Here is a 55,501-nt window from a genome sequence, read left to right on the forward strand (position 1 = left end):
CTCCGCCCCCCCCCCCCCCCCCCCCCCCCCCCCCCCCCCCCCCCCCCCCCCCCCCCCCTCCCCCCCCCCCCCCCTCGCCCCCCCCCCCCCCCCCCCCCCCCCCCCCCCCCCGGGGCTCAGCCCTCCTGGCCGCCGAAGCGGGTGGTCCAGGCGGCCAGGTCCTCGTCGGTGATCTTGGCGAACAGCACCGGCGGCACGGTGAACGCCGTCCCGGCCGGCACCAGGTCCAGTGCCCGCGCCTGCTCCGGGCCGACCCAGGACAGGCCGGCCGCCGGAGCGTCCTCGGGCAGGGCGAAGGCGCCGCGCATCGCCGCCGCCGCGGTCGGGATGAACGGCTCGGAGACCACCGCGTACAGCTGGATCAGGTTCATCGCGGTGCGCAGGGTCAGCGCCGCCGCGTCCGGGTCGGTCTTCACCTGGAGCCAGGGCGCCTTCTCGTCCAGGTACGCGTTGCCAGCGCTCCACAGCGCGCGCAGAGCCTGCGCGGCCTTGCGGAAGTTGAGCCCGTCCAGCTGGGCCTCGTACTCGGCCAGCAGGGCGGCGATCTGCTCGCCGAGGCGCTGTTCGGCCTCGCCGGGCGCGTGGCCGGCCGGGACGGCGTCGCCGAAGCGCTTGCGGCTGAAGGTGAGCACCCGGTTGACGAAGTTGCCGAGGGTGTCGGCGAGGTCCTTGTTGACGACGGAAGCGAAGAGGTCCCAGGTGAAGCTGGAGTCGTCCGACTCGGGGGCGTGCGCCATCAGGAAGTAGCGCCAGTAGTCGGCCGGCAGCAGTTCCAGGGCGACGTCGGTGAAGATGCCGCGCTTCTGGCTGGTGGAGAACTTCCCGCCGTAGTACGTCAGCCAGTTGAAGGCCTTGACGTAGTCGACCTTCTTCCACGGTCGGCGCGAGCCGAGGATCGTGGCCGGGAACATCACGGTGTGGAACGGGACGTTGTCCTTGGCCATGAACTCGGTGTACCGGACGCTGTGGTCGGCCTCGTACCACCAGGACTTCCAGTCCCGGGCCTGCCCGGCCGGGGCCGCGTCCGCCCACTCCTTGGTGGCGCCGATGTACTCGATCGGGGCGTCGAACCAGACGTAGAACACCTTGCCCTCGGCCGCCAGCCCCGGCCAGACGTCGGCCGGCACCGGGACGCCCCACTCCAGGTCGCGGGTGATCGCGCGGTCCTGGAGGCCCTCGGTGAGCCACTTGCGGGCGATCGAGGAGGCCAGCACCGGCCAGTCGTCGCCGTGGGCGGCGATCCACTGCTCGACCTCGTCGGTCAGCTCCGACTGGAGCAGGAACAGGTGCCTGGTCTCCCGGACCTCCAGGTCGGAGCTGCCGCTGATCGCCGAACGCGGCTCCAGCAGGTCGGTCGGGTCCAGTACCCGGGTGCAGTTCTCGCACTGGTCGCCGCGCGCCTTGTCGTAGCCGCAGTGCGGGCAGGTGCCGACGATGTAGCGGTCCGGCAGGAAGCGGCCGTCGGCGTTGGAGTACACCTGCCGGATCGCGCGCTCCTCGATGAAGCCGTTGCGCTGGAGTTCGCGGGCGATCTCCTGGGTGATCTCGCGGTTCTGCGGGGAGGAGCTGCGGCCGAAGTGGTCGAAGGACAGCCCGAAGCCGTCGTACACCGCCTTCTGCGCGTCGTGCGCCTGGGCGCAGAACTCGGCGACGGGCAGCCCGGCCTCCTGCGCGGCCAGTTCGGCGGGCGTGCCGTGCTCGTCGGTCGCGCAGATGTAGAGCACCTCGTGGCCGCGCTGGCGCAGGTAGCGGGAGTAGACGTCCGCCGGGAGCATCGACCCGACCATGTTGCCCAGGTGCTTGATCCCGTTGATGTACGGAAGGGCGCTGGTGACCAGGTGCCGAGCCATCCTCGGATGCTCCGATTTCTCCCGCACGCGCACCCCACCCGGAGTGCTGTGCCAGGCGCAGGGGTCCACTGTGGGCTGCCAAGCCTACCGCCGCCGGGCCGGGAGGGCGGTGCGGCTCAGGGGGGCGGACTCAGGGGCGGGCGCGGTTCAAGGGCGGCGCTGCTCGGGGGCGGGTGCTGCTCGGGGGCGGGTGCGACTCAGGGCCCGACGGAGTCGCTGTACCGGTCGAACTCCCCGGCCTTCACCCCGCGGACGAACGCGGCCCACTTGCGCGGCGTGGTCCGGACGACGATCTCGGGGCGGTCCGACTCGCGGATCTCCACCAGACCGTCGGCGGCTCTGATCTCGACGCACTCGTTGCTCTCGCCGCTGGACGAGGACTTCCGCCACTCAGTCATGAGAAGTCTTTCAGTAAGGCCCGGATGAAGTCCCGGGACTCGGCCGGCCCGAGGGCGACCGCGGCGGTCTCCTCCTTGATCTGTCGGTACGTCTGCAGTTCGGTGTCGGTGTGCACGAACTTCGGCCCGTTCGAGAGGTCGATCTGCACGGTGTCGAGCTCGGGAACGGGCCCGCGGGCGAGGTAGAGGCTCTCTCCGGACCCGGGAAAGGTCTCGACGCTGAACGGGATGGTCCGGATCTCCACCCCGGGCCGCTCGGAATGCTCCAGCACGTCGAGCAGTTGGTCGCGCAGCACCACCGCCCCGCCGAACTGCATGCGCAGCGCGGATTCGTGGATGTACGCGGCGTACGGCTTCGGGCGTTCGGTGAACAGCCGCTGGCGCTGGATCCGGAACGCGGTGCGGGCGTCGGCGTCTGGCTGGGGCATCGGCGGCCGGACCCGGGCGAACACCGCGGAGGCGTACGCCGAGGTCTGCAGCAGTCCGGGGATGAAGGTGGTGTGCAGGATGGCCAGCGACTCGGCGTGGTGCTCCATCTCCGCGATGTCGATGAGCCCGCCGGGCAGCCGGCCGCGGTAGCCGTCCCACCAGTACTTGCGCCGGTCCTGCGTCATCGCGAGCAGCGCGTCGAGGTAGGGGCCGTCGGCGCAGTGGCAGGTGCGGGCCCAGAGCCGGAGCCGTTCGGCGCTGATGCCGGACTTCCCGTTCTCCATCTGCGAGATCTTGGGCAGGTCGGTGCCCAGGGTGGCGGCCAGGCTCTTGGGCGTCACGCCCACGCGTTCGCGCATCTTGCGCAGCTCGATGCCAAGGCGCTGCTGACGCACGGTCGGCGACAAGCGGGGTGGCATGACTCTCTTCTCCGGATCGCGGCTCGGGTCGATGCTTCCGGTGAAGTGTGCCGTGCTCACCCGGCCCTAGCTACTGAAATGGGGGATACCCCACGATGGAGTGAACGTTCTCCCGCTCGGTAGCAAGTCTTGCACCTCGACCCTATGGTCGTTCCCGCGTCAGTCACTGACTTGTTGTGGCCTAAACAGCCGCCAATCAGCCGTAAATACACACCAGATGCATGGTCGGCACGCTCGACATCACCGACCGGAGACTGTCATGCCGCTTCCGCTGCTTCTCACCCCCGCCCACCGCATTCCCGCCACCCGGTGAACGGCCTGCTCGTCGCCGGTTTGTCCGCCCTCCTGCTCGCCGTGCTATTCGTCGGCTGGCTGGTCTGGCTGGTCAACGCCCAACCCCGCGAACCGCGTTCCGTAAAACGCGAGTTCGTCGTCCGCCATTCCTCCGCCGCCGTCGAGAAGAAATAGCGCGCGGCAGCGGTGGCCCCCCGCCGGGAGGGGGGCCACCGGAGGGTGCGGTCAGCCGTCGCCGAAGTGGTCGAATTCGCCGCGCTTCACGCCCTCGATCCAGAGCGCGAACTTCTGCGGGGTGGTGACGATGATCGCGTCGGGGCTCTCGGATTCGCGGACCTCGATCAGTCCCCGTTCGTTGACGGACACCTCCACGGAGTCGCCGCCGTCCCGGGTGCTGCTGGTGGACTTCTGCCACTGCTGGGTCATCGGTTTCCTACTCCCATCGCGGTTCCTGCCTGGCACCCTGGACAACTCCCGGGGGGCCGTTCAGGAACGGGGGCGCACGGGGGGTTGGGCACCGCGCGAAAGGCGCTCGACGAGGCGGATCCGGGCGGCGGGCCACTCGTCGGCGAGCATCGAGAAGTAGGCGGTGTCGCGCCACACGCCGGTGGCGCGCCGCTTCTCGCGGCGGTGGACGCCCTCGTACCGGGCGCCGAGGCGCAGGATCGCGTTGCGGGAGCGCTCGTTGAGCGCGTCCGTCTTCCAGTAGACCCGGCCCATGCCCAGGTCGTCGAAGGCGTGCGAGAGCAGCAGCAGCTTGGCCTCGGTGTTGACGGGCGTGCGCCAGACCGAGCGGGCGTACCAGGTGCCGCCGATCTCGACGACCTCGTCGACGGGCCTGACGTCGTAGTAGCCGGTGATGCCGACGGCCCGGCCGCTGGGGAGGTCGATCACGGCGAACTTCACCGCCGACCCGGCCGCCACCTCGGCGAGCCGGGCGTCGAGGATCGCGCCCAGTTCCTCCTCGGTCGCGGGCGGGAGGGAGGGGATCCAGCGCCAGACCTCCGGGTCGGGGCCGACGCCGGCCCACAGGTCGGGCAGGTGGTGGCGGCCGAGGGGCTCCAGGCGGACGTGGCGGCCGGTGAGGGTCACGGGCGTGGGCGGCTGTGCGGTCATGCCGGAAAGGTAGCGCCATGCTGCACTAGATGCAATGAACTTCTGCACTAGTGCAAAATCGGCGGAGCGGGCAAAGCGAAGGGCCCCGTGGGACGTCCCGCGGGGCCCTCGACCGGATCAGGCTCAGATGAACGAGTTGATCTGGATCGTCTCGTCGCGGCCCGGGCCGACGCCGATGGCGGAGATCGGCGCGCCGGACATCTCCTCCAGCGCCTTCACGTACGCCTGCGCGTTCTTCGGCAGCTCGGCGAAGGTCTTGGCCTTGCTGATGTCCTCGGTCCAGCCCGGCAGCGTCTCGTAGATCGGCTTGGCGTGGTGGAAGTCGGACTGGTTGTACGGGAGTTCCTCGACCCGCTTGCCGTCGATCTCGTACGCGACGCAGACCGGGATCTGCTCCCAGCCGGTGAGCACGTCGAGCTTGGTGAGGAAGAAGTCGGTGAGGCCGTTGACCCGGGTCGCGTAGCGCGCGATGACCGCGTCGAACCAGCCGCAGCGACGGTCACGGCCGGTGGTGACACCGCGCTCGCCGCCGATGCGGCGCAGCGCCTCGCCGTCCTCGTCCAGCAGCTCGGTCGGGAACGGGCCGGAGCCGACGCGGGTGGTGTAGGCCTTGAGGATGCCGATGACCCGGTCGATCTTGGTCGGGCCGATGCCGGCGCCGGTGCAGGCGCCACCCGAGGTCGGGTTCGACGAGGTCACGAAGGGGTACGTGCCGTGGTCGACGTCGAGCAGGGTGCCCTGGCCGCCCTCCAGCAGGACGACCTTGTTCGCCTTGAGCGCCTGGTCCAGGACGAGGGTGGTGTCGGCGAGGAAGGGCTTGATCTTGTCCGCGTAGCCGAGGTACTCCTCGACGACCAGCTCGGCCGGGATGGCGCGGCGGTTGTACAGCTTGACCAGGATCTGGTTCTTGTCGTGCAGCGCCGCCTCGATCTTCTGGCGCAGGATCGACTCGTCGAACAGGTCCTGGACCCGGATGCCGACGCGGTTGATCTTGTCCGCGTAGGTCGGGCCGATGCCGCGGCCGGTGGTGCCGATCCGACGCTTGCCGAGGAAGCGCTCGGTGACCTTGTCCAGGGTGCGGTGGTACGGCGTGATCAGGTGGGCGTTGCCCGAGATCAGCAGCTTGGAGGTGTCGATGCCACGGTCGTTGAGGCCGCTCAGCTCGGAGAGCAGCACGCCCGGGTCGATGACGACGCCGTTGCCGATGACCGGCGTCACGTTAGGGCTGAGGATGCCGGAGGGGAGCAGGTGCAGGGCGTACTTCTGGTCGCCGATGACCACCGTGTGACCGGCGTTGTTGCCGCCCTGGTAGCGGACGACGTAGTCGACGGAGCCGCCGAGGAGGTCGGTGGCCTTCCCCTTGCCCTCGTCCCCCCACTGAGCGCCAACGAGCACGAGTGCCGGCACAGGCGTACACCCCTTCCGGTTGGGGCATCCTGCGTAGGCCGCAGTCTGCCCCGAGATAGACGAAGCCCCTGGCGCAGTAGCGCAAGGGGCTCTTGCACCGAGAGATTACCTGAGGAAGGACCGGTCGTGTCGTCCCTGTCCACGCCCGCAACCGGCGGCCCCGAGCCGCTCCTGCTGCTCCTCGACCCGGCGGCCCGGCAGACCGACGGCGAGTCGGTGCGGATCGCGAAGGACGTGCTCTGCGGAGGCGCGGACGTCAAGGTGGTCTATCCGGAGAGCCCGTCCGAACTCGACCGGGTGCTTTCGCACCGGGGTCGTCGACGCCCGGTCGTGATCGGTTCCGACCTGGCGTTGCAGCGGGTGCTCCAAGCCCTGTACCGCCAGCGTGAGCTGGGCGCGGATCCGGTGGGCATGGTTCCGGTCGGCCGGTCGGAGGAGCTGGTCGCGGCCCGCGCGCTCGGGGTGCCGGGCGAGCCGGTCCGGGCCGCGCGAGCGGTGCTGTCGGGTGCGGCGCGCAAGCTCGACCTGCTGGTGGACGACGGCGGCGGGGTGGCGCTGGGAGGGGTGCGGATCACCGGTGCCGGGACGCGGCGTCCGGCCGGCCGTACGGGTGGTTGGCGTTCGCTATGGGCGAAACTGGCTGCGGCCGAGCAGGCGAACGCACTCGCGGCGGACGGCCGGTCCTCCGCCGAGCACAACCCCCGGGTCCGGGTCGAGGCCGACGGCCGGCTGCTCGCCGACGTGCACCGGCCGGTGCGGCTGGTCCAGCTGACCCTGCCGGGCGTCGAGGCGGACGCCGCCGGCGTGCTGGAGGTGGTGATCCGCGCGCCCGGCGCCCTGGTGCGCGCCCGGGCGGAGAGCGTCTCGGTGGTCGGGCGCGGCTTCGGCTACGAGGCGGACGGCCACCCCGTCGGTCCGGTCCGCGCCCGCACCTGGACGGTCCACCCGGGCGCCTGGGGCCTGTTGCTGCCCGCCGCGTGACGCCGGGGTGAACCCCGGGTGAGCAGGCTCACTTTCGCCGTCGCCCCGACTCCCGGCCCTCCGCACACGGAACGCCCCAACAGGCGCGAACCACAAGGCCAACCGCCTCCGGCCGGAATTCCCCCCACCCGAAATCCCCACCCGGTAAGGGGTTTTGTCTACGCGCGTTACCGGCCGATCGTCAGACAATCCCGGCCGCCCGGGTTCCGGAAGCCCGTGCCCGCTGCCCTAGACTCGAAGACGTGCCACGTGGTGACGGAAGACTCAACCACGATCTTCTTCCCGGTGAGAAAGGCCCCCAGGACGCTTGCGGCGTCTTCGGTGTCTGGGCTCCCGGCGAGGAGGTCGCCAAGCTCACGTTCTTCGGCCTTTACGCCCTGCAGCACCGCGGTCAGGAATCCGCGGGCATCGCAGTGAGCAACGGCTCCCAGATTCTCGTCTTCAAGGACATGGGGCTCGTGTCCCAGGTCTTCGACGAGGCCTCCCTGGGGTCGTTGCACGGGCATATCGCCGTCGGACACGCCCGCTACTCGACCACCGGGTCCTCGGTCTGGGAGAACGCCCAGCCGACCTTCCGCGCGACCGTGCACGGTTCGCTGGCCCTCGGGCACAACGGAAACCTGGTGAACACCGCCGAACTGGCGGCGATGGTCGCCGAACTGCCCGGTGAGGAGCACGTCTCCCGCTCCGGGCGGAGCGCCGCGACCAACGACACCGACCTGGTGACCGCGCTGCTCGCCGGCCACCCGGACCTCTCCATCGAGGAGACGGCCAAGGTCGTGCTGCCCAAGGTCAAGGGCGCGTTCTCGCTCGTCTTCATGGACGAGCACACCCTCTACGCCGCCCGCGACCCGCAGGGCATCCGCCCGCTGGTGCTCGGTCGGCTGGAGCGCGGCTGGGTGGTCGCCTCCGAGACGGCGGCGCTGGACATCTGCGGCGCCTCGTTCATCCGCGAGGTCGAGCCCGGCGAGCTGATCGCCGTCGACGAGAACGGCATGCGCAGCTCCCGCTTCGCCGAGGCGAAGCCCAAGGGCTGCGTGTTCGAGTACGTCTACCTGGCCCGCCCCGACACCAGCATCGCCGGGCGCAACGTGCACCTCTCCCGCGTGGAGATGGGCCGCCGCCTGGCGAAGGAGGCGCCCGTCGAGGCCGACCTGGTGATAGCGACGCCGGAGTCCGGCACCCCCGCCGCGATCGGCTACGCCGAGGCCAGCGGCATCCCGTACGGCTCCGGCCTGGTGAAGAACGCCTACGTGGGCCGCACCTTCATCCAGCCCAGCCAGACCATCCGTCAGCTCGGCATCCGGCTCAAGCTCAACCCGCTGCGCGAGGTCATCGCGGGCAAGCGCCTGGTGGTCGTCGACGACTCGATCGTCCGCGGCAACACCCAGCGCGCGCTGGTGCGGATGCTGCGCGAGGCCGGCGCCGCCGAGGTGCACATCCGGATCTCCTCGCCGCCGGTGAAGTGGCCGTGCTTCTTCGGCATCGACTTCGCCACCCGCGCGGAGCTGATCGCCAACGGGATGACCGTCGAGGAGATCGGCCGCACGCTCGGCGCGGACTCGCTCTCCTACATCTCGATCGACGGCATGATCGAGGCCACCAAGCAGCCCAAGGACAGGCTCTGCCGGGCCTGCTTCGACGGCGAGTACCCGATGGAGCTGCCGGACCCGGCACTGCTCGGCAAGCTCCTGCTGGAGGCCGAGATCAAGGGCAGCCAGCAGCCGCCGGCCGTGCGCGGCAAGCCGACCAGCGGCAGCGACCTGGACGGCGTCCAGTCGCTGCTCGGCGGGGCGGGCGCGGCCGACGCGCTGCGCCGCCCGTAACGAATCCACGGTGGGGTCCCGCGAAACGGGGCCCCACCGCTGTTCCAGCCCCCACCAGACCCGAGAGGGCCGCACCGTAGTGACCAGCAACCAGAACGGCGCCACCTACGCCGCAGCCGGCGTCGACATCGAGGCGGGCGACCGCGCCGTCGAGCTCATGAAGCAGTGGGTGAAGAAGGCGAACCGCCCCGAGGTGGTCGGCGGTCTCGGCGGCTTCGCCGGCCTCTTCGACGCGTCCGCCTTCAAGCGCTACGAGCGGCCGCTGCTGGCTTCGGCCACCGACGGCGTGGGGACCAAGGTGGCCATCGCGGCCGCCATGGACAAGCACGACACCATCGGCCACGACCTGGTCGGCATGGTCGTCGACGACCTGGTCGTGTGCGGCGCCGAGCCGCTGTTCATGACCGACTACATCTGCGTCGGCAAGGTCGTGCCGGAGCGGGTCGCCGCGATCGTCAAGGGCATCGCCGAGGGCTGCGCGCTGGCCGGCTGCGCCCTGGTCGGCGGCGAGACCGCCGAGCACCCGGGCCTGCTCGGCCCGGACGAGTACGACGTCGCGGGCGCCGGCACCGGCGTGGTCGAGGCCGACGCGCTGCTCGGCGCCGACCGCGTGCGGGCCGGCGACGTGGTGATCGCGATGGCGGCCTCGGGCCTGCACTCCAACGGCTACTCGCTGGTGCGCCACGTGCTGCTGAACGAGGCCGGCTGGAAGCTGGACCGCAAGGTCGAGGAGTTCGGCCGCACGCTCGGCGAGGAGCTGCTGGAGCCGACCCGGATCTACTCGCTGGACTGCCTGGCGCTCACCCGCGCCACCGAGATCCACGCCTTCTCGCACGTCACCGGCGGCGGCCTGGCGGCCAACCTGGCCCGGGTCGTCCCGGAGGGCCTGCACGCCCGCCTGGACCGCGGCACCTGGACCCCGCTGCCGGTCTTCCAGACCGTCGCCCAGGTCGGCAAGGTGGCCACCCTGGAGATCGAGAAGACGCTCAACATGGGCGTCGGCATGGTCGCGGTCGTCCCGCCGTCCTCGGTGGACGCCGTGCTGGCGATCCTGGAGGACCGCGGCGTCGAGGCCTGGCTGCTCGGCGACATCGTCGAGCGCACCGGCGAGCACGAGGCCGGCGCGGCGCTCTACAACGCCTACGAGGGCTTCACCGCGGGCTGAGCCCGGCTGGACGACGAGAGGGCCCCTCCGGCGCACCGGAGGGGCCCTCTCGTCGTCCAGCCACCCGGGGGGCGGCGACCACCCGGTAACCATCCGGTACGCGGGAACGCCGAAGACCGGCCTGGCGCGCTGGGCGCCTGGGCCGGTCGGCGAAACTACTGGCTACGAGCGGCGAGAGGCCTGCGACGGCCCGGTGCCCGGCTCGGTGTCGTCCTCGTCGTCGAGGTCGGCATAGCGGGCGGCGTACTCGGCATACGGGTCGTCGTCCTCCTCCTCCTCGATCGGCTCCGGGTCGATCGGAGCGGTGGACGGCGATGCGCCCAGCTCGTTGGACAGACGGTTAGCGTCAAACCCGCCGCTGTTGTACTTCAGCTCGCGGGCGACCTTCGTCTGCTTGGCCTTGGCCCGGCCGCGCCCCATGGGTCGACCCCCTCAACGATGGGGCTCACGGCCCCGAGTCTGACACGTGTTCATGATCAGGACCGGCCTGCCCGAATGGGAGGACCGTCCCTTGGAGCATTAACGGTACCTGTTTCCGCCGCTGGACGGTACGTCGTCGGTGTGACGTGGCGCGCACCGACCGCACCCGAGACCAGGTCTTCCCAGGTCAGGGGAGGTTTTGCGGCGGTTTGCGCGCTGTCCGGAGGTGTCTGAGGTCCGTCGTTCCAGGACCGATTATCCCCCCAAGGGGGACCTTGGATCACCCGATCGGGCGCAGAAGTGAGAATCCGGTTCCACATCGTGATGCGCGGGGGGCGGCTGGGCCCCTCCCGCCCGGGGGCGGGTCACGGGGGTGCGGCCGCCCCCCGCGCATCCGAGGTTCCGGGGGCGCCGGATCAGGCCCGGCGGGCGCCCGGCAGCAGGACCGTGCGCAGCGCGCTGATCTCGCGCATCCGCTTCTCGGCCAGGCGGTCGGCGGCGACCGCCGGCGGGACGCCGTCGGAGGCGGCCCGGGTGAAGATCTCCAGGGTGGTGTCGAAGATCCTGGTGGCCTTGTTCTTGGCCCGGTCGAAGTTGAAGCCCTCGATCTCGTCGGCGACCTGGATCACGCCGCCGGAGTTCACCAGGTAGTCCGGCGCGTAGAGGATGCCGCGGTCCGCGAGGTCCTTCTCGACGCCCGGGTGGGCCAGCTGGTTGTTGGCCGCGCCGCAGACGACCGTGGTGCCGGACTCGCCGAGCGCGGCCACCGTGTCGTCGGTCAGCGCGCCGCCCAGGGCGCAGGGGGCGTAGACGTCCAGCCGGGCCTGCAGCAGGGCGGCGGTGTCGGCGACGACCTCCACCTCCGGGTGGGCCGCGCGGACGCGGTTCACGGCGGTCTCGGAGACGTCGGTGATGACGACGGTGGCGCCGTCCGCGACGAGGTGGCCGACCAGGTAGTGGCCGACCTTGCCGACGCCCGCGACGCCGACCCGCTTCCCGCGCAGGGTCGGCTGGCCCCAGCGGGCCTGGGCGGTGGCGCGCATGCCCTGGAAGACGCCGAAGGCGGTCAGGATGGACGAGTCGCCGGCGCCGCCGTGCTCGGGCGAGCGGCCCGTCACGAACTGCGTCTCGCGCGCGATGACGTCCATGTCCTGCACGTAGGTGCCCACGTCGCAGGCGGTGATGTAGCGGCCGCGCAGGGACTCCACGAAGCGGCCGTAGGCGCGGAGCATCGCCTCGTTCTTGTCCTTGGTGGGGTCGCCGATGATGACGGCCTTGCCGCCGCCGAGGTCGAGCCCGGCCAGCGCGTTCTTGTAGGACATGCCGCGGGACAGGTTGAGCGCGTCCTCCAGGGCCGCCTCCTCGGAGGCGTACGGGAAGAAGCGGGTGCCGCCGAGGGCCGGGCCCAGCGCGGTGGAGTGGATGGCGATGATCGCCTTGAGCCCGGAGCTGCGGTCGTGGCAGAGGACGACCTGCTCGTGGCCGTCGCCGGGGGCGCCGTCCTGCTCGGTGCGGAAGATCCTGCTGAGCACTCCGGGTGCGGGGTGCGTGGCGGATGTCTGTACGTCGGTCACTGTGGTGACTCCAGTATCGAAGGCCCGCCTGCTGTGGTGCGGGCGCCTAGGGCGAAGCGTAGTCGCGGGAGCGTCGCCGATCCGCCCTCTTGTCCGAGCTTGTCCCCGCGGTCCGGGGAATGGGACGCCGGGGGTGCGCGGTGCGGGCGCGAAGGGGTTCGGGGGCGCGCCCTCCCGGGGCCGGTCGGCGCGTGCGACCATGCAGGACGTGACCGTCGTGCGCACCTCGGTACTGCCGCCCTACGCCGCCCACCTGCGGGTCTACGAGCCGCTGGCCGCCTACCCGGAGTCCGAGCGGGCGCGCTGGCAGGCCTACGCGGCGGAGCGCGGTCCGGACGCCGTCGAGGCGGCGCAGCCGGTGGCCGCGGCCGTCCTGGAGGAGCAGCGGGAGGCGCTGGCGGAGCTGGCCGCCCGGACGCCCCGGGCGCTGCCCGAGCGGGAGAGCGGGCGGGCCTACCTGCGGGTGGTGGACGGCGTGCTGTACGTCTGCCCGTGGGCGACCAGGCTGCGCAGCTGGCAGGCGCTGGAGGAGCTGCGGGCGGCCGCGCCGGTGGCGCTGCTGGACACCGCGGTGCCGCCGGTGGCCCGGGCGGCGGCGGAGGCGGACCGGGAGCGCTGGCGGGCCGGCCATCCGGACGCCCGGCCGTGGATCCTGACCAGCCGGTGGGAGGTGCCGGTGCGCTGGTTCCTGCCGTTCGGGGACGAGGACCGCTGTTTCGTGCCGGCGCAGGAGCGGGGCAAGCCGGGGCGGGCGGCGGCGCTGTTCTACCTGGTGCCGATGGCGCAGGCGCGCCGCCGGGTGGCCCGGGCCTTCCGGGCGCTGCGTGAAGAGGTGCCGGACGGGGAACTGGTCCGGGGGGCGGAACAGGTCGGGCGGTGGCTGGAGGAATTCCATCCGCGCTCGCTGGTGGAGCTGGACTACGGGGGGCTGGTGCATTTGCTGGGGCCGGAGCGGCTGTTGGCGGACCGTTCGGCGGGGGAGCTGGAGGAGGGGCTCCGCGCGCTGCGGGCGGGGGACACCGCGGAGGCGCTGCGCGCGTACGGGGAACTGACGGCGCGCTGGCGGAGGGTGCTGGCGCTGCGGTACGCGAACTGACGTCCGACCACCCGTGTATGACTGTAAGAGTCCTATGGCCCGAGCTGGATGACCAAGGTCCTGGTTCGGGTCAATAGCTGTCGAACGTGACACTACTCACCGTTGACGCGAACTTACCCCTATGTGCAAAAATGGGACAACCAGCCCAACTTCACGCGGGCATGCCCACTTTTGGGTGGTTCTGGAGTCGATGCGTGCTTTGCGGGGAAACAGGGGGTCTGGTCCCCTCGTAACCAGGCGTCACGGCCGCGTGACTGCCCGTTATGGGGTGGTCCATCGCCATCCGTCGCTCTTGAACCCGTGAGGGGTCAATTTTGGCGGTTTGGTCGATAGGGCTGGACGGATGGTGTAGTTGTAGACACCAGGACAAGCCGTTCGTCCTATAACCGACTCGGCCCGTCTATGCCATTTCGGGCATCGCGGGCCAAGGTGCAGAATTTGAAGGATAGAACCGCCCTGGTTCGGTTCTCCCGAGGAGGCCGCTCATGACCGCTCGTACCCCTGATGCTGAGCCCCTGCTGACGCCGGCAGAGGTCGCCACCATGTTCCGCGTGGACCCGAAGACGGTCACTCGTTGGGCCAAGGCGGGCAAGCTGACGTCCATTCGCACGCTCGGCGGTCACCGCCGTTACCGCGAGGCGGAGGTGCGCGCTCTGCTGGCCGGGATTCCCGCTCAGCGCACTGAGGCCTGATAGGCCGAAGGCTCTTTAAAGGGGCCGCTTACCGGACTCCGCCGGGTCCGGTAAGCGGCCCCTTTGCCATGCCCGCTCGCGGTGTCCGGGTACTCGGCACAACGTACGGAATGCTGAACTCCGGATAACGATTCGATGCGCATGATGCGGGGGGGATTTACAGTTAATGGCTGTACAATTTTACATATTAAATTAGTGAGGTCTTGGTGGGGGTGGTGCGGGGGTGTTCTCGGGAAAAGATAAGTGACGACCGTCACACCGTCTGTCACTTGTGGTCTGGACCTGGTCCGGGATAAACACCGGACGCCAAAAGCGAGAGGCCCGGAACCTGACGGTTCCGGGCCTCTCGCACTGCGGCGATCCCGACGGGACTTGAACCCGCGACCTCCACCTTGACAGGGTGGCGAGCTAACCAACTGCTCCACGGGACCAGAGTTTTCTGATCTCGTTCACTCGCTTGCCGCGCTGCGAACAAGACAGATCGTAGCCCATGGTGGGCCCCCAGGTCGAACTGGCACCTGAGGGCCCCCGAGGAGGCCGCCGCCCAGCTCAGAGCGTGGCCCTGGCGGCCTCCATCGCCTTGGTGATCCGCTTCTCCGACACCGGGCTCGGCGTGCCCAGCGACTGGGCGAAGAAGCTGACCCGCAACTCCTCGATCATCCAGCGGATCGCCAGCACCTCCGCGGACGGCTGCCGACCGGCCGGCACCGCCGCCAGCAGCTCCCCGTACTCCCGCTGCACCTGCTGGACCTTCAGCAACTGCTGGGCGTCCCGCTGCGGGTGGTTGGGCAGCGCCTCCAGCCGGCGGTCCACCGCCAGCAGGTAGCGCTTGAGGTCCGGCAGCCGCTGCCAGCCGGTGTCCGTGACGAAGCCCGGGTGCACCAGGGAGGCCAGGTGCAGCCGGATGTCGTTCACCGCGTTCAGCAGCACCGGGCTGCTCACCGACTTCAGCCGGGTCGAGGCCTTGTGGAAGGCGATCAGTGCGGTGGCCGTCTTCAGCGTGGTGTCCGCGGACAGGTCGTACAGGTCCGCCCGCACCTTGTCGTGCAGCGTGCCGAAGGCCGCCTCGTCCCAGGCCGGTCCGCCGGCCAGGGTCATCAGCCGGTCCGTCGCACAGGCCACCACGTCCTCGAAGAGGGCGTTCACCGAGCCGTGCGGGTTGTGCGAGAGCGCCAGCTTCGCCTGGTTGCCCAGCCGGCCCTGGATCGACTTGGCCGGGGAGGTGGTGGTCAGCATCAGCAGCCGGCGGGTGCCCTCCCACATCGACCGCGTCTGCGCCTGCGGGGTGTCGAACAGCTTCACGCCGACCGACGCCCCCTCGTCCACCAGGGCCGGGTAGGCGCGCAGCGAGTGGCCGCGCGAGCGCTGCTCGAAGGTGCGCTGGAGCACGGGCAGGCCGCCCGGCCAGGCGGTCAGCCCGCCCTGCTCGATGCCCTGGCCGGAGGCCGCCGAGGACAGCGTCTCCTTGAGCTTCGGCTTGAGTCGCAGCCGCAGCTCCTCCAGGTCCTTGGACTCGGCGAGCTTGCGGCGGCCGTCCACCACCCGGAAGGTCACCTTGAGGTGGTCCGGCACCCGCTCGTCGTCCCAGGCCTCCGGCGGCACGGTGATGGCCGTCAGGCGCTTGAGGGCGTGCTCCAGGGACGGCAGCAGCGGCTCCTGGCGGTCCTCCACCGCGCGCAGCGCCGCCTTCGCGAAGTCCGGCGCCGGCACGAAGTTGCGCCGGATCGCCTTCGGCAGCGACTTGATGTACGCGGTGACCAGCTCCGTCCGCAGGCCCGGGATCTGCCAGTCGAAGCCCTCCGCGGTGACCTGGTTGAGCACCGGCAGCGGGATGTGGACGGTCACGCCGTCCGCGTCGCTGCCCGGTTCGAACTGGTAGGTCAGCTGGAAGCGCAGCTTGCCCTGCTGCCAGTGGTCCGGGTAGTCGGCCTCCGTGACGCCGTCCGCGGAGTCGTTGATCAGCATCGACTTCTCGAAGTTGAGCAGGTCCGGCTGCTCGTGCCGGGCCTTCTTCCACCAGGAGTCGAAGTGCCGGGTGGAGACCACGTCCTCCGGCAGCCGGGCGTCGTAGAACTCGAACAGGGTCTGGTCGTCGACCATGATGTCCCGGCGCCGGGCCCGGTTCTCCAGCTCCTCGACCTCGCCGAGCAGCTTGCGGTTCTCGGCGAAGAACCGGTGGTGGGTCTCCCAGTCGCCCTCGACCAGCGCGTTGCGGATGAACAGCTCGCGGCACAGCTCCGGGTCGATCCGGCCGTAGTTGACCTTGCGCTGGGCGACGACCGGCATCCCGTAGAGCGTCACCCGCTCGTACGCCAGGACGGCTCCGGCCTTCTTCTCCCAGTGCGGCTCGCTGTACGTCCGCTTGATCAGGTGGCCGGCCAGCGGCTCCACCCACTCCGGCTCGATCTTGGCGTTGATCCGCGCCCACAGCCGGGACGTCTCCACCAGCTCGGCCGACATCACCCAGCGCGGCGGCTTCTTGAACAGGCCCGAGCCCGGGAACACCGCGAACCGGGCGCCGCGCGCGCCGCCGTACTCGCGCTTCTCCACGTCGAACAGGCCGATGTGGGAGAGCAGGCCGGCCAGCAGCGACTGGTGGATCCGGTCGGCGTCCGGCTCGGCGTCCTCGTGCGGCTCCTCGATGGTGACGCCCAACTGCTTGGCGACCGTGCGCAGCTGGGTGTAGATGTCCTGCCACTCCCGTATCCGCAGGTAGTTGAGGAACTCCGCCTTGCACATCCGGCGGAAGGCCGAGGAGGACAGCTCGCGCTGCTGCTCCCGGACGTAGCGCCACATCGCCAGGTAGGACAGGAAGTCGGAGGTCTCCGAGTTGAACCGGCGGTGCCGCTCGTCGGCGGCCTGGCGCTTCTCGGCGGGGCGCTCGCGCGGGTCCTGGATGGACAGCGCGGCGGCGATCACCATCACGTCGCGCACGCAGCCGTTCTTGTCGGCCTCCAGCACCATCCGGGCCATCCGCGGGTCCACCGGGAGCTGGGCCAGCTGGCGGCCGAGCGCGGTGAGGCGCTTGCGCGGGTCCTTCTCGTCCGGGTCCAGCGCGCCCAGCTCGTGCAGCAGGTGCACGCCGTCCTTGATGTTGCGGGAGTCCGGCGGGTCCAGGAACGGGAAGGCGGCGATGTCGCCGAGGCCCGCCGCCGTCATCTGCAGGATCACCGAGGCCAGGTTGGTGCGCAGGATCTCGGCGTCGGTGAACTCGGGGCGGGAGAGGAAGTCCTCCTCCGAGTACAGCCGGATGCAGATGCCGTCGGAGGTGCGGCCGCAGCGGCCCTTGCGCTGGTTGGCGCTGGCCTGGCTGATCGCCTCGATCGGCAGCCGCTGCACCTTGGTGCGGTGGCTGTAGCGGGAGATCCGGGCGGTGCCCGGGTCGATCACGTACTTGATGCCGGGGACGGTGAGGCTGGTCTCGGCGACGTTGGTGGCGAGGACGATCCGGCGGCTGCCGGAGCGCTGGAACACCCGGTGCTGCTCGGCCGAGCTCAGCCGGGCGTACAGCGGCAGGACCTCGGTGGACTTGAGTTTCAGCTTGTCCAGGGCATCGGCGGTGTCGCGGATCTCGCGCTCGCCGGAGAGGAAGACCAGGATGTCGCCCGGGCCCTCGGCCTGGAGCTCCTGGGCCGCTTCGCAGATCGCCTGGATCTGGTCCCGGTCGCGGTCGGCGTCCGTCGCGTCGTCGTCCTCGTCCAGGTCGTCGACGAGCGGGCGGTAGCGGACCTCCACCGGGTAGGTGCGGCCGGAGACCTCGATGATCGGGGCGTCGTCGAAGTGCCGGGCGAAGCGCTGCGGGTCGATGGTCGCGGAGGTGATCACGACCTTGAGGTCCGGGCGGCGCGGGAGCAACTGCTTGACGTAGCCGAGGATGAAGTCGATGTTGAGGCTGCGTTCGTGCGCCTCGTCGATGATCAGGGTGTCGTACTGGAGCAGTTCGCGGTCGGTCTGGATCTCCGCGAGCAGGATGCCGTCCGTCATCAGCTTGACCAGGGTGTCCTGGCCGACCTGGTCGGTGAACCGGACCTTCCAGCCGACCGCCTCGCCCAGCGGGCTGCGCAGCTCCTCCGCGACCCGCTCGGCGACCGTACGGGCGGCGATCCGGCGCGGCTGGGTGTGGCCGACCAGACCGCGCACGCCGCGGCCCAGCTCCAGACAGATCTTCGGGATCTGGGTGGTCTTGCCGGAGCCGGTCTCACCCGCGACGATCACCACCTGGTGGTCCCGGATGGCCGCCAGGATCTCGTCCTTCTTCTGGCTGACCGGCAGCTCGGCGGGATAGCTGATCGGCGGGACGGCACCGCGGCGCTGCTCGACCAGCAGCTCGGCGCGGTCGATGTCGGCGGCGATCTGGGCGGCGACCTTCTGCCGGGCCTCGGGCTTGCGGACCCGACGGGCCCCCTCCAGTCGGCGCCCGATCCGCACCTGGTCGCGCAGGGTCAGCTCGGGCAGGCGGGCGGCCAGCTCACCGATACCGGAACCCTCGGCGGGTGCGGGGGCGGACTGGACTGCGGGAGAACTCACTGCGGGCATCCCTCTAGGTTCGCAAGGAGGCACGGCGGCGCGCACCTCGGTTTTCGAGCCTCTCCAGTGTCACAGCCCCCGGCGGCCGAGCGCGAACGGCGGGTCCGGGTGCCGGTGACGTCGGGCCGGGCGGCTTCGGGCCGGGCCAGGCAACGGTTCGCGGCGGTTTCGGGCTCTGGGGGTTGAGGAGGTGCTCATGGGAGCCCAGAAGACCGCGAGGGACGAGGAGTTCCGCGCGTTCACCGGCAGCGCGTGGACGCGGCTGCTCAGGACGGCGTACCTGCTCGCGGGGGACCGGCACACCGCCGAGGACCTGGTCCAGCAGGCCCTGGAGCGGGCGTACGTCGCCTGGAGCCGGGTCCGGGCGGCCGACGACCCGCACGCCTACGTGCGCCGGATCCTGATCAACGAGCACGCCCGCCGGTTCCGCCGCCGAGCGGCCGAGGAACTGGTCACCGCCGTCCCCGACCGGGCCGCACCCGAGGGCCCCGACGGCTACGCGCGGCTGGACGAACGGGCGGCGCTGCTCACGGCCCTCGGCACGCTGCCGCCCCGGCAGCGGCAGGCCGTCGTGCTGCGGTACTGGGAGGACCTCACCGAGACCCAGACCGCCGCGGCGATGGGCTGCTCGGTCGGGACGGTGAAGAGCCAGGCGGCCAGGGGCCTGGCCAAGCTGCGGGAGGCCTCCTCACTCAACGGGCTGGCGAGCATCGGAGGCGGAAGATGAGCAACGAGGGCAACGTGGGGGCCATGGGGAACGTGGACGGCGAGGACAGGGCCGGGGCGGGGTCCGAGGCCTCGGCGGCGCGGGTCCTGGGCGAGCTGGCCGGAAGCGTCGAGATCGGGGCCGTCCCGTACGACCGGCTGGTTGCCGGGGGGCGGCGCCGGCTGCGGCGCCGGCGGCTGCTGACCAGCGGGGCGGTGGCGGCGCTGGTCGCGGCGGCCGTCGTCGGGGGGACGGCACTCGGCGGGCTCGGGCTCGGGCGGGGGCCGGGAGACGCGGCCGACGCGGGGGCGGTGGTGGCGGACGCCCGGACCGTCACCACCGCCGAGGCCGCCGCAGGCACCGCAGGCACCGCGGGCACCGCCACGACACCGACCGCTCCCGCGCGGGATCCGTTCACCCCGGTCCGGGTCGTGGTCGGCCAGGGCACCACGAACGGCAGGCAGTGGCAGGCGTGGGCCGCGTTCTGGCCGGCGGCCGCCACCAAGGAGGACGCCCTCCGCCAGGCCCGGCTGATCTGGGCGGACCGGCACGCGGCCATCCCGCAACTGCCGGAGACCACCCGGGCGGACATCGACCGGAGCTGGCACCCGGACGTGGACCTGGTGAACCTCTACGCCACCGTGGACGGGCAGCGCCAGGTCGACGACGCGATGCACGACACCCCCGCCCCGGGGACGCCGGACGGGGCGATCATCGACCGGGCCACCTCCGGAGGGGGGACGATGCTCGGGCTCAAGGGCGGGGAGCTGGGCGCCTCACCGGTGGTGATCGCCGGGGTCCGGCCCCAGGTCGCGAAGGTCGTGGTCACCTGGGACACCGGCGGCGTCAGCGCGTCGGTGCCGGTCGCCCTCGGCGACTCCCCGACGCACTGGTACGCGATCGCCAAGAAGCCGGGCGCCCAGGCCCGCACGTTCACGTACTACGCGGCGGACGGCTCCGTGCTGGGCACCGACGCCAGCTGGTTCCGCTCCTACTGAACCCGCCCGGCGCTGTGCGGCCTCGGCGCCGCCCGCGCGACCGGCCCACCTCCCCCTCGGGTCAGCTCACCCGGCCGCCGGGCGCGCTGACCCGAGGGGGAGCCGCCCGGGATCAGTAGGGCAGCAGGTCGCCGGTGACCAGCTCGAACCCGAAGGGCTCCGGAACGCGCAGCGTCTCGCCGAACGCGATGTCCTCGCGCCGGTGGTACCGGGTGCCGTCCGGCCTGCTGAAGAGGGTGACGGTCTTCTCCCGCGCGTCGACCAGGAGGTACAGCGGGATCCCCATCAGCGGGTAGTCCCGCACCTTCCCGACCCAGTCGTTCTCGGGGTTGGAGGGCGAGACCAGCTCGACCGCGATCGCGGCCAGCTCGGCGGGCACCTGGTTGTCGGTGGTGGCCAGCGCGTCGTCCGGAAGGTACGTCAGGTCGGGATTGCGGCTCTTGCCGACGTTGGGCGAGACCAGATCGGTGTTCTCGCTCGGCAGCAGCCCGGCCGGGGTGTGGGCGTCGAACTGCCGGCGCACCACCAGCAGGTTGCGCTGGTGGATCCCCGAGGGGCTCACCATCATGGTGATGGTGTCGCCGGAGAGCTCCACCTTGAAGCCGTCGGGCAGGCTCCTGCGGGCTTCTTCCAGGAGCTCGAAGTGTTCCGGGGTCATGAGTGCGACGCCTCCCGAACCGAATCCACCGGTATCCGGCAGCCAGCGTAGTCGGCGTCCGACCCCCGGGACGGCGGAAGCCCCGCAGCGATCACGCTGCGGGGCTTCCGATCTGTGGCCAGGGCCGGGGTCGAACCGGCGACCTTCCGCTTTTCAGGCGGACGCTCGTACCAACTGAGCTACCTGGCCGTACTACACCGTCTCTTGCGAGACGAGCGATCCCGACGGGACTTGAACCCGCGACCTCCACCTTGACAGGGTGGCGAGCTAACCAACTGCTCCACGGGACCTTGTAGTGGTTTCCCACTAAGGTCTTGCGGCACTGCTTTTTACTACGGTACTGCGTGCCCCCAACGGGATTCGAACCCGTGCTACCGCCTTGAAAGGGCGGCGTCCTGGGCCACTAGACGATGAGGGCTTGCGGCCTGTCCCGCTGTTTCCAGCGTTCGGGGACGTCGAGAAGCATATGGGATGCAGGGCGGATCGCCAAAACGGGTTTCGGCCGGGTGGGTGGGGGCCGTCCGAGGGCCGCCCGGGGCGGGGGTCAGGACCAGCCGAGTTCGTCGAGTTCGTGGTCGTCGAAGCCGAAGTGGTGGGCGACCTCGTGGATGACCGTGGTGCGGACTTCGGCGACGACCTGGTCGTGGGTCTCGCAGTGCCGGAGGGTGGGGCCGCGGTAGATGAGGATCCGGTCGGGCAGGACGCCCGCGTACCACTCGCCGCGTTCGGTGAGCGGGGTGCCCTCGTAGAGGCCGAGGAGTTCCGGGTCGGCGGGGTCGGGCTCGTCCTCGACGAAGACGGCGACGTTGTCCATCATGGCCGCGAGCTGCGGGGGAATCTGGTCGAGGGCGTCGCTGACCAGCGTCTCGAACTCTTCCCGGGTCATCTCCACCGGTTCATTGTCGGGTCTGGAGTGACGCTGTGCCAGACGGCGGAAGCCGGTGTTTGATGGGGTTATGGCGACCTCGGACGGCACGGTGGACGGCCCGGCGCGGACCCGGCCGGTGGGCGACGGGACGGCCGCCCGGAGACGGCCGCCGGTGTGGCGCGGGCAGGGGCCGGCCGTGGCGGTGATCGCGGTGGGCGGGGCGATCGGGGCGGTGGCCCGGTACGGCGCCGGGCTGGCCTGGGCGAACGGGCCGGCGGCGTTCCCGTGGACGACGCTGCTGATCAACGTGGTCGGGTGCGCGGTGATCGGGGTCTTCCTGGTGGTGATCACCGAGGGGCGTCCGGCGCACCCGCTGCTGCGGCCGTTCTTCGGCACCGGGGTGCTGGGCGGCTTCACCACCTTCTCGACGTACGCGGTGGACATCCGGCGGCTGGTGGAGGAGGGGCGGCTCGGGCTCGGGCTGGCGTACCTGGGGCTGACGCTGCTGGGTGCGCTCGGCGCGGTGTGGGCGGCGGCCGCGCTGACGCGCCGTCTGATCGCCCGCGGGGGCGTGCGGTGAGCAGGTTGAGCGGGCCGGCGCTGCGGCTGACCGTGTTGGTGGGGGAGAACGACCGCTGGCACCACCGGCCGCTGTACAGCGAGATCGTGCACCGGGCGCGGGCGGCGGGGCTGGCCGGGGCGAGCGTGTTCCGCGGGATCGAGGGGTTCGGGGCGTCGTCGCTGGTGCACACGGCGCGGCTGCTGTCGCTGAGCGAGGACCTGCCGGTGGCGGTGGTGATCGTGGACGAGGAGGAGCGGGTGCGGGCGTTCCTGCCGCAGTTGGACGGGCTGGTGGCGGAGGGTCTGGTGCTGCTGGACCGCTGCGAAGTGGTCAGGTACGTGGGGCGGGAAGAGGCTTCGGGGTGAACTGGCTGCTGGTGGTGGCGGGCGCGGTGGTCGGCGCGCCGCTGCGGTACCTGACCGACCGGGCCGTGCAGGCCCGGCACGACTCGGTGTTCCCCTGGGGGACGTTCGCGGTGAACGTGGTCGGCTGCCTGGTGCTCGGCCTGGTGACCGGGGCGGTGGCGGCGGGGGCCGCGTCCCCGCACGTCCAGGTGCTGCTGGGGACGGGGCTGTGCGGGGCGCTGACCACGTACTCGACCTTCTCGTACGAGACGCTGCGGCTGGTCGAGACCGGGGCGGGGCGGTACGCGCTGGCGAACGTGGCGGGCAGCGTGGTGGCGGGGCTGGCCGCGGTGTACGCGGGGGCGGGGCTGGCCTCGGCGTTCTGGGGCTGAGCGTCTGCCGGTCTGCCCGTCTGCCGGTCTGCTCGCCTGCCGGTTCGGCGGGCTGTGGCGGATGCGGCCCGGACGCTTCCTGGCGCGCTGCCCGTGTCCCGTCGGGGCGGGCGCGCGTTGGGCACCGAAAAGCGGCCGCGCGAGCAGTGGGCGGCCCGGGTGGGGCGGTGGAGAGGGATCTCGGTGGCTTCGGTGCGGGCGGTTCGGGCGGTGGTGCGTACGGCTTCGGTGCTGGCGGTGGCCGGGCTGGGGTTGACGGGGTGCATGTCGGTCGGTCCTGAGGCGGAGGTGAAGCACGGGGTGGCGCCGGTCGGGCAGGCCGGTCCGGCGGGCAAGCCGGGGGTGACGAGCGGGCCGTCGGCCTCGCCGAGCGGCGCGCATCCGGGGAGTGCGTCCGGGCGCCCGGAGCGTTCGGGGGGCTTGCAGAGCGAGAACGCGCCGGCCGGGGTGACGGCTGCGGCGGCGGGCGAGGTGGCACCCGGCGCGAACGGCGCGGCCGCCGGCGTGGTCCCGGTGCCGGGGGCGCCCGCCGTGGACGCCGCGCCGGCCGGCACCGGCGCGAACGGTTCGGCGGGGGGCGTGAGTGCCAGCCCCGCGCCCCGGCCGGGCGGCGGTGCGTCGGCCGGTACCGGTGGTGCGGCGGGCACCGGGGGCGCGGGCGGGGCGGGCGGCACCGGTGAGGGCCGCTCCGGCGGCACGGCGGGCACGCCGTCGGCCACGCCGAGCAGCCACTCCTCGACGTCCCCCGAGCCCGAGCACAGCTCACCCGCCGCGACCGTCCCACCGACCACGGAGCCCTCGGCCGGCAACTCCGGTTCCTCGGCCCCGAGCCCGCATGCGGGTGGGCATTAGCGGGCTGGCCAGGGCATTTGCCTCTGATCCCGAGGTTCGTCTATGGTGGTAGATCGTTCGTTTGATTCATTTGACTGGCGCCCTATTCCCATCTGGCGCCCTTGGCGCGTTCCGGCGATCCGTGGCTGACCGCATAGAGGCGGTTGTGAAACAGAACCCCCGGACTTTGGCGCGTGCCACTTCCGGAAGGTTTTACATGTCTCTCGTTGACGACGCCCGCTTCGCCATGCCCGCGAGCGAGGCCGCCGCCGATGTCACCGACACCGCCGACACCCTCACCGACGCCGTCGAGGCCGTCGAGCCCACCGACGCCGACGCCGACGTCGAGCTGAACGCCGACGCCGTCGAGGCCGAGGAGGCCGTCGAGGCCGCCGAGCCCACCATCACCTTCGGCGACCTGGGCCTGCACGACGACGTCGTGCGCGCCCTCGCCAAGCGCGGTGTCACCACCCCGTTCCCGATCCAGGCCGCGACCATCCCGGACGCCCTGGCCGGCAAGGACGTGCTGGGCCGTGGCCGCACCGGCTCCGGCAAGACCCTCAGCTTCGGCCTGCCGCTGCTGACCCGCCTCGCCGACGGCGAGCGCACCAAGCCCAAGCACCCGCGCGGCCTGATCCTCGTCCCGACCCGCGAGCTGGCCATGCAGGTGGCCGACGCCCTGGAGCCGTTCGGCTCGGTGCTCGGCCTCAAGCTCAAGGTCGTCTGCGGCGGCACCTCGATGTCGAACCAGATCTACGCGCTGGAGCGCGGCGTCGACGTCCTGGTCGCCACCCCCGGCCGTCTGCGCGACCTGCTGAACCGCGGCAGCGCCAAGCTGGCCGACGTCCGGACCGTCGTGCTCGACGAGGCCGACCAGATGGCCGACATGGGCTTCCTGCCCGAGGTCACCGAGATCCTCGACCAGGTGCCGGCCGGTGGCCAGCGCCTGCTGTTCTCCGCCACCCTGGAGAACGAGATCGACACTCTGGTCAAGCGCTACCTGAAGAACCCGGTCACCCACGAGGTCGACCCGTCGGCCGGCGCGGTCACCACCATGACCCACCACATCCTCGTGGTGAAGCCCAAGGACAAGGCGCCGATCACCAACGCGATCGCCGCCCGCAAGGGCCGCACGATCATCTTCGTCCGCACCCAGATGGGCGCCGACCGCGTCGCCGAGCAGCTCATCGAGGCCGGCGTGAAGGCCGACGCGCTGCACGGCGGGATGACCCAGGGCGCCCGTACCCGCGTCCTCGGCGACTTCAAGGACGGCTACGTCAACGTCGTCGTCGCCACCGACGTCGCCGCCCGCGGCATCCACGTCGACGGCATCGACCTGGTCCTCAACGTGGACCCGGCCGGCGACCACAAGGACTACCTGCACCGCTCCGGCCGCACCGCCCGGGCCGGGCGCTCCGGCGCCGTCGTCACCCTGGTGCTGCCGCACCAGCGCCGCGGCGTCTTCCGCCTGATGGAGGACGCGGGCGTCGACGCCTCGCGCCACATCCTCGACCACGCCTTCGACGCCGAGGTCGCCAAGATCACCGGCGCCCGTTCGCTGATCGAGGTCCAGGCCGAGAGCGCGGCCGGCATCGCCGGTGCCGCCGAGCGCGAGCTCGCCGACATGACCCGCCAGCTGGAGCGCGCGCAGCGCCGCACCACCGAGCTGCGCGAGGAGGCCGACCGCCTGGCCGCGCGGGCCGCCCGCGAGCGGGCCGAGCTGGGCATCGAGGACGAGGCCCCGGCCGCCGAGGCGGGCGACGAGGCCGCTGCGGAGACCCCGGCCACCGAGGCGCCGGCTCCGGCCGCCGCGCCGCAGGCCGAGGAGCGCACGCCGTCGTACCGCGAGGCGCGCACCGAGCGTCCGGCCTTCGGCCGTGACCGTGACCGCGATGACCGTGGTGGCCGTTCCGGTGGCTTCAACCGTGACCGTGACGACCGTGGTGGCCGTTCCTTCGGTGACCGTGACGACCGCGGCGCCCGTTCCGGTGGCTTCAACCGTGACCGTGACGACCGCGGTGGCCGTTCCTTCGGTGACCGCGACGACCGCGGCGCCCGCTCGGGCGGTTTCAACCGTGACCGTGACGACCGTGGTGGCCGTTCCTTCGGTGACCGTCCGGCCCGCACCGGTGGTGGCTTCGACCGCGACCGTTCCGGTGGCTTCAACCGTGACCGCGACGACCGCGGCGGCCGTTCCTTCGGCGACCGCCCGGCCCGCACCTTCGGTGACCGCCCGTCCTTCGGCCGGGACCGCGACGAGCGCGCCGGCAGCAACAACCGTCCGTTCGCGCGTCGTGACGACCACCGCTCCGGCGGCCGTCCGCAGGCCTCCGGTGGTGGCTTCGGCCGTGACCGTGACGACCGTGGCGGCGCCCGCTCGGGTGGCTTCGACCGCGACCGTTCCGGTGGCTTCAACCGCGACGACCGCAAGCCGCGCTGGAAGAACTGACGCCGTACGGCCGGTGGTTGACCACCGGTAGCTGAACACCTGAACACACACGACGGGCCCGCTCCATGCACTGGAGCGGGCCCGTCGCGTTCCCCCGATGCCCCCGGTACCTCCCCCGGTACCCCTCGCGCCCCCGAGGCGTTGTTCTGCAGCTGAGAATAACCTGTGGCGCGGCCCGGCGGAAGTCCCGTAGCGTCCCGGACATGAGCAGCAGACTGCACGACGTGGCCCGGGTGAACGAGGAGATCGCCGAGCGGGGGAGCTACCGGGCGGCCGGTGGCGAACTCGTCACGGTGGGGGAGCAGTTGGCGGCTGCCAGGGCCGGCACGGTGTCGTACGCGCCGCCGGCGCTGGACGCGCTGCTGAGGGGCGGGGCCCCGGGGCCCGGGCCGGGTGGGCCCGTCGGGGCGGTGGAGGTGACGGCCGAAGGCAGCATCGAGGCCGCCCGGCGCCTGGTCGAGGGCGGGGCGGGCCCGGTCGGGGTGCTCAACTTCGCCTCCGCGCGCAACCCAGGCGGCGGCTACCTGCGCGGCGCCCGCGCCCAGGAGGAGGACCTGTGCCGCAGCGCGCTGCTCTACACCTGCCTGCTGGAGGCGCCGGACTACTACGAGGCGCACCGCGCCTCCACCGACCTCCGGTACAGCCACCGGGTGATCGTCTCGCCCGACGTACCGGTGATCCGCGGCCGGGGCGGGGACCTGCTGGCGCGGCCGTACCCGGTCACCTTCCTGACCTCGCCCGCGCCCAACGCGGGCCAGCTGGAACGGCGCTCGGCCGACGTGGACGTCCGGGGCGTGCTCGCCGAGCGGGCCGTCCGGGTGCTCGCGGCGGCGGCCCGGCACGAGGTCCGCACGCTGGTGCTCGGGGCCTGGGGCTGCGGGGTGTTCCGCAACGACCCGGCCCAGGTCGCCGAGGCCTTCGAGGGCGCGCTCTCCCGGTACGGGGCGGCCTTCGAACAGGTGGTGTTCGCGGTCTGGGACCGCTCACCGGTCTCGGCGAACCGGGCCGCGTTCGAGGCGCGGTTCGGCGGGGCGGCGCAGCCCGGCGCGGCGGTGCGCTGAGGCCGCCGCCGGGTGTCGCCGCCGGGTGTCGCTGCCGAGGCCGGTGAGCGGGCCGGCGCGCGGCTCGCGCCGGGTGCTGCTACCGCTTGCGGGCGGCCAGCGCCGTCGCGGCCGTAGAGGCCGCCGCGACCACACCGGTGACGGCGAAGACCGACGGCCAGGCGCCGATCTTCTTCGCCAGCGGATGCGAACCGCCGAACGCCGCCACGTACAGACCGGTCAGCGCCGCCGCGGTGGCCGCGCCCGAGCTGCGGTGCCACTGCGCGGCCGCCCCGGCACCGGCCACCGCCAGCACGGCGCCGCCCAGTTCGCGCCGGCCGCTCCAGCGGGCGACGCCGTAACCGCCCACCAGGCCGCTCGCCGCGGTCAGCGCGGCGGGCGCGGCGGCCGAGAGCACGTTGGGGACCTTCGCCATCGTCGACTCCACTCGTAGAGGTTGTCCTGACTTCCTGTTCCGGCTTCCGACCATAGCCCGCCCGCCCCGCGCGCCGGTCCGGGCCTCCAGCCTCCAGCAGGCCGCCGTCTTCCCTGCCGTCTTCCCTGCCGTCCGCTCCGCCGTCCGCTCCGCCGTCCTCGACTCCGAGGCCTGTCGGCCCCCGGTGGCAGACTGCGAGCGTGACTGACACCGCGATCACCGACGGCCGCTACCGGATCCGCAACGTCGACAGCGGCCTGCTGCTCGAAGTCGCCGACGGCAGCCGGCGCAGCGGCGCCCGCGTCCGCCAGGGCGCGGACGACGGTTCCGACGCCCAGCTCTGGCAGCTCACCGCCGTCCACCCGGGCGGCGCCCTCTGCCACCTGGAGAACGCCGCCAGCGGCAAGCGCCTCGACGTCACCGGCGCCTCCACCGACGACGGCGTCCCCATCCAGCAGTGGTCCGCCAACGCCTTCGGCGCCCAGGAATGGCTCCTCGAAGCCCACGTGGACGCCCCCGGCACCTACACCATCACCAGCTTCATCAGCGGCAAGCCCCTCACCGCCGCCGCACCCCCCGACCCCACCGTCCACCAGTGGGAGGACACCGACTCGCCCGCCCAGTGGTGGCGCTTCGAACGCCAGGAGTAGGTGCGTCCCCGGGCCGGTCAGGCCGACAGGTTGGCGCGCAGGGCGGTCAGTTCCTCGTCGGTGACGCCGTGGGCGCGGAGGTAGGCGGGGACGGAGGAGTGCTGGGTGTGGATCCAGCCCAGGGCGGAGGCGAGGAGTTCGGCGGTGACGGGGCGGGAGACGCGTTCGGTGCCGGTCTCGTCGACGTAGGGGGTGGGGCCCCGGTCGAGGCCGAGGCCGACGTTGGAGAGCAGGAAGTCGGCGGTAACGTCGGCCTCCGAGGCGCCGAGCAGGGACTGCAGGACGGCGATGGTCAGGCCGGTGCGGTCCTTGCCGACGGCGCAGTGCACGAGGGCGGGCAGCGCGCCGGGGGCGGCGAGGCGGCGGACGACGGCGGCGAGGGACGGGCCGGCGGTCCGGGCCATGAAGGGGTAGAGCGCCGCCTGGTCCTCGGGCCAGGGCTGGTCGATGTCCTCACGGTTGGCGGGCAGGGTCGGGAGGTTGAGGGCCTCGTGGTCGAGGCCGTGCCGCAGGTCGGGCCAGACCTCCAGCTCGACCGGACTGCGCAGGTCGAGGACGGTGCGCAGGCCGAGGGCCTTGAGGCGCCGGGCGCCCTCTTCGGTGAGGGTGTGGAAGGAGCCGGAGCGGTAGAGCACGCCCCGCCGCAGGGCGCCGATCCCGCCCGCGTCACGGAAGTTGCGCACACCGGGGATGTCGATGAAGGCATCGGTCATGGCCCCACGGTACGGGCGGGGGCGGGCCGGCGGAAGGAAACCGGAGGGAACCTTTCAGCGCCCGCCGGAGACGTCCAGGAAGGCGTTGGTGGTGTACGAGGCGGCGGGGGAGAGCAGGAAGAGGATCGCCTCGGCGACCTCCTCCGCCCGTCCGCCGCGCCGCATCGGCAGCCCGGGGGCGACCCGGTCGACCCGGCCGGGCTCGCCGCCGAGGGCGTGGATGTCGGTGTGGATCAGGCCGGGGCGGACGGCGTTGACCCGGATCCCCTCGGCGGCGACCTCCAGGGCGAGGCCGCGGGTCATCGAGTCGACGGCGCCCTTGGCGGCCGCGTAGTCGACGTACTCGTTGGGCGAGCCGAGCCGCGAGGCGGCCGAGGACACGTTGACGATGGCACCGCCGCGGCCGCCGTGCCGGGTGGACATCCGGCGCACGGCCTGGGCCGCGCACAGGAACGGGCCGGTGATGTTGGCGGCCCAGATCCGGTTCAGCCGGTCCTCGTCGATGTCCTCCAGCCGGCACTGCTTCTCCAGCGTGCCGGCGTTGTTCACCAGGCCGGTGAGCAGCCCGAGTTCGGCGTCCACGGTGGTGAACAGCCGCTCCACCTCGGCGGTGCGGGTGACGTCGGCCCGGACGGCGAGCGCGGTGCCGCCCTCGGCCCGGACGGCGTCCACCACGGCGGTGGCCGAGGCCTCGTCCGTGCGGTAGTTGACGCAGACCCGGTAGCCGCGCCGGGCGGCGAGCAGGGCGGTGGCGGCGCCGATGCCGCGGCCGGCGCCGGTGACGATCAGGACGCCGTCGTCGGAGGTGGTGGTCGACATGCTCGGTACGCTACCCGGCGGACCGGCCGGGGCGGGCCCCGGAGCGGAAATCGTTCGCCCGGCGCGGCCCGGACCGGCGAGGATGCGGTAGCGGCGCCGCCACCGCAGCCCTGCCGGCTGCCAGGTCGAGAGGCGTCGAGAGAGTCGAGAGAGGAGACCGGCGATGTCCGACGAACCCGCACCCGTACCCGCACCCGCACCCGTCGTCCCCGGCACCGTCCTGCTCGCCGGGGTGGTCGGCTCCACCGCGTACGGCTTCGCCCACGCCGGCTCCGACGTCGACCGGCTCGGCCTGTACGCCGCCCCCACCGAGGAACTGCACGGCCTGCACCGCCCGGCCGAGTCGCACGTCACCACCGGGCCCGACGTCACCCTGCACGAGGCCGCCAAGTGGTGCCGCCTGGCGCTGTCCTGCAATCCGACCGCCTCCGAGCTCGTCTGGCTGCCGGACGACCTGTACGAGATCCGCACTCCGCTCGGTGCCGAACTGGTCGAGATCCGCTCGAGCTTCCTCAGTGAATCGGGCGTCCGGAAGGCCTATCTCGGTTACGCAGAGCAGCAGTTCCGCAAACTGCTGACCCGCGACACGACCGACCCGGCCACCCGCCGCCGGGCCGCCAAGCACGCCCGGCACCTGGTCCGGCTGGTCGAACAGGCCGTCCGGCTGCACGAGACCGGCCACAACCTGGTCCGCCTCGCCGACCCCGGACACGTCCGCGACCTCGGCGAACGCATCGCCGACCGCCCCGCCGTCGCCGAATCCCTGCTCGCCGACGCCGCCGACCGCCTCGCCCGCCCCGGCGTCCTCCCCGCCGCCCCCGACCCGCGCCCCGCCGAATCCTGGCTCCGCCGCGTCCGTGCCGCCCACTACGCTCCGCCCCCCGCCCCCGGCGCGCCCGCGCAATCCACTGGCGGAGCCCTGCGCCCCACCGGGTAGGATCACGGTGGCCCTCCCCAACCGGGACGAGGGCCGCGGGCCACTAGCTCAATTGGCAGAGCTGCGGACTTTTAATCCGTAGGTTCAGGGTTCGAGCCCCTGGTGGCCCACCGAACTGAGGCCAGGTCAGACACCCTCTGACCTGGCCTTTTGCATGTCCGCCGCCGGTGAACGCACTGCGGCACCCCGGCTGGTCGAGTAGCCGGGGTGCCGCGGTGCGGTGTGGGTCGTGGGGCGGATCAGGCCGCGGCGCGGATCGGGGCGCCGGTCTGGTGGAGGTGGGTGAGGATCTCGCGGTACGAGCGGAAGAGGCCGGTCTCGTAGTAGGTGATCTCCTTCTCGGCGCAGAAGTCGCGGGTGAGGACGGCGGCGCGGCGCAGGGCCGGGGTGGGCATGCTGGGGAAGAGGTGGTGCTCGACCTGGTAGTTGAGGCCGCCCATCAGGGCGTCGATGAAGTAGCCGCCGCGGACGTTGCGGGAGGTGAGGACCTGGCGGCGGAGGAAGTCGAGCCGCATGCCGGGCGTCACCATCAGCATGCCCTTGTGGTTGGGGGCGAAGACGCAGCCCAAGTAGACGCCGAGCAGGGCCTGGTGGACGGCGAGGAAGGCGAAGGCCTTGCCGACCGGGAGGGCGGCGAAGACCAGCCCGAGGTAGGCGGCGAAGTGGGCGACCAGCAGGAAGCCCTCCAGGTAGGGGCGCTTCATGATCGGGCTGCGCAGCGCGCGGAAGCTGTTGTAGCTGAGGTTGAGGCCTTCGAGCAGGAGCAGCGGGAAGAAGAGGAACGCCTGGCGGCGGCCGATGAAGCGGGCGATTCCGCTGGCCCTCCTGGCCTGGTCCTGGGACCAGACGACGAGGTCGGGGGAGACGTCCGGGTCCCGCTCCTCGTGGTTGGGGTTGGCGTGGTGGCGGGTGTGCTTGTTCATCCACCAGCCGTAGCTCATGCCCATCAGGAGGTTGGCGACGATGCGGCCGCCGATCTCGCCGGCGCGGCGCCCGGTGAACACCTGACGGTGCGCCAGGTCATGTGCCATTAATCCCAGTTGGGCGAAGACGATGGACATGGCGGCGGCCAGTCCGAGCTGGAGCCAGGTGTCGCCGAGGGCGAACATGGCCCACCAGCCGCCGAGGAACGCGGCGAGGACGAGGCCCGCGCGGACGGTGTAGTAGACCGGGCGTCGGTCGAGCAGGCCCTCGGCGGTGATCCGGCGGCTCAGTTGGGCGAAGTCGCTCCCGCCGGTTCCGGGCGGGGCGGTGTCCGGTGGTCCGGCGGGCGGCTGCGGCCGGGTTTTCGCGGTCGGCGTCCCCGCGGTGTCGGTGGTCATGGTGCTGAGTCTGGTCTAGCGAACGGGCCTTGAGAAACGGGGGCATCCCCCTGGGGTGGGGTGAGGAAAACCCCCGGACCGTCCTGGGTGGCTGCGGACGTGCGGCGCGTGGTGCCTGATGGTGCCGCAGGGGCGGGGAGAGGTGGCGTAGGTCACGTCGTAATCGGCTGGTTTCGGGCGTTCTGTGGCGAGCTTGCGCCGTGGTGGCCGGGGTTGGTGGTGGACCGGAGGTCGGTGATCGCGTCGGGCCTAAATATGATCGGAAGCCACGTTCATCGGTTTGTAACGATGTTCGTATGTGCAACCTGGGAACGGTCCCGACCGTCTCCCTGTGTGCGGTGCGCCAGATCGTCCGGGGCGTCGCTTCCGTCGGTGAAAGGTACGCGCATGTCAGGTCAGTGGGGCGAGGGCCCGGCTCGGGGCGAGAACGCACCCGGCGCGCTCACGACGGGGAGCGATGGGTCCGTGCCTCCGCCGCGTACCGGGGGCCGGGCGGAGGCCCGGCGCGCCGCCCAGGGCAAGGGCGGTGGCCGCGGTGGCAAGGACGGCGGCAAGGACGCGGGCAAGGACGGCGGTCGGGGCGCGGGCAAGGACGGCGGCAGGCCGGAGGCGGCGGCCGGCGGCGGCCGGGCGGCGGCGCGCAACAGCCGCAAGCCCAAGAAGAACGTGAAGAAGATCGTCGCCTGGTCGGCGGCCGGCGTGCTGGTGCTGATCGCGGGCGCCGGCGGGGCGATCTACTTCAAGCTGAACGCCAACATCAAGTCCTTCGACGGCGACGCGATAGCAACCGACCGCCCGCCGGAGGCGCAGGCCGACGCGGACGGCAACAAGCCGGTCAACGTGCTGCTGATCGGCTCGGACAGCCGCGGCAGCAACAACTCCGACCTCGGCGGCGGTAGCGCGGACGGCGGCGCCCGCTCGGACACCACGATCCTGCTGCACGTCTACGCCGACCACAAGCACGCCGTGGGCATCTCGATCCCGCGCAACGCGAAGGTCCCGATCCCGCCCTGCAAACTGCCCAACGGCAAGTGGACCAAGGGGTCGTCCAGCGACCTGTTCAACGCGGCCTTCTCGGTCGGCGGCAGCGACGGCGGCAACCCGGCCTGCGCCCAGAACACGGTGGAGAAGCTCACCGGGATCCGGGTCGACCACACCATCGTGGTCGACTTCAACGGCTTCTCCGCGATGACCAAGGCCGTGAACGGCGTCGACGTCTGCCTGCCGAAGGCCATCTACGAGGGCGACGTCAACCCCAACCTGCACAGGAAGGGCGACCTCGTCCTGCCGCAGGGCAAGCAGACCGTGCAGGGCCAGCAGGCGCTGGACTACGTGCGGCTGCGGCACGGCATCGGCGACGGCTCCGACATCGGCCGGATGAAGCGCCAGCAGGCCTTCCTCAGCTCGCTCGCGAGCAAGGTCAAGAAGGACGGGCTGAGCCCCACCAACCTGCTGCCGCTGGCCGACGCCGCGACCAAGTCGCTGGTGGTCGACCCGGGGCTGGCCTCCGCGGACAAGCTGCTCTCCTTCGGGCTGTCGCTCAAGAACATCGACATGCACGACCTCAAGTTCGTGACGGCGCCCTGGCGTTACCGCACCCAGGACAAGGACCTCGACCTGGTCCAGCCGGACGCCAACAAGCTCTGGGAGACCCTCAAGGCCGACCAGACCATCGACGGGCAGAACGCCACCGGCCAGCAGCCGGACGCCGCCGCCAGCCCGAGCGCACCGGCCGCGCCGCAGTCGGCCGCGCCCAGCGCGCCCGCCGCGCCGGTCGCGGACGCCGGCAACTCGTCGATCAAGGTGGCGGTCTACAACGGGACGACCGAGAACGGCCTGGCCGGCAAGGCGACCGCGCAGCTGAAGGCCGCCAAGTTCGCCGCCACCACGGCGGGCCAGGCGGCGAGCACCAAGTACAAGACCACCATGATCGAGTACGGCTCCGGGCAGAAGGCGAACGCCGACAAGGTCGCCGCGCTGTTCCCGGGCGCCAGCGTCGAGGCCGGCAACTCGGCGGGCGTGACCCTGATCGTCGGCAAGGACTTCTCCGCGGCCAACGGCGGCGGGCCCACCGGCCCGGCCACCGGGACGGGCGGCGCGGCCGCGAACGGCACCCCGGCGCCCCCGGCGCCGCTGCCCACCACCGTCACCAACGACGCCCGCTCGGCGGACGACGACATCTGCGCGAACACCTCCTACGGCAGCGGCGGCTGACCGCACCCGAGCCGTGGGGGCGACCCCCGGGCCGGCGCCGTCCAGGGCGCGCGGGCCCGGGGGTCGTGCCATGGTGGCCGGAGAAACCGGGGGGCGCCCGGCACGGGCGACCTGAGGGACGGGGGCCCGACGCACCGGACCCGGGCACACCGGACCCGGCCCACGGACGAGGGGGGCGCGCACCGAAAGGCGGACCCCATGCCCGAGATCGCCCTCCAGTTCGACATCGCCGCACCCCGGGCCGTCGTCCTCGCCGCGCTCAACACGCACGGCGGGCTGACCAGCTGGTGGACCACCGGCGTGGACCGGGAGGGCGACGTCCTGCTGTTCGACTTCCCCGGCGTCCCCGAGCCGTTCCGGCTGCGCCGCGAGCGGGCCGACCTGGACCGGGTGGTGTGGGCCAACGCCGGGGCCTTCCCGCCGCACTGGGCCGGCACCTGGATCAGCTGGGACCTCGCCGACCAGCCCGACGAGCCCGGCCGCACCCGGTTGCTGTTCCGGCACGGCGGCTGGCAGCCGGGCAGCGAGGACGGCGTCCCGCTGGTCGCCGGCACCTGGGCCGAACTGCTGGTCCGGCTCAAGGACTACGTGCAGAGCGGCAAGGTGCAGCCGTACTTCGTCACGGCCCAGCGGCACGACGCCGCGTGAACGGCCCCCGCGACGGCATGAGCGCCACGACGCCGCGTGAACGGCCCGCCGGCGGCTGAACGGGCCCCGGGCCCGTCCGATCGCCCGCCAGGGCGCCGTCCGGTGGCGGGATCGCGGCGCCGGGCCGATGGTGGGCGGTGTACCCGCCGTTCGCGCCGACGGCCGGCACCGGCAGCCCGGCACCGGGCGGCCGGGACCCGCCCGCCCCGACGACCACTGCCTTCGGGAGGCCCAGCAATGCCCGTAGTCACCGCTCCGTACAAGCCCGGCACCCCGTGCTGGATCGACCTGATGGCGAGCGACCAGCAGGCCGCGCTCGACTTCTACCGCGACCTGTTCGGCTGGCAGGGCGAGGTCGGCCCGGCCGAGTTCGGCGGCTACGCCGTGTGCATGCTCAACGACCGACCGGTCGCCGGGATCATGGCGCGGTCCGCGCCCGAGGGCCAGCCGCTGCCGCCCGTCGCCTGGACCACCTACCTGGCCTCGGACGACGCCGACGTGAGCGGGGCTGCCATCGCCGAGCACGGCGGCACGATCCTCTACCCGGCGATGGACGTCGGCGTGATCGGCCGGATGCTGGTCGCCGCCGACCCGACCGGCGCGGTGTTCGGCGTCTGGCAGGCGATGGACTTCATCGGCGCGGGCGTGGTCAACGAGCCCGGCGCACTGGTCTGGAACGAGCTCAACACCGCCGACACCGAAGCGGCCGGCCGCTTCTACCTCCCGGCGCTCGGGCTGCGCCCGGCGACCATCCAGGGCATGGAGGGGTACTTCTCGCTCAACGCCGGCGACCGTACGGTGGGCGGCATGCAGCCGATCCCCGGGTACCTGGGGGCGGGCACGCCCTCGCACTGGATGGCCTACTTCTCGGTGGACGACACCGACTCCACCGTGGACGCCCTGGTCAAGGCGGGCGGCTCGGTGATCCAGCCGCCGTTCGACATGCAGTCCGGCCGGATGGCGGTCGTCCAGGACCCGCAGGGCGCGGTGTTCGCGGTGGCGGAGGCCGCCGAGGCGCAGATGCCCGACTCGCCGTAACAGCGCCGGGCACCCCTCGCCGTGACAGCGCCGGGCACCCACGAGCCCACCTGGCCACCCACGAGCACCCGGGCAACCGGAAGCCGCCCTTCCCGCGACGCGCCGCCGGGAAATGGGCGGCTTCCCCGCGTTCCCGGGTAAGACTGCACCCATGCTGGGGCTACCGGACGACATCCGCGCTTTCCTCTTCGACCTCGACGGGGTCCTCACCCAGACCGCCAAGGTGCACGCCGCGGCCTGGAAGGACACCTTCGACTCCTTCCTGCGCGCCGAAGCCGCCCGCACCGGCGGGCAGTTCGTCCCCTTCGGCGCCGTCACCGACTACGACACCTACGTGGACGGCCGTCCGAGACTGGACGGCACCCGGGCGTTCCTGCGCAGCCGGGGCGTCGACCTGCCCGAGGGCACCGACGCCGATCCGCCCAACACCCGTACCGTGCACGGGATCAGCCGGGCCAAGAACGACACCGTCCTGCGGTTGATCCGCGAGCAGGGCGTCCAGCCGTACGACGGCTCGGTCGCGTACGTGCACCGGTTGCGCGCGCTCGGGCTGCCCAGCGCCGTGGTGTCCTCCAGCGCCAACTGCCGGGACGTGCTGCGGGCGGCGGGCATCGAGGGGCTGTTCGACGTGATCGTGGACGGCGTCGTCGCCCAGCGCGAGGGCCTGCCCGGCAAACCCGCCCCCGACACCTACCTGTACGCCGCCCGCACGCTGGGCGTCGAGCCCGCGCACGCCGCCGTCTTCGAGGACGCGCTCGCCGGGGTGGCCTCCGGCCGTGCGGGCGGCTTCGGGGCCGTGGTCGGGGTCAACCGCACCGGGCAGGCCGCCGAACTGCGCCGGGACGGCGCGACCGTGGTCGTCGACGACCTCGCCGAACTGCTGGAGGAGCGGGCATGAGTGAGCGGAGTGAGGCAGTCGCATGAGTGGCTTGGACAACTTCTCCGTCGACCCCTGGCTGATCGCCGAGCAGGGCCTGGACCTGACCGCGATGGCCCGCGCCGAGTCGCTGTTCGCGCTCTCCAACGGCCACATCGGCCTGCGCGCCAACCTGGACGAGGGCGAGCCGCACGGCCTCCCCGGCACCTACCTGAACGGTGTCTTCGAGCTCCGCCCGCTGCCGTACGGCGAGGGCGGCTACGGCTACCCGGAGTCCAGCCAGAGCGTCATCAACGTGACCAACGGCAAGATCATCCGGCTGCTGGTCGACGACGAGCCCTTCGACCTGCGCTACGGCGAACTCGTCCGCCACAAGCGCTGGTTGGACTTCCGGGAGGGGATACTGCACCGCGAGGCCGAGTGGACCTCCCCGGCCGGCCGGACCATCCGGGTGCGCTCCTCCCGGCTGGTCTCGCTCACCCAGCGCGCGATCGCCGCGGTCGACTACAGCGTCGAGGCGGTGGACGGACCGGTGCGGATCGTGCTCCAGTCCGAGCTGGTCGCCAACGAGCAGCTGCCCGGCGGCCCCGAGGGCGATCCTCGGGCCTCCGCCGTCCTGGAGGCGCCGCTGCAGCCCGAGGTGCACCACGCGAGCGACACCAAGGCCGTCCTGGTGCACCGCACCCGCTACAGCGCGATCCGGGTCGCCGCCGGGATGGACCACGTGATCGAGGGCCCGGAGGAGCTCGAAACCGTCGCCGAGGCCGAGGCCGACCACTGCCGGATCAGCGTCACCACCGTGCTCCGGCCCGGACAGCGGCTGCGGCTGGTCAAGTTGATGGCCTACGGCTGGTCGGGGACGCGCTCGCAGCCCGCCGTCCGGGACCAGGTGGAGGCCGCGCTGACCGCCGCCCGGTACACCGGCTGGGACGGTCTGGCCGCCGAACAGGCCGCCTACCTCAAGGAGTTCTGGGAGACCAGTGACGTCGAGATCGAAGGCGACGTCGAACTCCAGCAGGCCGTCCGGTTCGCCGTCTTCCACGTCCTCCAGGCCGGCGCCCGCAGCGAGGAACGGGCCATCCCCGCCAAGGGGTTGACTGGCCCCGGCTACGACGGGCACAGCTTCTGGGACACCGAGACCTTCGTCCTCCCGGTGCTCACCTACTGCCTGCCCGGGGCCGTCAACCAGGCCCTGCGCTGGCGGCACACCACGCTGCCGCTGGCCCGCGAACGGGCCGCCCAACTCGGCCTGGCCGGAGCGGTGTTCCCCTGGCGGACCATCCGCGGCGAGGAGTGCTCCGGGTACTGGCCGGCCGGTACCGCCGCCTTCCACATCGGCGCCGACATCGCCGCCGCCGTCGCCCGCTACGTCCGGGCCACCGGGGACGCCGAGTTCGAGCGCGCGTACGGGCTCGAACTGCTGGTGGAGACCGCCCGGATGTGGCGCTCGCTCGGCCACCACGACGTCTCGGGGAAGTTCCGCATCGAAGGCGTCACCGGCCCGGACGAGTACAGCGCCGTCGCCGACAACAACGTGTTCACCAACCTGATGGCGCAGACGAACCTGCGCGCCGCCGCCGAGGCCGCCGCCCGCCACCCGCACGAGGCCGCCGAACTCGGCGTCGACACCGAGGAGACCGCCGCCTGGCGGGACGCCGCGGCCGCGATGTACATCCCGTACGACGAGGACCTCGGCGTGCACCCGCAGGCCGACGGCTTCACCCACCACCAGGTCTGGGACTTCGAGCACACCCCGCCCGAGAAGTACCCGCTGCTGCTGCACTACCCGTACTTCGACCTGTACCGCAAGCAGGTGGTCAAGCAGGCCGACCTGGTGCTCGCCATGCAGGTCCGCGGCGACGCGTTCACCGACGAGCAGAAGGTCCGCAACTTCGCCTACTACGAGCGGCTCACCGTCCGCGACTCCTCGCTCTCCGCGTGCACCCAGGCGGTGATCGCCGCCGAGGTCGGCCAGCTCGACCTCGCGTACGACTACACGGCCGAGGCGGCGCTGATGGACCTGCACGACCTCGGCGGCAACACCCGCGACGGCCTGCACATGGCCTCGCTCGCGGGTGCCTGCATCGCCTTGGTGGCGGGCTTCGGGGGGCTGCGCGACCACAGCGAGTCGCTGTCCTTCCGGCCCCGGCTGCCGGGCGGGCTGATGAGGCTCGGGTTCTCGCTGATGGTCCGCGGGCAGTTGCTGGGCGTCCAGATCACCCACGAGGGGACGACGTACGCGCTGCGCCGCGGCGAGGTGCTGCACCTGTGGCACGACGGCGAGCCGGTGCAGGTGAAGGCCGGGGAGCCGGTCACCCTGCCGACCACCGCGCCGCCGGCCCAGGAGCGGTGCGGCCAGCCGCCCGGCCGCGAGCCCGCCCGGCGGCAGGCGCAGGCGGGCCTGGTCAGCGGCAAGCTCGGGCAGCAGGACCACTTGGCGGCGGAGTAGCCGCGCCGACCGGTCGTTCACCTGTTCGGGCCCGCTCCGGGTGCGGGGCGGGCCCGGCCGTCGGAGGGTGCAGGTGTCCTGCGGCAGTCGGCGGCCGGTGATTGGAGAGCACCCGTGGCGAGCGTGGCCGAACAGATGGTGGAGGTGCTCCGGCAGGCCGGGGTCGAGCGGGTCTACGGCGTGGTCGGAGACAGCCTCAACCCGGTCGTGGACGCGATCCGGCGGACCGACGGCATCAGCTGGGTGCACGTGCGCAACGAGGAGGCGGGCGCCTTCGCGGCGGCCGCCGAGGCCGAGCTCAGCGGTCGGCTCGCGGTCTGCGCAGGCTCCTGCGGGCCCGGCAACACCCACCTCGTCCAGGGCCTGTACGACGCCCAGCGCAGCGGCCTGCCGGTGCTGGCGCTCGCCTCGCACATCCCGTCCGGGCAGATCGGCACCGGCTTCTTCCAGGAGACCCACCCCGAGCGGGTGTTCACCGACTGCAGCACCTGGTGCGAGATGCTCTCCACCCCCGCGCAGCTGCCCCGGCTGATGCGGATCGCCATCCAGCACGCGCTCGGCTCGCACGGCGTCTCGGTGCTGGCCTTCCCCGGGGACGTCGCCGCGCTCCCCGCCGCCGGACCCACCGGGACCAGCCACTTCCTCACCGAGCAGGCCGTCGCCGCGCCGCCGTGGTCCCAGGTGCAGGAGCTGGCCCGGCTGCTCAACGCGGCCCGCAAGGTCGCCCTGTTCTGCGGCGCGGGGGTGCGCGGGGCGCACGGCGAGGTGATGGAGGCGGCCCGGGCCCTGAACGCGCCGGTCGGGCACTCCCTGCGCGGCAAGGAGTGGATCCAGTACGACAATCCGTACGACGTCGGCATGAGCGGCCTGCTCGGCTACGGCGCCTGCCACGAGGCGCTGCACTCCGCCGACCTGGTGCTGCTGCTCGGCACCGACTTCCCGTACGACTCCTTCCTGCCGCAGGCGCACACCGTCCAGGTCGACCACGACGCCACCCGGCTGGGCCGCCGCACCGCGCTCGAACTGGCCGTCCACGGCGATGTCGCCGCCACCCTGCGGGCCGTCCTGCCGCTGTTGGACGCCAAGCGCGACCGCGCCTTCCTCGACGAGATGCTGCGCAAGCACTGCCGCTCGCTGGAGGACGTGGTCGGCGCCTACACCCGGGACATCGAGAAGCACCTGCCGATCCACCCCGAGTACGTCGCCTCGGTGCTCGACGAGGTGGCCGCCGACGACGCGGTGTTCACTGTGGACACCGGCATGAACAACGTCTGGGCCGCCCGCTACCTCCAGCCGAACGGCCGCCGCCGGGTGATCGGCTCCTTCCTGCACGGCTCGATGGCCAACGCCCTGCCGCACGCCATCGGCGCCCAACTGGCCTGCCCCGGGCGCCAGGTGATCGCGATGGCCGGCGACGGCGGGATCGGCATGCTGCTCGGCGAACTGCTGACGGTGGCCAAGCACCGGCTGCCGGTGAAGACCGTCGTCTTCAACAACGGGGCGCTCGGCATGATCAAGCTGGAGATGCTGGTCTCGGGCTACCCGGAGTACGAGATCGACAACGGGGACGTCGACTACGCGGGGATCGCGCGGGCGACGGGCATCCCGGCCAAGCGGGTCACCGAGCCGGCGAGGGTCCGGGAGGTGCTGGCGGAGGCGCTGGAACGGCCCGGCCCCGCCCTGGTGGACGTGGTCACCGACCCCAACGCGCTGTCCATCCCGCCGTACATCACGGCCGCCCAGCTGAAGGGCTTCGCGCTGGCGGCCGGGCGGACGGTGCTCTCCGGCGGGGTCGGACGCATGATCGACCTGGCCCGCAGCAACCTGCGCAACATCCCGCGGCCCTAGCCGAGAACGGGGATCCGATCCGGGCCTCTTGCCTCTGAGGCAAAAATCTTGCCCGAGCGGCACGGCGGGTGTCCACTGGTCACATGACCACCAGCCCGACCGGGGACGCCGCCCCGGGAGACCGGCTCGACGACCAGGAAGTGGCCGGCCTCGCCGCCCGCCTCCGGGAACACCGGCTCAGCAGCCGCCTGACCCTCGAAGTGGCCTCCGCCCGGGTCGGGCTCTCCCCAGCCTATCTGTCCCGGCTGGAGACCGGCCGCCGCCAGCCCTCCCTCCCCGTCCTGCTCGGCCTCGCCCGCGCCTACGGCACCTCCGTCTCCGGCCTGCTCGGCGAGACCATGGCCGAACCCGACCCGGTCGTGCGCGGCGGCGCCATCGAACCCGGCCGCGCCGGGGGCTGGGGCTACCGCCGGGCCGGCGCCCCCGGCCGGGCGATGCAGGCGCTGCGCGTCCACGTGCCCCCGGGCGTGCAGGACACGGTGGTCCGGGTCCACCCCGGCGAGGAGTGGCTGTACGTCCTGCAGGGCCGGCTCAAGCTGACCCTCGGCGACCGCGTCCACCGCCTCGACGTCGGCGACTCCGCCCACTTCGACTCGCTCACCCCGCACTGCATCGCCGCCGACGCACCGGACGGCGTCGAACTGCTCTTCGTCCACACCCTGCTGCAGAGCCCCGGCGGCGAACTCTGCCTCGGCGGCCCCGCGGCAACCCACTGACCCAACGTCAGAACCCTTGGAGGAGATCCCTCATGGCCGATCCCACCAGCCCCGAGAAGGCCGCCGCGGCCACCGCCCCGGCCGCTCCGACCCCCGCCCCGCTGACCGTCGACGCCGGCATCTCGGCCAACCGCCGGGTCGGGATCCGCCTGGTGATCTACACCGCCGGCATCCACGCCTTCGCCGGCTTCATCATGCTGCTGTTCGAACTGGGCAACCGCAACAAGTAGTTCACCGGGGTGGTCGCGGCCCTCACCGCTCGCGCAGCAGTTCGCAGAGGGCGTCCAGCGCGGCCGGGAAGGCGTGCTCGGGCGGGGACGCGTAGCCGATCACCAGAGCGGGAGCGGCGTCCGGGGCGGCGGCCGACCGGTCGGCGAGGTGCCAGGACAGCCCTTCGAGGGCCAGGCCGGCGGCCTCGGCCCGGGCCAGCAGCTCAGCCTCGGACGCGGAACCGGGCGGCAGTTGGAGAACGGCGTGCAGCCCGGCGGCGATCCCGGTGACCCGCACGCGCGGGGCGTGCTCGGCGAGCGCGGCGACCAGCCGGTCCCGCCGGCGCCGGTAGTGCAGCCGGCAGCGGCGGACGTGCCGGTCGTACGTCCCGGAGGTGATCAGCTCGGCGAGGGTCAGCTGGTCGAGCACCGGGGACATCGTGTCGGCCAGCGTCTTCAACCGGGCCACCGGCTCGACCAGCGCGTCGGGCAGGGCCAGCCAGGCCAGCCGCAGGCCCGGCGCGAGGCTCTTGGCGGCCGTCCCGGCGTACACCACCCGCTCCGGGTCGAGCGCCTGCATCGCGCCGACCGGCTGCCGGTCGTAGCGGAACTCGCCGTCGTAGTCGTCCTCGACGACGTACCCGTCCCGCTCGCGCGCCCAGCGCACCGCGGCGGCCCGCCGGTCGGCGGCCAGCGGCGCACCGGTGGGGAACTGGTGCGCGGGGGTGAGCAGGACGGCCCCGCACCGGCCGTCCAGCCGCTCGACCCGGGCGCCCGCCCCGTCCAGCGGCACCGGGACGGTGGCCAGCCCCGCCGCCCGGGCGACGGCGTGCTGCGGCGGCAGCCCGTACTCCTCGACCGCGAGGGCGCGGTCCCCGCGCTCCCGCAGGGCGGCGCAGAGCAGGCCCAGGCCCTGGGAGACACCGGTGCAGATCAGCAGGTGGTCGGGGTCGGTGCGGACGCCGCGGACCCGCGCCAGGTAGTCGGTGAGCGCCCGTCGCAGCTCGATCCGGCCGAACGGGCTGCCGTAGCCGAAGGCCTCGTGCGGCGCGGTGGCGAGGGCCCGGCGGGCGGCGGCGAGCCAGGCGGTGCGGGGGAAGAGCGAGAGGTCGGGCCGCCCGGCCATCAGGTCGTGCCGGACGGCCCGCCGCCCCGCCGCGGGCCGGGCCACCCGCCGGCTCCGGCCGGGCGCGGCCCGCCGGGCGACGGTGGTGCCGGAGCCCTGCCGGGAGGTGAGCCAGCCCTCCGCGGTGAGCTGCCCGTACGCCTCGACCACGGTGTTCCGGGCGATCCCGAGGTCCTCGCCGAGGGCCCGCGAGGACGGCAGCCGGGTGCCGGGCACGAGCCGCCCGTCCTGGACGGCCTCGCGCAGCGCGTCCTCCAGAGCGGCCCGCAGCCCGGCCCCGGCGGCGCGCCGCTCGGTGAGGTCCAGGTGCAAGTCGCCGCCGAAGGAGGTCCAGGAGCTGCTCACGGGCCCGATTATCGCGCGGCCCGGCATCCTCGACCCCGAGTCGGTGGCGGATCAGACCGACAGGTAGACCGCGCTGCCGATGCCGGCGAGGAAGCAGTAGAGCGCGAACGGCGTCAGGCTGCGGGTCTCGAAGTACTTGGTGAGGAAGCGCACCGAGACGTAGCCGGCGACGAAGGCGGCGATGCTGCCGGCGACGACCGGGCCGAGGACGGCGGAGTTCTCCGGCTTGAACAGCTCCGGCACCTTCAGCACGGAGGCGGCCAGGATGACCGGGGTCGCGAGCAGGAAGGAGAAGCGGGCGGCGTCCTCGTGGTGCAGGCCGCGCAGGATGCCGGCGCTCATGGTGACACCGGAGCGGCTGATACCGGGGAAGAGCGCGAGGATCTGGGCGGCGCCGATCCAGGCGCCCTGGACGAAGCCGAGCCGGGCGAGGCGGTGGTCGGAGGCGATCGCCGGGTCGAGGCCCGGTTCCTCGGCGGGCGGGGCGGCGTGCCCGGCCCGCCGACGGCCGGTGCCGCCGCGCTTGAGCCGTTCGGCACCGAGCAGCACCAGCCCGTTGAGGGCCAGGAAGACGGCGGCCGGGACGGGCTTGCCGAGCGCGTTGCGCAGCGCCTTCTCCAGGGCGAGGCCCGCCACCCCGACCGGGATGGTGGAGATGATCAGCAGCCAGGCGAGCTTCTCGTCCCGGCTCTCGACCCGGCGGCGGCGGATCGAGCTGAAGAAGCCGCCGATCACCCGGACCCAGTCCTTGCGGAAGAACACCACCAGCGCGAACGCGGTGGCCAGGTGCAGGCCGACCAGGACGGCGAGGTAGGAGGAGCCCTCGGCGGTCATGTCGAGGTCCCGCTGGATCTTCCCGCCGATCAGGGCGGGGAGCAGGATGCTGTGGCCCAGGCTGGAGACCGGGAAGAGTTCCGTCACACCCTGCAGCAGGCCGACGCCTATCGCTTCCGGGTAGGTCAGGGTGGACATCGCGCACCTTCGCTCGGGGGTCTGGATCCGGGGGAGCCCCGCGAAGCTACTACGGGCATGTAGACGCCCGGCAGCCCCGCCGCCAGAAGTTCATCGAGCGGACGTCTGGGCGCCACCGCCGCCGGTCAGCCGCCGGTCAGCCGCCGGTCACGCCGGTCAGTCGCCGGACCGCGCCGCCGACCCGCCTCCGCCGAGCGGCACCCGCCGCCACGCCCCGCCGCCGGCGGGCACCGGCGCGGGGGCGAAGTCGTAGCGCGGCCCGTCCGGCCCGAGCGCGAGCAGTGAGATCGAGGAGGACCCCCAGATCCGCCCGTCGCCGAAGTCCCGCCGCTGGATCAGCGCCGCGTCGTCGTCCAGCGGCAGGCCGTCGCCCGCGACGATCGGCAGCCAGTCGCCCCAGGCCCGTTCGGCGGACCCGTCGCCGGTCGGCTCCGGCCGGGGCGCGGCGGCGAGGCGGGCCCGGAAGCGGTCGGCGCGGGCGGCCATCAGCGCGCGGATCCGCTCGGAGGCGGTCCGGTTGGCGGCCGCGCCCTCCAGCCCGTCGTTGAGCACCACGCTGAGGCCGACCGGCAGTTCGCGCTCCTCCAGTCGGCCGCCGCCCCAGCTGGCGACCCGGGCGCCGTCGGGCCGGACCAGGACGAGGTGGAACGGGTCGTACGGGGTGAGGTCGAGGTGGCCGATCCCGCCGTCCCGGACGGCGGTGAGCGGCAGTTCGCCACGGGAGAGCCGGGTGTCGGTGGGGGCGAGCGGCCCGAAGCCGTTCAGTAGGCAGGCGGCGGTCCGCCGCCCGGGGTCGACGGCCAGCCAGGTGCCGCCGGCGGCGAGGTCGAGTCCGCCGACCAGGGCCGGCCGGTCCGGCCAGTGGTGGTCCGGCGGCAGCCAGTCGCGCCCGAGGTACTCGTCCCGGACGGAGAGGAGCAGCACCGGCACGGCCGCCCCCGGTTCGATGCTGACGAACGCCGTACACACGATCGCGGCCCCCTGACCTCGCCCGGCGGGGGCACGCGTGGTGGCGCCCCCGCGGTCGATCCTCGCACTCCCGTTCGCGCGCCGGGAGTGCGCGTCCGCGCCCGGAGGTTCCCCCGGGCCCTCCCCTTTCGGCCGCCGCCGTGCCACACTCGCCCCACGGCCGGGCGCACGCGAAGTGGCCCAGGATTCTGTGGTTCGAATGCACCAGGAAACGGGTCCACCAGGTCCCTAGGCTGGCGGTCATGACGACGAACGAGCACCAGCCGACCGAAGCGCCCGTCCCGGCCCCCGCCCAGCGCCTCGCGCTGCACAGCCTGGCCCCCGACTTCTACCAGGCCATGATCGCGGTGGACCGCGCTGCCCGGAAGGGCATCGACCACACGCTCGCCGAGCTGGTCAAGGTGCACGCCTCGATGATCAACGGCTGCGCCTTCTGCATCGACATGCACAGCACCGACGCCCTGAAGGGCGGCGAGCAGGACCACCGGCTGCTCTCCCTCCCGGCCTGGCGCGAGACCCCCTGGTTCACCGCCCGGGAGCGGGCCGCGCTGGCCCTCACCGAGTCGATCACCCTGCTGACCCAGGGACACGTCCCGGACGCGGTCTACGCCGAGGCCGCCGCCCAGTTCGACGAGACCGAGCTGGCCCAGTTGATCGCGCTGATCGTCACCATCAACGCCTGGAACCGGATCGGGGTGGCCTCCCGGCTCAGCCCGGCCGCCAAGTGAGGCCCGGGAACATGGCGGACATGACGGATATGGCGGACATGGTGGACGTCCAGCAGGAGAAGGCCCGGCTGCTCCGGGAGCTGCACCGGCCGGGCGAGCCGCTGGTGCTCGCCAACGTGTGGGACGCGGCGAGCGCCCGTCTGGTCGCCGCCGCCGGAGCGCGGGCGGTGGCGACGGCCAGTGCGAGCGTCTCCTGGTCGCTCGGCAGCCGGGACGGCGGCGGCGCCGACCTCGAACAGGTCCTCGTACGGACGGCGCAGGTGGTCCGCGCGGTGGACCTGCCGGTCACCGCCGACCTGGAGAGCGGCTTCGCGCGGACCGCCGCCGGCGTCGGCGAGTCCGTCGCCGCGCTGCTGGCCACCGGCGCGGTCGGCGTCAACCTGGAGGACGAGGGCCGGCCGGCGGCCGAGGCCGCCGAGCGGATCGCGGCGGCCCGGGCGGCGGCGGACGCGGCGGGCGTGCCCGCCTTCGTCAACGCGCGCACCGACGTGTTCCTGCACGGGATCGGCGCGCCGGAGGGCCGGCTGGACGACGCGGTGCGCCGGCTGCGGGCCTACGTCGAGGCGGGCGCGGACGGCGTGTTCGTGCCCGGTGTCGCGGACCGGGAGACGATCGCCGCGCTGGCCGCGGCCGTCCCGGTGCCGCTGAACGTGCTGGCGGGGCCGGGCGCGCCGTCCGTCCCGGAGCTGGCGAAGCTGGGCGTGGCCCGGGTCAGCCTCGGCCCCGGGCTGGCCGAGGTGGCGTACGCGGCGGTGCGCCGGGCCGCCGCGGAGGTGTACGCGAGCGGCACCTACACCGCCCTGGAGGGCGGGCTGACCTACCAGGAGCTGAACGGCCTCTTCTGAGCGGGCTTCTCGCGGTCCGTCCGGCGCTGAGCGGACCGGCGGCGCTGGCCCGACCGGCGGCGCCGGGCGGGCCTGGCGGGCCCGCGCACGGCGAAGCCCCGGCTGCCGTCGACGGGGGTGGCGGCAACCGGGGCGGTGCCCGGTGGGCGTGGTCGGCCGATCCGGGTCAGCCGATCTGACCGCTGAGCCCCGGGTGGGTCATCTGGTTGGTGCCGACGGCCTCCACCTCCTGGGCGGCGTGGCCGACCACCGGCAGCTTGCCGGCGGCGTGGATGGCGAGGTCGGCCGGGGAGAGGTTGAGACCGTCGGTGAGGCCCCCGGTGGCGTCCGGGGAGCTCGCGGTCTGGGTGGTGGCGGACGCCGCCGGGGCGGCGAGCGCGAGGCCCGCCATGGTGAGGGCGGCCAGGGTGGCGAGTTTCTTCATGCACTGCCGAACGACCCGGGCCGCCTTCAGGTAACCGGACGGCTCAGACCGTCACCCGCAGGGTTCGCACGCTGTTGCTGATGAAGGAGCCGATCGGCTCCGGCGCGTCGCCCTCGGCGAGGGCCAGCCCGGGGAACCGCTCGAACAGGTGCCGCAGCGCGGTCTCGGCCTCCAGCCGGGCCAGCCCGGAACCGAGGCAGAAGTGCGGGCCGTGACCGAGCGACAGGTGCCGGTTGGGCCGGCGGGTGACGTCGAAGCGGTCGGCGTCCGGGTGGTGCCCGGCGTCGCGGCCGGCCGCCGCGTAGGAGGCGAGCAGCGCCTCGCCGCGCCGGATCACCACGTCACCGACCTCGATGTCCTCGGTCGCGTAGCGCAGCGGGAACTGGCCGACCGGCGAGTCGTAGCGCAGCGTCTCCTCGATGACCGCCGACCACGGCTGCTCGCCGGAGAGCACCAGCCGCAGCTGGTCGGGGTGGGCGAGCAGGGCCCGGACGGCGTTGGTGATCAGGTTGAGCGTGGTCTCGTGCCCGGCGACCAGCATCAGCAGCAGGGTGCCGACCAGCTCGGCCTCGCTGAGCCGGTCCCCGGCCTCGCGGGCGGCGATCAGGTCGGTGGTGAGGTCGTCGCCGGGCGCGGCCCGCTTGGCCGCCACCACGGAGCCCAGCAGCGCGTACAGGGCCTGCTGCGCGGCGGCGGCCGCCGCCGGGGTGGCCGAGCTGGAGACCAGGGTGTCGGAGAGCTCGTGCAGCCTGTCCTGCTCGTCCAGCGCCAGTCCGAGCAGTTCGCCGATCACCTGCATCGGCAGCGGGTAGGCGAAGTGCTCGCGCAGGTCGAACGCGCCGTCCAGCTCGGCGACCCGGTCGAGCAGCGAGACGGTGCGGGCCTCGATCGCGGGCGCCAGGTCGGCTATTCGGCGCGGGGTGAAGGCCTGGCTGACCAGGCCGCGCAGCCGTCGGTGGTCGTCGCCGTCGGCGGTGACCATGCCGGGCACGGTGACGAAGTTGAGCAGTGGCCAGCCCTGGGGCAGCCGGCCCTCCCGGAAGGTCGTCCACAGCTGGGCGTTCTTGCCCACCCGGTGGTCGGCGAGCAGCGCCTGGAGGGTGTCGTGGTGGGTTATCGCCCAGACCACCACCCCGCCAGGGAGCTCCACCAGGACCGCGGGGCCGGCCGCCCGGAGGCGGGCGTTCTCCTGGTGCTGGTCGCGTCCGAAGGGGTCGAGTCTGACGGGCTCGGGTCGGGGGTCGACGGCGGTGTCCATGCGGGCCTCTCGGGGGCTGGCGGGCGGGGCGGGGTGAAGGCGCTGTACAGCACCGGCAGGCCGAGCAGGGCCCGTGACCACGGGGACGGGCGCCATCCCAGGTCGCCGGACGGCACGGCGAGTTGGAGATCGGGCAGGCGGTGCAGCAGGGTCTCGACGGCGGTCTCGACGATGATCCGGGCCGGGTGCTGGGCCGGGCAGACGTGCCGTCCGGCGCCCCAGGCGAGGTGGGCCCGGTTGCCGCCGAGCGAGCCCTGGGCGGCGGAGGCGACGCCCTGGGCGGCCGGGTCGGCGTTGGCCGCGGCCAGGCCGAGGACGAGCATGTCGCCGGCGCTGATGTACTGGCCGCCGAGGACGGTGTCGCCGGTGGCCCAGCGGCCGGGGAAGTTCTGCGTCGGCGGGTCGCGCCAGAGCACCTCCTCCAGCGCGTCGGAGACGGTGAGCCGCCCGCCGGTGAGGGTGGCCCGGAACCGGCGGTCGGTGAGCAGCAGCCGCAGCGTGTTGCCGGTCCAGTTGATGCTGGTCTCGTTGCCCGCGACCAGCATCACCACCAGGTGGTGCACGGCCTCCTCGTCGGTGAGCGCGGCCGGGTGGGCGAGCAGCCAGGAGGTGAGGTCGGCGCTGGGGGCGGTGCGGCGCCGCCGGACCAGGTCGACCAGGATCGCCTGGAACTCGGCGTTGGCGCGCACCGACTTGGGGCCGCTGTCCACGAAGTGGCTGATCAGCTCGACCAGGTGGGGCCCGGCCTCGCGGGGCAGGCCGACCAGCTGGGTGAAGACCAGCAGCGGCAGCGGGCGGGCGTACTGGGCGATCAGGTCGGCGGTGCCGTCCGGGCCCCAGCTGTCGATGAGGTCGTTGGCGCAGGCCTCGGTGGTCTCGCGCAGCTGGCGGTGGTCGATCTGGGAGAGGGTGTCCGAGACGGCGGAGCGCAGCCGTTGGTGCTCGGCGCCGTCCAGGTTGAGCAGGGTGGGCCGCCAGGAGGTCATCGGCAGCAGCCGGGAGTCGGGGGACAGCCGGCCCTCGGCGGGCACCCGCCAGCGGCGCGAGTCCTTGGAGAACAGTGCCTCGTTGCGGGTGAGTTCGAGCAGTTCGGCGTAGCCGAGGACGAGCCAGGCCTCGACCCCGGGCTCCAGCTCGATCGGCGCCACCGGGCCGTAGCGCTGGCGCAGCCGGGCGTACAGGCCGTGCGGGTCCTCGGCGACGGCGTGGCCGTACAGCGGGGTCAGCGGGATGCCGGTGGGCAGGCTGCCGCCGTGCGGGACCGGGCAGCCGGGGGAGGCGGTGCCGGGTTCGGGCGCGGTCATCCCTGGAGCTCCAGGATCGAGCTGCGGTGCAGGTGGTCGACGAAGTCGATCAGCAGGTCGTAGGACTGCCGCCGGTCGCGGGCGTCGCAGTGCAGGATCGGTACCTCCGGCAGCAGGTCGAGGGCGGAGCGCAGCTCCTCCTCGGGGTAACTCGGCGTGTCCGAGAAGGTGTTGACCGCCACGGCGAACGGGATGCGCTGCTCCTCCAGGCGGCCGAGCACGTCGAAGCTCTCGTCCGGGCGGCGCAGGTCGACCATGGCGATGGCGCCGAGCGCGCCGCGTGACAGGTCGTCCCAGAGCGGCCAGAACCGCCGCTGCCCGGGCGTGCCGAACAGGTACAGCGCGAGCCGCGGGTTGAGCGTGATCCGGCCGAAGTCGAGCGCGACCGTGGTGGTGGTCTTGTCGCCGCGCCCGGTGAGGTCGTCGATGCCGCTGCTGGCGGCGGTCATCGTCTCCTCGGTGCGCAGCGGAGTGATCTCGCTGAGCGAGCCGACCAGCGTGGTCTTGCCGACCCCGAACGGGCCGGTGACCAGGATCTTCACCGCGCCCTGGACCGAGGACGGCAGGTACCGCGGCTCGGCGGGCAGGTCGGCGGTGGCCCCGGGGGCTTCAGCGGAGTTGGCGGAGGCCAACGAGCACCTCTTCCAGAAGGGTTGCGGGCAGGCGTTCGGCCTGCGGGACGGGCGGGAGGACCTGGACGGCGCCGAGGTCCCAGAGGTCGCCGACCAGCACCTTGACGACGCCGAGCGGCAGCCCCAGGTGGGCCGCCACCTCGGCGATCGACAGCAGGCTGTGGCAGAGCGCGAGGATGCGCCGGTGCTCGCGGTTGAGCAGGGCGCGGTCGGGGAGCTCCGGCGGCTCGGGTAACGCGCTGACCAGGCTCTCGATGGCCAGCTCGGCCCGGGTGGACCGGCTGCGGCCACCGGTGATGACGTAGGGCCGGACCGGCCCGCTCACCGGTGTCCCCCCGCCGCGTGGTCGACCCGCGGCGGGCTGGTGAGGTGGCTGCCGATCCGTTCGACCAGGACCTGCATCTGGTAGGCGACCAGGCCGGCGTCCACGGCGTCGCTGGTCACCACGGCCAGGTGCGCGCCGGCCCCGGCGGCGACGATGAACAGGTAGCCGCCGCCGTACTCGATGATGATCTGGCGGGTGGCGCTGCCCGGTCCGCCGAACCCGGTCGCGACGCCGCGGGCCAGCGACTGGAGTCCGGAGCAGGCGGCGGCGAGCCGTTCGGCGTCCTCGCGCGCGATGTTCGCGCTGCGGCCGATCTCCAGGCCGTCGTTGGAGACGACGACGGCGTGCTGGACCTGCGGGACGTTGACGATGTCGGCGAGCATCCAGCCGAGATCAGGGGTGGTGGTCATGGAACTCTCCGGAGCGCTGGGGAAGTCGGGGGGAAGCGGGCAGGGAAGGGTCGGGCTGGGCCTGGGCCCGGGCGGCCGATCGGCCGCTGGCGGTGCCGGCCTGGAACATCGCCATGAACGCCTGCGCGTCCCGGGCCGAGCGGTACGGCGGGGCGGGCGGCGGCGCGGGAGAGGCGTGCTGGGCGGGGCGGGCGGCGCGGTCGCGTCGGTGGCTCCGGCGGGGCAGCGGCGGCGGGGTGTCGGCGGCCGCGGGGGGTCGGCCGGCCGGCGGGATCTCCACCAGGGGGTGTCCGGCGGGGTGTCCGGTCGGCCGGAGGTCGGTGCTGAACGCCAGGTCGTCCGGTCCGAGGCCGGGGACGGTGGGCGGCAGCGGTTCGGTGAGCAGGGCGTTCGGCAGCATCACGACGACGCGGACGCCGCCGTACGGCGAGGGCGCCGAGCTGAGGGTGACCCGGAAGCCGTACTGCTCGGCCAGCCGGCCGACCGCGGCGAGGCCCAGTTGCGGCACCTCGCCGAGCCGGGAGACCTCCAGGCTGGTGCCGCCGGCGAGGGCGGCGGCGGCCTTGGCGACGGCCTGTTCCGGCATGCCGACGCCACCGTCGTCGATCTCGATGACGGCTCCGTTGTGCACCGGCATCAGGGTGACGAACACCTGGGTGCTGGGCGGGGAGTAGCGGGTGGCGTTGTCCAGCAGCTCGGCGACGGCGTGGATCAGCGCCTCGGCGGCGGCGCCGACCACCGCGGTCTCGATCCGGCTGCGGACCACCACCCGCTGGAACGGCAGGATGCGGGACTGGGCGCCGCGCACGACGTCCTCCAGCGAGACCGGCTCGGGCCAGTGGCGGCCGGCCCGCGCGCCGCACAGCACGGCCAGGGTCTGGGCCAGCCTGGCCTGTTGGGCGGCGGCGTGGTCGGCCTTGAGCAGGCCCTCCAGCAGCGCCGGGTCGTCGTGGGTGCGTTCCATCTCGTCGAGCAGGGCCTGCTGGTCGTGGGCCATGACGAGGATGCGGCGGGCGACGCTGAGGAAGGCCCGCTGGGTGGAGGCGGTGAGTTCCTGCTCCTGCTGGACGGCGGCCAGGTCGGCGCCGCGGCGGGAGAGTTCGGCGCCGAGCTGCTCCTGGAGCCGGGCGAGGTCGCGCCGCAGCCGGTCGGCGCGGCGGCGCTGGGTGACGGACACGGCGCGGTACCGGGCGGTGGCCACGAGGGCGAGGGCGGCGAGTACGCCGGTTGCCGTTGCGCACCACTGAGTCATCGTCACGCCGCGAATTCTAGGGTGATGATCCTACGAAGGTGTGAACGGATCTCGCCAAGTGACCGGATCTCGTCAATATCCAGTCAATACGGCGTCAAACCGGCGCCGTTCGACCGCGATCCGGGCGGCCCGAGGACGTTCGTCCCCGGTGGGGCGCCTGCGGCGCGTCGGCCGGGCCGGGCGGGAGATGGCCGAGTCACGTCCTGGGATGTGTGGGGAACGTGTGCACGGTGTTACGGAAGGGGCGACGTCCGGTGCAGGAGCAACAGCGCCACGTCGTCCGGCCGGGACCGCCGCTCGGTCACGTTCAGCGTGAGCAGGTCGGCCAGCCGCTCCAGCGCGGGCGCCGCGCCGGCCCGGGCCGGGCCGGTCTGCCGGGCCCACAGCTCCAGCCCGCCGAGCATCCGCTGCACCGACTCGTCGTAGTCCTCCTCGCGGTCCTCGACCAGCCCGTCGGTGTACACCAGCAGCGTCTCGCCGACCGCCAGCCGACCGGCCGTCAGCGGGTACGGCTGCCCCGGGTCCACGCCCAGCGGCGGCCCGCCCGGCAGATCGAGCTCGACGGCCCCGGCGTCCGCGATCCGCACCGGCGCGGGATGCCCGGCCCGGGCCGCGGTCAGCGCGCCGTCGGCCGGGTCCAGGGCCAGGAAGAGGCAGGTCGCGAACAGGTCGGTGTCCAGCTCGGTCAGCAGCCGGCTGGTCCGGGCCAGCGTGGCGGCCGGATCGTGCCCGTCCGTCGCGTACGCCCGCAGGCCGCTGCGCAGCTGGCCCATCACCGCCGTCGCCTCCGCGTTGTGGCCCTGGACGTCGCCGATCACCAGCCCGATCCGGCCGTCCGGCAGCCTCAGCAGGTCGTACCAGTCGCCGCCGATCTGCATGCCCTCGGTGCTCGGCAGGTAGCGGGCGGCGCTGGCGATCCCGGGCAGCCGGGGCAGGGTGCGCGGCAGCATCGCGCGCTGCAGCTCGGTGGCGCGGTGGTGGTGGGTGTCGTACAGCCGGGCCCGCTCCAGGGACTGCGCCAGGATCCCGGCGAAGGCCGAGTACAGGGTGCGGTCCTCCCGGCCGAACGCCCGCTCGGCGGAGAAGGTGATCAGGCAGGAGCCCACCTGCCGCCCGGAGGCGACCAGCGGCAGTACCGCCCAGGAGGCCGGGGTGAGCGGGCCGTGCCGGCCCCGGCCCGCGTCGGGCTCGCTGAACAGCGGGGCCGAGCGGGTCAGCGCGTGCTGCATCACGTTCTCGGAGAGGTCCGCCAGCCGGGTCAGCTCGGTGCGCCTCGGCCCGCCGTACACGGTGTGCGAGACGGGCAGCAGCCGGCCCTCGTCCACCAGGTCCAGGACGATGCTGGCGGCGCCGAACGCCGGGCGGGCGACGTCGGTGACGGCGGTGGTGACGTCCCGGACGGTCACCGCCCGCGACAGCGACCGGGTGAGCGCGAGCAGCAGTGCCGTCCGGGCCCCGCCTGGGGTGGCCTGCTCCTCGGCCTGCTCCCGGGGGTGTTCCCGGCGCTGGTCCCGGTCCTGGCCCTGGTCCCGGTCGGAGAGCAGCCCGGCGACCCGGACCGGCCGGCCGTGGACGTCCAGCATCACCTCGCCGGTCTCCTCGATCCGCGCCACCTTGCCGCCCCCGCGCAGCACCCGGTACCCGATCCGGTACCACCCGCCGGTGGTCAGCGACTCGGCGAGCGCGGCCTGCACGTCCGGCAGGTCCTCCGGGTGGACGATCCGGTCCAGCTCCGGAGCGGAGCCGTCGGCGGTGGCGGGCTGGCCGGTGACCCGGAACGCCGCGGCGTCCCAGTAGCTCTCGCCGGTGACCAGATCGCGCTCGAAGGCACCGTGCCCGGCCGCCCGGACGGCGAGCGACAGCATCGGGTGGGCCAGCCCGGCGGGGAGGCTCCCGGCCCCGTCCGGCGGTGCCCCGGCCGGATCCTGGGGTATCCGGGCGTCCGCGTGGTCGAGCAGGTGGGACAGCCGGTGGGCGCAGGCCTCGCCGATGGTCTCCAGGACGTCCAGGTCGCGGCGGGGGACGGTGCCCCGGTGGGCCAGCGCGAGGGCGAGGACGCCGACCGGCCGCTCGTCGACGACCATCGGCAGGGCGATCACGGCGACCATGCCGGTGCCCATGCCGACGTTCTTGTTCGGGTAGTCGACGCTGGTGTGCTCGGGACTGAGCAGGTAGGGGCGGCGTAACCGCAGGGCCATCGCGGCGGGGAGGTCACTGGCCGGATCGACGGTGCTGTAGCGCTCGTGGGCCCAGTCCGGCAGCCCGTGCGAGGCGGTCAGTCGGAGCATCCCGGCGGAATCCAGCAGGTAGAGCGCGGAACCCTCGCCGGTGATCCACCCCGGCCCCTCGGCGAGGACGGTGCCGAGCAGTTCGGCGGCGCTGGTGCAGCCGAGCAATAAGCGCACGCAGCGCATGGGGCTGCGGGCGGTGGGACTGCTGCGCGGCGTCCGGCTCTCGTCCTCGGAGGGGGGAACCCACGGAGAGCTCAGGTCCATCGGATACCCGGCCTTTCCGCTCTCGGGGGGTGGGTGCCCTCTGGGTGCCCGAACGGGCACTTAATTCTTAATACCTTATTTCTCAAGCGGGTGCTGAAGCGGGTGAATGGTGACCCAGACGGCGCACCAGCACCAGCGTCCGGTCGTCCGCCGCGTCCCGCGCCACCGTCCGGACCAGCCGCTCCGCCGCACCCCGGGTGAGCTGCTGCTGCGTCCGCCACGGCCGCACCACGGGCTCGGCCGCCGCCAGCAGCCGACCCACCCCCTCGTCCAGATCCCGACCCGGCACCTCCACCAGGCCGTCACTGAACAGCAGCAGCGAATCGCCCCGCCGCAGCCGCCCCGACACCGCCGGATACAGCGCGCCCGACACCAGCCCCAGCGCCGGGCCGCCGTGCCCCGACCGCGCCCAGCCGCCGCCGTCCGCCCGGCGGAACTGCGCGGGCGCCGGATGGCCTGCGTTGAACAGCAGGTAGTCGCCCGTCGCCGGGCGCAGCG

53 protein-coding genes and 5 tRNA genes (1 of these 58 cut by a window edge) are annotated in these 55,501 nt (G+C 73.0%); 27 read left to right on the plus strand and 31 right to left on the minus strand.

From position 1 onward, the window contains the following. Nucleotides 1-116 precede the first annotated feature (116 nt). The 3 genes from metG to AC07BF_RS25675 form a co-directional block, all read right to left on the minus strand. Nucleotides 117-1,850: a methionine--tRNA ligase gene (metG, locus tag AC07BF_RS25665; RefSeq protein WP_478333968.1), complete on the minus strand. Its 1,734-nt coding sequence runs from the start codon at nt 1,848-1,850 to the stop codon at nt 117-119. A 197-nt stretch (nt 1,851-2,047) separates the two neighbouring features. After that, on the minus strand, nt 2,048-2,248 hold the full coding sequence (locus tag AC07BF_RS25670; RefSeq protein ID WP_063348346.1) for a DUF397 domain-containing protein: 201 nt from the start codon (nt 2,246-2,248) through the stop codon (nt 2,048-2,050). After that, nucleotides 2,245-3,096 carry a helix-turn-helix domain-containing protein gene (locus AC07BF_RS25675; RefSeq protein ID WP_363581421.1) on the minus strand — a complete coding sequence of 284 codons (852 nt, stop codon included), beginning with the start codon at nt 3,094-3,096 and terminating at the stop codon, nt 2,245-2,247. The genes AC07BF_RS25670 and AC07BF_RS25675 overlap by 4 nt, the downstream gene beginning before the upstream one ends. A gap of 309 nt (nt 3,097-3,405) precedes the next feature. Between AC07BF_RS25675 and AC07BF_RS25680 the strand changes: the two genes are divergently transcribed. Further along, nucleotides 3,406-3,564: a hypothetical protein gene (locus AC07BF_RS25680; protein WP_350880619.1), complete on the plus strand. Its 159-nt coding sequence runs from the start codon at nt 3,406-3,408 to the stop codon at nt 3,562-3,564. Between the two features lie 51 nt (nt 3,565-3,615). Here AC07BF_RS25680 and AC07BF_RS25685 read toward each other — a convergent pair whose 3' ends face one another. The 3 genes from AC07BF_RS25685 to AC07BF_RS25695 form a co-directional block, all read right to left on the minus strand. Next, nucleotides 3,616-3,816 carry a DUF397 domain-containing protein gene (locus AC07BF_RS25685; RefSeq protein ID WP_350880617.1) on the minus strand — a complete coding sequence of 67 codons (201 nt, stop codon included), beginning with the start codon at nt 3,814-3,816 and terminating at the stop codon, nt 3,616-3,618. A 60-nt stretch (nt 3,817-3,876) separates the two neighbouring features. Further along, nucleotides 3,877-4,506, minus strand: a complete 630-nt coding sequence (locus AC07BF_RS25690) for a GNAT family N-acetyltransferase (protein WP_363581419.1) — start codon at nt 4,504-4,506, stop codon at nt 3,877-3,879. Nucleotides 4,507-4,629: 123 nt separating this feature from the next. Further along, nucleotides 4,630-5,913, minus strand: a complete 1,284-nt coding sequence (locus AC07BF_RS25695; protein WP_363581417.1) for an adenylosuccinate synthase — start codon at nt 5,911-5,913, stop codon at nt 4,630-4,632. 126 nt (nt 5,914-6,039) lie between these two features. On the opposite strand from AC07BF_RS25695, the gene AC07BF_RS25700 reads away from it, so the two are divergent. The 3 genes from AC07BF_RS25700 (at nt 6,040) to purM (ending at nt 9,885) form a co-directional block, all read left to right on the plus strand. Beyond that, nucleotides 6,040-6,894, plus strand: a complete 855-nt coding sequence (locus tag AC07BF_RS25700; protein WP_363581415.1) for a diacylglycerol kinase family protein — start codon at nt 6,040-6,042, stop codon at nt 6,892-6,894. Between the two features lie 242 nt (nt 6,895-7,136). Continuing rightward, on the plus strand, nt 7,137-8,720 hold the full coding sequence (purF, locus tag AC07BF_RS25705; RefSeq protein WP_350880611.1) for an amidophosphoribosyltransferase: 1,584 nt from the start codon (nt 7,137-7,139) through the stop codon (nt 8,718-8,720). A gap of 79 nt (nt 8,721-8,799) precedes the next feature. Continuing rightward, nucleotides 8,800-9,885, plus strand: coding sequence for a phosphoribosylformylglycinamidine cyclo-ligase (gene purM, locus AC07BF_RS25710; RefSeq protein WP_363581413.1), 1,086 nt, complete (start codon nt 8,800-8,802; stop codon nt 9,883-9,885). A 162-nt stretch (nt 9,886-10,047) separates the two neighbouring features. On the opposite strand, the gene AC07BF_RS25715 is transcribed toward purM, so the two are convergent. Continuing rightward, complete coding sequence (locus AC07BF_RS25715; protein ID WP_063348338.1) at nt 10,048-10,305, minus strand: DUF3073 domain-containing protein; 258 nt, start codon at nt 10,303-10,305, stop codon at nt 10,048-10,050. Nucleotides 10,306-10,721: 416 nt separating this feature from the next. After that, the gene (locus AC07BF_RS25720) at nt 10,722-11,879 is read right to left on the minus strand and encodes a Glu/Leu/Phe/Val dehydrogenase dimerization domain-containing protein (protein ID WP_363581411.1); all 1,158 of its coding nucleotides are present in this window, start codon (nt 11,877-11,879) and stop codon (nt 10,722-10,724) included. A 208-nt stretch (nt 11,880-12,087) separates the two neighbouring features. Between AC07BF_RS25720 and AC07BF_RS25725 the strand changes: the two genes are divergently transcribed. Together AC07BF_RS25725 and bldC are read left to right on the plus strand one after the other, a co-directional pair. Beyond that, nucleotides 12,088-12,975, plus strand: coding sequence for a DUF8083 family protein (locus AC07BF_RS25725; RefSeq protein ID WP_363581409.1), 888 nt, complete (start codon nt 12,088-12,090; stop codon nt 12,973-12,975). A 485-nt stretch (nt 12,976-13,460) separates the two neighbouring features. After that, nucleotides 13,461-13,667: a developmental transcriptional regulator BldC gene (gene bldC / locus AC07BF_RS25730; protein WP_014137253.1), complete on the plus strand. Its 207-nt coding sequence runs from the start codon at nt 13,461-13,463 to the stop codon at nt 13,665-13,667. 357 nt (nt 13,668-14,024) lie between these two features. On the opposite strand, the gene AC07BF_RS25735 is transcribed toward bldC, so the two are convergent. Then, a tRNA-Asp gene (locus tag AC07BF_RS25735) sits at nt 14,025-14,098 on the minus strand. Between the two features lie 118 nt (nt 14,099-14,216). Next, a complete protein-coding gene (gene hrpA / locus AC07BF_RS25740) occupies nt 14,217-18,203 on the minus strand; it encodes an ATP-dependent RNA helicase HrpA (RefSeq protein WP_363581407.1) in 3,987 nt (1,328 codons plus the stop codon). A 187-nt stretch (nt 18,204-18,390) separates the two neighbouring features. Between hrpA and AC07BF_RS25745 the strand changes: the two genes are divergently transcribed. Both AC07BF_RS25745 and AC07BF_RS25750 read left to right on the plus strand, forming a co-directional pair. Then, nucleotides 18,391-18,921 (plus strand): SigE family RNA polymerase sigma factor, encoded by a 531-nt coding sequence (locus AC07BF_RS25745; protein ID WP_363376868.1) that lies wholly within the window; start codon nt 18,391-18,393, stop codon nt 18,919-18,921. Continuing rightward, nucleotides 18,918-19,898, plus strand: a complete 981-nt coding sequence (locus AC07BF_RS25750; RefSeq protein ID WP_363581405.1) for a hypothetical protein — start codon at nt 18,918-18,920, stop codon at nt 19,896-19,898. The genes AC07BF_RS25745 and AC07BF_RS25750 overlap by 4 nt, the downstream gene beginning before the upstream one ends. Before the next feature lie 112 nt (nt 19,899-20,010). Here the strand turns inward: AC07BF_RS25750 and AC07BF_RS25755 are convergent, their stop codons facing one another. The 5 genes from AC07BF_RS25755 to AC07BF_RS25775 form a co-directional block, all read right to left on the minus strand. After that, complete coding sequence (locus AC07BF_RS25755) at nt 20,011-20,556, minus strand: Uma2 family endonuclease (protein ID WP_363581403.1); 546 nt, start codon at nt 20,554-20,556, stop codon at nt 20,011-20,013. Nucleotides 20,557-20,671: 115 nt separating this feature from the next. Beyond that, nucleotides 20,672-20,745 (minus strand) — tRNA-Phe (locus AC07BF_RS25760). A gap of 27 nt (nt 20,746-20,772) precedes the next feature. Further along, nucleotides 20,773-20,846, minus strand: a tRNA-Asp gene (locus AC07BF_RS25765). A gap of 55 nt (nt 20,847-20,901) precedes the next feature. Continuing rightward, a tRNA-Glu gene (locus tag AC07BF_RS25770) sits at nt 20,902-20,974 on the minus strand. A 126-nt stretch (nt 20,975-21,100) separates the two neighbouring features. After that, nucleotides 21,101-21,442 (minus strand): metallopeptidase family protein, encoded by a 342-nt coding sequence (locus tag AC07BF_RS25775; protein WP_350880588.1) that lies wholly within the window; start codon nt 21,440-21,442, stop codon nt 21,101-21,103. Nucleotides 21,443-21,512: 70 nt separating this feature from the next. Here AC07BF_RS25775 and crcB (AC07BF_RS25780) point away from each other — a divergent pair, with 70 nt between their 5' ends. From crcB (AC07BF_RS25780) to AC07BF_RS25805, 6 genes are all read left to right on the plus strand, one after another. Further along, on the plus strand, nt 21,513-22,004 hold the full coding sequence (gene crcB, locus AC07BF_RS25780) for a fluoride efflux transporter CrcB (protein WP_363581401.1): 492 nt from the start codon (nt 21,513-21,515) through the stop codon (nt 22,002-22,004). Further along, nucleotides 22,001-22,351, plus strand: coding sequence for a DUF190 domain-containing protein (locus tag AC07BF_RS25785; RefSeq protein WP_363581399.1), 351 nt, complete (start codon nt 22,001-22,003; stop codon nt 22,349-22,351). The genes crcB (AC07BF_RS25780) and AC07BF_RS25785 overlap by 4 nt, the downstream gene beginning before the upstream one ends. Continuing rightward, nucleotides 22,348-22,722, plus strand: coding sequence for a fluoride efflux transporter CrcB (gene crcB / locus AC07BF_RS25790; RefSeq protein ID WP_363581397.1), 375 nt, complete (start codon nt 22,348-22,350; stop codon nt 22,720-22,722). The genes AC07BF_RS25785 and crcB (AC07BF_RS25790) overlap by 4 nt, the downstream gene beginning before the upstream one ends. Before the next feature lie 420 nt (nt 22,723-23,142). Further along, a complete protein-coding gene (locus AC07BF_RS25795; protein WP_363581395.1) occupies nt 23,143-23,574 on the plus strand; it encodes a hypothetical protein in 432 nt (143 codons plus the stop codon). Between the two features lie 196 nt (nt 23,575-23,770). Continuing rightward, complete coding sequence (locus AC07BF_RS25800; protein ID WP_478333969.1) at nt 23,771-26,002, plus strand: DEAD/DEAH box helicase; 2,232 nt, start codon at nt 23,771-23,773, stop codon at nt 26,000-26,002. 203 nt (nt 26,003-26,205) lie between these two features. Further along, a complete protein-coding gene (locus AC07BF_RS25805) occupies nt 26,206-27,063 on the plus strand; it encodes a TIGR02452 family protein (protein WP_363581391.1) in 858 nt (285 codons plus the stop codon). 79 nt (nt 27,064-27,142) lie between these two features. Here the strand turns inward: AC07BF_RS25805 and AC07BF_RS25810 are convergent, their stop codons facing one another. Beyond that, nucleotides 27,143-27,478, minus strand: a complete 336-nt coding sequence (locus AC07BF_RS25810) for a hypothetical protein (RefSeq protein WP_063348325.1) — start codon at nt 27,476-27,478, stop codon at nt 27,143-27,145. A gap of 125 nt (nt 27,479-27,603) precedes the next feature. On the opposite strand from AC07BF_RS25810, the gene AC07BF_RS25815 reads away from it, so the two are divergent. Further along, the gene (locus AC07BF_RS25815) at nt 27,604-28,128 is read left to right on the plus strand and encodes an RICIN domain-containing protein (RefSeq protein ID WP_363628086.1); all 525 of its coding nucleotides are present in this window, start codon (nt 27,604-27,606) and stop codon (nt 28,126-28,128) included. 17 nt (nt 28,129-28,145) lie between these two features. Here AC07BF_RS25815 and AC07BF_RS25820 read toward each other — a convergent pair whose 3' ends face one another. After that, entirely contained in the window at nt 28,146-28,841 is a 696-nt protein-coding gene (locus AC07BF_RS25820; protein ID WP_363581389.1) for a tyrosine-protein phosphatase, read from the minus strand. Nucleotides 28,842-28,895: 54 nt separating this feature from the next. Continuing rightward, a complete protein-coding gene (locus tag AC07BF_RS25825) occupies nt 28,896-29,660 on the minus strand; it encodes an SDR family oxidoreductase (RefSeq protein ID WP_363581387.1) in 765 nt (254 codons plus the stop codon). Nucleotides 29,661-29,823: 163 nt separating this feature from the next. Here AC07BF_RS25825 and AC07BF_RS25830 point away from each other — a divergent pair, with 163 nt between their 5' ends. Together AC07BF_RS25830 and AC07BF_RS25835 are read left to right on the plus strand one after the other, a co-directional pair. Next, the gene (locus AC07BF_RS25830) at nt 29,824-30,597 is read left to right on the plus strand and encodes a nucleotidyltransferase domain-containing protein (RefSeq protein WP_363628071.1); all 774 of its coding nucleotides are present in this window, start codon (nt 29,824-29,826) and stop codon (nt 30,595-30,597) included. A 37-nt stretch (nt 30,598-30,634) separates the two neighbouring features. Continuing rightward, nucleotides 30,635-30,707 (plus strand) — tRNA-Lys (locus AC07BF_RS25835). A 129-nt stretch (nt 30,708-30,836) separates the two neighbouring features. On the opposite strand, the gene AC07BF_RS25840 is transcribed toward AC07BF_RS25835, so the two are convergent. Further along, a complete protein-coding gene (locus AC07BF_RS25840; protein ID WP_363581383.1) occupies nt 30,837-31,919 on the minus strand; it encodes a fatty acid desaturase family protein in 1,083 nt (360 codons plus the stop codon). 465 nt (nt 31,920-32,384) lie between these two features. Between AC07BF_RS25840 and AC07BF_RS25845 the strand changes: the two genes are divergently transcribed. The 8 genes from AC07BF_RS25845 (at nt 32,385) to AC07BF_RS25880 (ending at nt 41,939) form a co-directional block, all read left to right on the plus strand. Continuing rightward, entirely contained in the window at nt 32,385-34,133 is a 1,749-nt protein-coding gene (locus AC07BF_RS25845; RefSeq protein WP_363628072.1) for an LCP family protein, read from the plus strand. Between the two features lie 198 nt (nt 34,134-34,331). Beyond that, a complete protein-coding gene (locus AC07BF_RS25850) occupies nt 34,332-34,781 on the plus strand; it encodes an SRPBCC family protein (RefSeq protein WP_363581379.1) in 450 nt (149 codons plus the stop codon). A 237-nt stretch (nt 34,782-35,018) separates the two neighbouring features. Continuing rightward, complete coding sequence (locus tag AC07BF_RS25855; RefSeq protein ID WP_363581377.1) at nt 35,019-35,819, plus strand: VOC family protein; 801 nt, start codon at nt 35,019-35,021, stop codon at nt 35,817-35,819. A 151-nt stretch (nt 35,820-35,970) separates the two neighbouring features. Then, the gene (locus AC07BF_RS25860) at nt 35,971-36,717 is read left to right on the plus strand and encodes an HAD family hydrolase (protein WP_363628073.1); all 747 of its coding nucleotides are present in this window, start codon (nt 35,971-35,973) and stop codon (nt 36,715-36,717) included. 22 nt (nt 36,718-36,739) lie between these two features. Further along, on the plus strand, nt 36,740-39,145 hold the full coding sequence (locus tag AC07BF_RS25865; RefSeq protein ID WP_363628074.1) for a glycoside hydrolase family 65 protein: 2,406 nt from the start codon (nt 36,740-36,742) through the stop codon (nt 39,143-39,145). A gap of 114 nt (nt 39,146-39,259) precedes the next feature. Beyond that, nucleotides 39,260-40,993, plus strand: a complete 1,734-nt coding sequence (locus AC07BF_RS25870; RefSeq protein WP_363581371.1) for a pyruvate dehydrogenase — start codon at nt 39,260-39,262, stop codon at nt 40,991-40,993. A gap of 83 nt (nt 40,994-41,076) precedes the next feature. Beyond that, nucleotides 41,077-41,709 (plus strand): helix-turn-helix domain-containing protein, encoded by a 633-nt coding sequence (locus AC07BF_RS25875; protein ID WP_363581369.1) that lies wholly within the window; start codon nt 41,077-41,079, stop codon nt 41,707-41,709. A 32-nt stretch (nt 41,710-41,741) separates the two neighbouring features. After that, on the plus strand, nt 41,742-41,939 hold the full coding sequence (locus tag AC07BF_RS25880; RefSeq protein WP_363581367.1) for a DUF6126 family protein: 198 nt from the start codon (nt 41,742-41,744) through the stop codon (nt 41,937-41,939). Between the two features lie 22 nt (nt 41,940-41,961). Here AC07BF_RS25880 and pdxR read toward each other — a convergent pair whose 3' ends face one another. From pdxR to AC07BF_RS25895, 3 genes are all read right to left on the minus strand, one after another. Next, complete coding sequence (gene pdxR / locus AC07BF_RS25885; protein ID WP_363581365.1) at nt 41,962-43,389, minus strand: MocR-like pyridoxine biosynthesis transcription factor PdxR; 1,428 nt, start codon at nt 43,387-43,389, stop codon at nt 41,962-41,964. Between the two features lie 51 nt (nt 43,390-43,440). Then, nucleotides 43,441-44,361, minus strand: a complete 921-nt coding sequence (locus tag AC07BF_RS25890; RefSeq protein WP_478317400.1) for an undecaprenyl-diphosphate phosphatase — start codon at nt 44,359-44,361, stop codon at nt 43,441-43,443. 156 nt (nt 44,362-44,517) lie between these two features. Continuing rightward, nucleotides 44,518-45,330: an NRDE family protein gene (locus AC07BF_RS25895; RefSeq protein ID WP_363581361.1), complete on the minus strand. Its 813-nt coding sequence runs from the start codon at nt 45,328-45,330 to the stop codon at nt 44,518-44,520. Between the two features lie 242 nt (nt 45,331-45,572). On the opposite strand from AC07BF_RS25895, the gene AC07BF_RS25900 reads away from it, so the two are divergent. Together AC07BF_RS25900 and AC07BF_RS25905 are read left to right on the plus strand one after the other, a co-directional pair. After that, nucleotides 45,573-46,058 (plus strand): carboxymuconolactone decarboxylase family protein, encoded by a 486-nt coding sequence (locus AC07BF_RS25900; protein ID WP_400985416.1) that lies wholly within the window; start codon nt 45,573-45,575, stop codon nt 46,056-46,058. A 20-nt stretch (nt 46,059-46,078) separates the two neighbouring features. Beyond that, nucleotides 46,079-46,903 carry an isocitrate lyase/PEP mutase family protein gene (locus AC07BF_RS25905; RefSeq protein WP_400804515.1) on the plus strand — a complete coding sequence of 275 codons (825 nt, stop codon included), beginning with the start codon at nt 46,079-46,081 and terminating at the stop codon, nt 46,901-46,903. A 166-nt stretch (nt 46,904-47,069) separates the two neighbouring features. Here AC07BF_RS25905 and AC07BF_RS25910 read toward each other — a convergent pair whose 3' ends face one another. The 9 genes from AC07BF_RS25910 to AC07BF_RS25950 form a co-directional block, all read right to left on the minus strand. Continuing rightward, nucleotides 47,070-47,327 carry a hypothetical protein gene (locus AC07BF_RS25910; protein ID WP_350880538.1) on the minus strand — a complete coding sequence of 86 codons (258 nt, stop codon included), beginning with the start codon at nt 47,325-47,327 and terminating at the stop codon, nt 47,070-47,072. Between the two features lie 43 nt (nt 47,328-47,370). Beyond that, nucleotides 47,371-48,477 (minus strand): cytochrome P450 family protein, encoded by a 1,107-nt coding sequence (locus AC07BF_RS25915; protein WP_363581355.1) that lies wholly within the window; start codon nt 48,475-48,477, stop codon nt 47,371-47,373. Beyond that, nucleotides 48,441-49,889 (minus strand): cytochrome P450, encoded by a 1,449-nt coding sequence (locus AC07BF_RS25920; RefSeq protein ID WP_363581353.1) that lies wholly within the window; start codon nt 49,887-49,889, stop codon nt 48,441-48,443. Before AC07BF_RS25920 ends, AC07BF_RS25915 begins: the two co-directional genes overlap by 37 nt. Then, nucleotides 49,886-50,521 carry a GTP-binding protein gene (locus AC07BF_RS25925; RefSeq protein WP_400327462.1) on the minus strand — a complete coding sequence of 212 codons (636 nt, stop codon included), beginning with the start codon at nt 50,519-50,521 and terminating at the stop codon, nt 49,886-49,888. Before AC07BF_RS25925 ends, AC07BF_RS25920 begins: the two co-directional genes overlap by 4 nt. Next, nucleotides 50,499-50,846, minus strand: coding sequence for a DUF742 domain-containing protein (locus AC07BF_RS25930; protein WP_478333970.1), 348 nt, complete (start codon nt 50,844-50,846; stop codon nt 50,499-50,501). The genes AC07BF_RS25925 and AC07BF_RS25930 overlap by 23 nt, the downstream gene beginning before the upstream one ends. Next, nucleotides 50,843-51,256 carry a roadblock/LC7 domain-containing protein gene (locus AC07BF_RS25935; protein WP_063348307.1) on the minus strand — a complete coding sequence of 138 codons (414 nt, stop codon included), beginning with the start codon at nt 51,254-51,256 and terminating at the stop codon, nt 50,843-50,845. The genes AC07BF_RS25930 and AC07BF_RS25935 overlap by 4 nt, the downstream gene beginning before the upstream one ends. Next, entirely contained in the window at nt 51,240-52,508 is a 1,269-nt protein-coding gene (locus AC07BF_RS25940; RefSeq protein WP_478317433.1) for a sensor histidine kinase, read from the minus strand. The genes AC07BF_RS25935 and AC07BF_RS25940 overlap by 17 nt, the downstream gene beginning before the upstream one ends. Nucleotides 52,509-52,741: 233 nt before the next feature. Then, a complete protein-coding gene (locus tag AC07BF_RS25945) occupies nt 52,742-55,003 on the minus strand; it encodes a SpoIIE family protein phosphatase (RefSeq protein WP_478317399.1) in 2,262 nt (753 codons plus the stop codon). 82 nt (nt 55,004-55,085) lie between these two features. After that, nucleotides 55,086-55,501: the end of a PP2C family protein-serine/threonine phosphatase gene (locus AC07BF_RS25950; RefSeq protein WP_363581347.1), read on the minus strand. 715 nt of this gene lie beyond the right edge of the window; 416 of the gene's 1,131 nt are visible here — the last part of the coding sequence; its start codon lies off the right edge, out of view; it ends in the stop codon at nt 55,086-55,088.

It is taken from the genome of Kitasatospora sp. NPDC043950, from assembly GCF_056435345.1.

Coding starts and splice junctions, on each gene's coding strand:
- metG (WP_478333968.1), bottom strand. CDS start 1,850: ATGGCTCGGCACCTGGTCACCAGCGCCCTTCCGTACATCAACGGGATC.
- AC07BF_RS25670 (WP_063348346.1), bottom strand. CDS start 2,248: ATGACTGAGTGGCGGAAGTCCTCGTCCAGCGGCGAGAGCAACGAGTGC.
- AC07BF_RS25675 (WP_363581421.1), bottom strand. CDS start 3,096: ATGCCACCCCGCTTGTCGCCGACCGTGCGTCAGCAGCGCCTTGGCATC.
- AC07BF_RS25685 (WP_350880617.1), bottom strand. CDS start 3,816: ATGACCCAGCAGTGGCAGAAGTCCACCAGCAGCACCCGGGACGGCGGC.
- AC07BF_RS25690 (WP_363581419.1), bottom strand. CDS start 4,506: ATGACCGCACAGCCGCCCACGCCCGTGACCCTCACCGGCCGCCACGTC.
- AC07BF_RS25715 (WP_063348338.1), bottom strand. CDS start 10,305: ATGGGGCGCGGCCGGGCCAAGGCCAAGCAGACGAAGGTCGCCCGCGAG.
- bldC (WP_014137253.1), top strand. CDS start 13,461: ATGACCGCTCGTACCCCTGATGCTGAGCCCCTGCTGACGCCGGCAGAG.
- hrpA (WP_363581407.1), bottom strand. CDS start 18,203: ATGCCCGCAGTGAGTTCTCCCGCAGTCCAGTCCGCCCCCGCACCCGCC.
- AC07BF_RS25745 (WP_363376868.1), top strand. CDS start 18,391: ATGGGAGCCCAGAAGACCGCGAGGGACGAGGAGTTCCGCGCGTTCACC.
- AC07BF_RS25750 (WP_363581405.1), top strand. CDS start 18,918: ATGAGCAACGAGGGCAACGTGGGGGCCATGGGGAACGTGGACGGCGAG.
- AC07BF_RS25755 (WP_363581403.1), bottom strand. CDS start 20,556: ATGACCCCGGAACACTTCGAGCTCCTGGAAGAAGCCCGCAGGAGCCTG.
- AC07BF_RS25775 (WP_350880588.1), bottom strand. CDS start 21,442: ATGACCCGGGAAGAGTTCGAGACGCTGGTCAGCGACGCCCTCGACCAG.
- crcB (WP_363581401.1), top strand. CDS start 21,513: ATGGCGACCTCGGACGGCACGGTGGACGGCCCGGCGCGGACCCGGCCG.
- AC07BF_RS25800 (WP_478333969.1), top strand. CDS start 23,771: ATGTCTCTCGTTGACGACGCCCGCTTCGCCATGCCCGCGAGCGAGGCC.
- AC07BF_RS25805 (WP_363581391.1), top strand. CDS start 26,206: ATGAGCAGCAGACTGCACGACGTGGCCCGGGTGAACGAGGAGATCGCC.
- AC07BF_RS25810 (WP_063348325.1), bottom strand. CDS start 27,478: ATGGCGAAGGTCCCCAACGTGCTCTCGGCCGCCGCGCCCGCCGCGCTG.
- AC07BF_RS25820 (WP_363581389.1), bottom strand. CDS start 28,841: ATGACCGATGCCTTCATCGACATCCCCGGTGTGCGCAACTTCCGTGAC.
- AC07BF_RS25825 (WP_363581387.1), bottom strand. CDS start 29,660: ATGTCGACCACCACCTCCGACGACGGCGTCCTGATCGTCACCGGCGCC.
- AC07BF_RS25830 (WP_363628071.1), top strand. CDS start 29,824: ATGTCCGACGAACCCGCACCCGTACCCGCACCCGCACCCGTCGTCCCC.
- AC07BF_RS25840 (WP_363581383.1), bottom strand. CDS start 31,919: ATGACCACCGACACCGCGGGGACGCCGACCGCGAAAACCCGGCCGCAG.
- AC07BF_RS25850 (WP_363581379.1), top strand. CDS start 34,332: ATGCCCGAGATCGCCCTCCAGTTCGACATCGCCGCACCCCGGGCCGTC.
- AC07BF_RS25855 (WP_363581377.1), top strand. CDS start 35,019: ATGCCCGTAGTCACCGCTCCGTACAAGCCCGGCACCCCGTGCTGGATC.
- AC07BF_RS25860 (WP_363628073.1), top strand. CDS start 35,971: ATGCTGGGGCTACCGGACGACATCCGCGCTTTCCTCTTCGACCTCGAC.
- AC07BF_RS25865 (WP_363628074.1), top strand. CDS start 36,740: ATGAGTGGCTTGGACAACTTCTCCGTCGACCCCTGGCTGATCGCCGAG.
- AC07BF_RS25875 (WP_363581369.1), top strand. CDS start 41,077: ATGACCACCAGCCCGACCGGGGACGCCGCCCCGGGAGACCGGCTCGAC.
- AC07BF_RS25880 (WP_363581367.1), top strand. CDS start 41,742: ATGGCCGATCCCACCAGCCCCGAGAAGGCCGCCGCGGCCACCGCCCCG.
- AC07BF_RS25890 (WP_478317400.1), bottom strand. CDS start 44,361: ATGTCCACCCTGACCTACCCGGAAGCGATAGGCGTCGGCCTGCTGCAG.
- AC07BF_RS25900 (WP_400985416.1), top strand. CDS start 45,573: ATGACGACGAACGAGCACCAGCCGACCGAAGCGCCCGTCCCGGCCCCC.
- AC07BF_RS25905 (WP_400804515.1), top strand. CDS start 46,079: ATGACGGATATGGCGGACATGGTGGACGTCCAGCAGGAGAAGGCCCGG.
- AC07BF_RS25910 (WP_350880538.1), bottom strand. CDS start 47,327: ATGAAGAAACTCGCCACCCTGGCCGCCCTCACCATGGCGGGCCTCGCG.
- AC07BF_RS25920 (WP_363581353.1), bottom strand. CDS start 49,889: ATGACCGCGCCCGAACCCGGCACCGCCTCCCCCGGCTGCCCGGTCCCG.
- AC07BF_RS25935 (WP_063348307.1), bottom strand. CDS start 51,256: ATGACCACCACCCCTGATCTCGGCTGGATGCTCGCCGACATCGTCAAC.
- AC07BF_RS25940 (WP_478317433.1), bottom strand. CDS start 52,508: ATGACTCAGTGGTGCGCAACGGCAACCGGCGTACTCGCCGCCCTCGCC.
- AC07BF_RS25945 (WP_478317399.1), bottom strand. CDS start 55,003: ATGGACCTGAGCTCTCCGTGGGTTCCCCCCTCCGAGGACGAGAGCCGG.